The organism is Castellaniella sp. (assembly GCF_004321985.1).
In the GTDB taxonomy this organism is placed as follows: domain Bacteria; phylum Pseudomonadota; class Gammaproteobacteria; order Burkholderiales; family Burkholderiaceae_B; genus Castellaniella.
The window spans coordinates 112,923-170,593 of the sequence record NZ_SCQN01000044.1 but is presented as its reverse complement, the minus strand read 5'-3'; the positions used below and the strand labels follow the sequence as shown (position 1 = coordinate 170,593).

The window sequence follows — 57,671 nt, the reverse complement described above, 5'->3', positions numbered from 1 at the left end:
CGATGCAAGTGGCGGATCAGGCTGCCTGATACTGAAGGGCACGCTTGCGCACGAGTTCCAGGACCCCCTGGCAGGCGTCTTCGATGTAGTCCAGGACCTTGTTGAAACCTTCGGGGCCGCCATAGTAAGGGTCCGGCACCGTCGCTTCCTCGAATTCGTTGGAAAAACGCATCAGCAGCATGAGCTTGTGCTGGTAGATCTTGGGGCACTGCTGCTGCAGTGCCGACAGGTTCTCCCAATCCATGGCGAGGATCAGGTCCGCATCCCGAAAATCATCCATCCTGATTTGACGCGCCACATGGCTGGACAGGTCATAGCCGCGCTTTCGCGCAGCAGCCTGTGCCCGCGCGTCGGGGGCTTCACCCACATGAAAATGATGCGTGGCAACGGAATCGACGCAAACTGCGTCAGAAAGGCTGCCCTCGTCAACCAGATGCTGGAACACGCCCTGAGCGGTGGGGGAACGGCAGATATTGCCTGTACAGACGAAAAGGACCTTATGCATGATAGGTGAAAGTGTGCGGGAAAACCCGGAAATTGGCAAGTATTTTCGACTGAGAATCAGAGAAAAGCGTGTCCTGTCAGAAGTTTGCCGCCCATAGCGCCCGGTCCTTGAGCGCATGCAGGGCGTCTCGTGCGGCGGCGGCCTGCTCGAACTCCAGATTGCGGGCGTGTTCATTCATTTTCTGCTCCAGACGCCGGATTTCCCGAGCCAGCGACTTCTCGTCCCGGAGGGCGGCAGCATCGAAAGCCGGCTCGTCATCCGGCACCGCAGCGGGGGACATGCCTACCCCGTCGATCAGGTCGCGCACGGCCTTGCTGACGCCGCGTGCCGTGATCCCATGCGCTTCGTTGAAGGCTTGCTGCTTTTCCCGCCGGCGCCGAGTCTCACCCATCGCCCGCTGCATGGAATCGGTCACCCGGTCAGCGTACAAGATCGCCCGGCCATGCAGATTGCGGGCCGCCCGGCCCATGGTCTGGATCAGGCTGCGTTCGGACCGCAGAAAACCCTCCTTGTCGGCATCCAGGATTGCAACCAGGGACACCTCAGGAATATCCAGTCCCTCGCGCAGCAGGTTGATCCCCACCAGCACGTCGAAAGCACCCAGCCGGAGGTCCCGGATGATCTCGACCCGCTCGACAGTGTCGATGTCCGAATGCAGATAGCGCACCTTGAGCCCGCTTTCCTGCAGATACTCGGTCAGATCTTCAGCCATGCGCTTGGTGAGCGTGGTCACCAGCACCCGCTCGCGGCGCGCGATACATTTCTTGGCCTCACCGAGCAGGTCATCCACCTGAGTCGTGGCCGGCCGGACTTCGACTTCGGGATCCACCAGCCCCGTAGGACGCACCACCTGTTCCACCACCTGGTCGGAATGCTGGGACTCATAGAGACCAGGGGTGGCGGACACGAACACGCACTGCGGCATGCGGGCCTCGAATTCCTCGAGCCGCAGAGGCCGGTTGTCCAACGCGGAAGGAAGCCGGAACCCGAATTGCACCAGCGTCTCTTTGCGCGACCGGTCACCTCGATACATGCCCCCCAACTGCCCGATCGTAACGTGGCTCTCATCGATGAACATGAGTGCGCGCGCCGGCAGATAGTCGATGAGCGTGGGAGGCGGCTCACCGGGCGCGGCGCCGGACAAGTGCCGCGAGTAATTCTCGATGCCTTTGCAGAAGCCCAGCTCCTGCAGCATCTCCAGATCGAAACGGGTGCGCTGCTCCAGGCGCTGCGCCTCGACCAGCTTGCCGGCGGTGTTCAGCTCCTCCAGGCGGCTGCGCAGCTCTTCCTTGATAGTCCCGATCGCGCGCAGCACGGTTTCGCGCGGTGTGACGTAGTGAGAGCTCGGGAAAACGGTGAACCGCACCAGACTCTGAACCAGCTTGCCCGTGAGCGGATCGAACAGGTCCAGGGACTCGATCTCGTCGTCGAACATGGTGATGCGAAGCGCGTATTCGGCATGTTCGGCCGGGAATACGTCCACGATTTCGCCTCTCGCGCGGAATGTCCCACGCGCGAAATCCATGTCATTGCGTTCGTACTGCATGGACACCAGGCGGGCGAGAATCTCTTGCCGCGCGATGTGGTCACCGTTGCGCAGGGTCAGCACCATGGCGTGATAGTCGCCCGGATTGCCGATCCCATAGATGCAGGACACTGTCCCTACGATGACGGTATCCTGGCGCTCGAGCAGGCTCTTGGTCGCCGAAAGCCGCATCTGCTCGATGTGCTCGTTGATTGACGAGTCCTTCTCGATGAACAGGTCACGCGCCGGCACATAGGCCTCGGGTTGGTAATAGTCGTAATACGAAACGAAATACTCCACCGCGTTGCGTGGAAAGAACTCGCGCATCTCGGCATAAAGCTGCGCCGCCAGCGTCTTGTTGGGTGCCAGCACGATGGCCGGACGCCCCATTCGCGCGATGACGTTGGCCATGGTGTATGTTTTGCCGGACCCTGTAACACCCAGCAATGTCTGGCCCATGAGCCCGTCGCGCAAGCCCTCTTCGAGCGCAGCAATCGCAGCCGGCTGATCGCCGGCGGGCGAATAGGGTTCGTACAGCTGGAACGGGCTATCGGGGTACTGCACGAATCGCGCGCCGGAATCAGACATGAGGCTTGTGCTAGACACTCTACGGGTAAACCCCTTATTATCCCATCGTTGATCTTCAAGACCAAGCTTCAAGACCAAGGCCCCTTTTCTCCCTCCTTCACTGTCCAATGTCCTCCCTATTCGCTTCCGTCGAACTTGCCCCCCGCGACCCCATCCTGGGCCTGAACGAACAATTCAAGGCCGATACCCGCTCCACCAAGGTGAACCTGGGCGTAGGTGTCTACTACGACGACAAGGGCCACATCCCGCTGCTGAAGTCCGTCCGCCAGGCGGAAGCAAAGCTGTTCGAGCAGGCGGCACCACGCAGCTACCTGCCGATTGACGGCATTCCTGGCTACAACGCCGGCGCGCGCGCCCTGCTCCTGGGCGCCGATTCTCCCCTGATTTCCGAACACCGCTCGGTCACGGTACAGGCGCTGGGTGGCACCGGAGCCCTGAAGATCGGGGCCGATTTCCTCAAGCGCATCCTGCCCAATGCCCAGGTCGCCATCAGCAATCCGAGCTGGGCCAACCACCAGGCACTGTTTTCGGCCGCGGGCTTTCCCGTCGTGCAGTACGACTACTACGATGCGGCCACCCACGGTCTTGACTTCGATGCCATGATGGCGTCCCTGCGCGCGCTGCCGGCTGGCACCATCGTGGTGCTGCACGCCTGCTGCCACAATCCCACGGGCGTGGATCCCAGCACGGAACAGTGGCTCGAAATCGCAAAGACCTTGCAGTCGCGTCAGCTCGTGCCTTTCCTGGACATTGCCTACCAGGGATTCGGAGCAGGCCTGGAAGAGGATGCCTCTGTGGTCCGGTTGTTTGCCGGGATGAACATGACCATGTTCGTCAGTTCCTCGTTCTCCAAATCATTTTCGCTGTACGGTGAGCGAGTGGGCGCCCTGACGCTGATCACCAGCGGAGACGAGGAAAGCACCCGCGTCCTGAGCCAGCTCAAGCGCGTCATCCGCACCAACTACTCCAACCCCCCCACCCATGGCGGCGCCATCGTGGCGATGGTACTCAACACACCCGAACTGCGTGCGCTCTGGGCGACCGAGCTGGCCGAGATGCGGGACCGCATCCGCACCATGCGCCATCAACTGGTGGAGAAGCTTCACGCACAGGGCGTCACCCAGGACTTCCGCTTCGTGGAAGCCCAGCGCGGGATGTTCTCATACTCCGGCCTGACCAAGGCGCATGTCGACCGCCTCCGTGACGAGTTCGGCATCTATGCCATTGGCAGCGGCCGCATCTGCGTTGCCGCCCTGAACAGCGGCAACATCGACTATGTGGCACAGTCGATCGCCAAGGTCCTGAAGCACTAGAACCAGCCATATCGGCCCCGGCTCAGACCGGGGCCGGCGGGAACGCTTGCTTTCGGCTGCCACTTCAGACACAATACGGACTGGTTTTTCATCCAGTAGTGTGTCATGGCTCTGAAACTCACTGCGCGCCAATCCCAGATCCTGGACCTCATCCGCCAGGCCATCAGCCGAACCGGGCGGCCGCCGACCCGTGCAGAAATCGCCCACCAACTCGGGTTTCGCTCGGCCAACGCTGCTGAAGACCACCTGCGCGCTCTAGAACGCAAAGGCCACATTCGCCTGACGGCCAGCACATCCCGCGGGATCCAGTTGCTGGACGCCGCCGCGCCGGCCGCTGTTCCGGCACCCCCCCAACGCACCTCAGAAACACTTGGCTGGCTGGATGCGGCCGGCAGCCTGCTCCTACCGCTGGTGGGGCATGTGGCCGCCGGCCATCCCATCCTGGCGGCCGAGCATGTGGAGCGCGAAATCGCCGTCGCGCCTCAGCTCTTCTCCTCAGCCCCTGACTACCTGCTGCGCGTGCGAGGCAGCAGCATGCGGGATGCGGGCATCCTGGACGGCGACCTGCTGGCCGTGCACCGCACACCAGAGGCCCGACACGGCCAGATCGTCGTCGCCCGCCTGGGCGACGACGTCACCGTCAAGCGCCTGGAACACCTGGGCCGCGCCATCCGGCTCCTGCCCGAGAACCCCGACTTCAAGCCCATCCAGGTAGGACCGGGCGACAACTTCGCCATCGAAGGCATCGCTGTGGGGCTGATTCGGACCACGCCGCTGCACTAACCCAATCAGCCCCGACATCAAGCAGTCGTTGGGCCCCTTCCACCTTTCAACAGGACGAAGAAGCCCATCATCCGATGATTGGTGGTGCATTGCACCGCAACGAATGATGAGCTTCCACACCTATCTCAATGCTTGAGCAGGCCCTCCGGCGCTGGCGCGGCGACTTTAGCGGCTGCCGCCGCGGCTTCTGCCGCCAGCTTGGCCACTTCCTCGTCTGACAACGGCGTTGGCATGTGCTGCAAGGCGACCTCGAGCACCCGATCGATCCAGCGTACCGGGATGATCTCCAGGTAGTTTTTCACGTTGTCGGGGATTTCGGCCAGGTCCTTCACGTTATCCTCGGGAATCATCACGGTCTTGATCCCGCCCCGGTGGGCAGCCAAGAGTTTTTCCTTCAATCCGCCGATCTCGAGGACCTCGCCGCGTAGCGTGATCTCACCTGTCATGGCCACGTCGGCCCGCACCGGAATCCCGGTCAACGCAGAAACCAGCGCGGTGGTGATCGCAATGCCTGCGGATGGCCCGTCCTTGGGGACCGCCCCCTCGGGAAAGTGCACATGCAGATCGCGCTTCTCAAACACCTGGTCCGCAATGCCCCAGCGCCGAGCCCGCGCCCGCACGACCGTGCGTGCCGCCTCGACGGACTCCTTCATGACGTCACCCAGCGAGCCGGTGCGCAGCACCACACCCTTCCCAGGCATGTCGGCAACTTCGATGGTCAGCAAGTCGCCACCCACCTCGGTCCAGGCAAGCCCGGTGACCTGGCCTACTTTGTCTTCCTTTTCAGCCATGCCGAAGCTGAACCGCCGCACACCCAAGAAATCGCTCAGATTGTCAGCGTCGACCTTGACGGGGTCCTTCACAAAAGCCTTCGTGGACTTGCGGCCCTTCGCGGCGGCTCTGTCTGCCAGCATCTTCTTCACGACCTTGCGGCAGATCTTGGAAATTTCGCGTTCCAGCGCCCGCACGCCCGCCTCGCGGGTGTAATACCGCACGATGTCGCGCACGGCGGCTTCGGCGATGGAGAGCTCGCCGTCCTCGACGCCATTGTTCTTCATCTGCTTGGGCAACAGGTGATCGAAGGCAATGTGCACTTTCTCGTCCTCGGTATATCCGGACAAGCGGATGACCTCCATCCGGTCCAGCAGTGCCGGTGGAATGTTCAGCGTATTGCTCGTGGCCACGAACATCACATCGGACAGATCAAAATCGACCTCGATGTAATGGTCCTGGAAAGTGTGATTCTGCTCGGGATCCAGAACCTCCAGAAGCGCCGACGAAGGATCACCGCGAAAGTCCGCACCCATCTTGTCGATTTCGTCGAGCAGAAAGAGCGGATTACGAACGCCGACCTTGGCCATGTTCTGCAGAATCTTGCCCGGCATGGAGCCAATGTATGTGCGGCGGTGACCACGGATCTCGGCCTCATCGCGAACCCCGCCCAGCGCCATGCGAATGTACTTGCGGTTTGTCGCCCGCGCCACCGACTGGCCCAGCGATGTCTTGCCCACTCCCGGAGGGCCGACCAGACAGAGGATCGGCGCCTTGAGCTTGTCCACACGTTGCTGAACCGCCAGATACTCGATGATGCGCTCCTTGACCTTTTCCAGACCGTAATGGTCGGCATTCAGGATCTCTTCGGCGTTGTCCAGCGAATTATTGACGCGGCTCTTCTTGCGCCACGGCAACCCCACCAGCGTGTCGATGTAGTTGCGCACCACGGTGGCCTCGGCCGACATGGGCGACATGAGCTTGAGCTTCTTCAGCTCGCCGTCTGCCTTCTTACGGGCTTCCTTGGGCAGGTGCGCGTCAGCGACCTTGCGCTCCAGCTCTTCGATATCGGCGCCCTCTTCACCCTCGCCCAGCTCCTTCTGAATGGCCTTGACCTGCTCATTCAGGTAGTAGTCACGCTGGCTCTTCTCCATCTGCTTCTTCACGCGCCCACGAATGCGCTTCTCGACCTGAAGAATGTCGATCTCGGATTCGAGCTGTGACAACAGCGCCTCGAGCCGGCCCGTCGCACTGGGTGTATCCAGCAGGGACTGCTTTTGCTCGATCTTCAGCGGCAGATGAGCCGCAATCGTGTCCGCCAGCCGGCCGGCTTCCTCGATCCCGGAGAGCGTGGTCAGGATTTCCTGGGGGATTTTCTTGTTCAGCTTGACGTACTGGTCGAACTGGGCCACGACCGCACGGCGCAGTGCCTCGGCTTCAGCCTGCACGCCGGGTTCCTCGACAATGCCGGAGGCTCGGGCCATGAAGTGAGTCTCGGCTTCGACCACTGCATGGATACGGGCACGCTGCAGCCCTTCGACCAATACCTTGACGGTACCGTCGGGGAGCTTGAGCATCTGCAGGATGCTGGCGGCACAGCCCACATCGAACAGATCATCGGCTGAAGGTTCGTCCTTGCCGGCTGCTTTCTGGGCAACCAGCATGACGCTGCTGCCGGCCTCCATGGCCATTTCCAGCGCCTTGATGGAACGAGGACGCCCGACAAACAGGGGGATGACCATGTGGGGGAACACGACCACGTCGCGCAATGGCAACAGTGGCAGGTCCACGGGATCCGCAGTGAGAATCTGGCTAGCAGACATGGTTGCTTCCTTGAACTGAGTCTATGAAAAAAGGAAGCACAGGCTTCCTTTTTGTGATGCCTGACATCCATATGGTGTCGCTTGGGGGGGTTTCAAGCCCGCAAGCGCCAGGAAGCCGGGAGGCCTGAGTACAGTATATAGAATGTCCGAGGCTGATTCAGGCGGCCGCCGAATGCAACGGCTTCTGTTCCGGGCGGCGAGCGGCCCGGGGGCCCTTGATGAGCTGCGGCGTTGTCTTGCCGTTGACCGCATCCTGATCCAGCACCACCCGGTTGACTTCGGTGTGTGCGGGTAGCTCGTACATGGTTCCCAGCAGCGATTGCTCGAGGATGGAACGCAAGCCGCGAGCCCCGGTACGGCGCTTGATGGCACGCGCGGCGATCGCCTTGAGCGCCTCTGGGGTGACTTCCAGTCCCACGTCCTCCATCTCGAAGAGCTTCTGGAACTGCTTGACCACCGCATTACGCGGCTCGGTCAGGATCCGCACCAGCATGCTCTCGTCCAGTTCTTCGAGGGTGGCTACTACGGGGAGCCGCCCCACCAGCTCGGGAATCAAACCGAACTTGATGAGGTCTTCGGGCTCCACCTCGGAAAACAGCTCCCCCACACCGCGCTCAGAGCGGGTATGCACGGTGGCGGAAAAGCCGATACCGGAGCGCTCGCTGCGGTCACGAATGATCTTTTCCAGACCGTCGAACGCACCGCCGACGATAAACAGGATGTTGGTGGTGTCGACCTGAACGAAATCCTGGTTGGGATGCTTGCGACCACCCTGTGGTGGCACCGACGCGACCGTCCCCTCGATGAGCTTGAGCAGTGCCTGCTGAACGCCTTCTCCCGAAACATCGCGGGTGATCGACGGGTTGTCGGACTTGCGCGAGATCTTGTCTATTTCATCGATATAGACGATGGCGCGCTGAGCCTTCTCGACCTCGTAGTTGCAGTTCTGCAGCAGTTTCTGGATGATGTTTTCGACATCCTCGCCTACATAGCCGGCCTCAGTCAAGGTAGTCGCATCGGCCATCACGAACGGCACGTCCAGCATCCGCGCCAGCGTCTGCGCCAGCAGGGTCTTGCCTGAGCCCGTCGGGCCGATCAGAAGGATATTGCTCTTGGAGAGCTCGACGTCGCCGTCCTTGGCATCCGCATAGCGGATGCGCTTGTAGTGGTTGTAGACAGCCACCGCCAGATTGCGCTTGGGCGCTTCCTGTCCAATGACATAACCATCGAGGAACGATTTGATTTCCTGCGGTGTAGGCAACTCGGTCCGGACAGCCACACGCGTCGCATCCTGCGATTCTTCGCGGATGATGTCGTTGCACAGGCTGATGCACTCGTCGCAGATGAACACCGAAGGACCGGCGATCAGCTTGTGAACTTCGTGCTGGCTTTTGTTGCAGAAGGAGCAGTGCAGGGTCTTGTCTTCACTGGAACCTTTTTTTTCCGTCATGGCATCCCACTCATTCGGTCTCGTCGGTCCGCGAAACCAATACCTTGTCGATGAGCCCGTAGGCCTGAGCATCGGCGGCGGACATGAAGTTGTCGCGCTCGGTATCCAAACCGATGCGTTCGACGTCCTGGCCGGTTCTTTCGGCCAGAATGCCGTTCATGCGCTCCCGCAGGCTAAGGATTTCCTTCGCCTGGATCTGAATGTCGGACGCCTGCCCCTGGGCGCCGCCCGACGGCTGGTGAATCATGATGCGCGAATTCGGCAAGGCGTAGCGCTTGCCCTTTTCGCCAGCCGCCAGCAGGAATGCACCCATGCTGGCCGCAATGCCCGTGCACAGCGTCGAAACAGCAGGCTTCACGAACTGCATCGTGTCATAGATTGCCATGCCCGCGTACACGGACCCGCCCGGCGAGTTGATGTATAGCGATATGTCCTTGTCGGGGTTCTCTGATTCCAGGAACAGCAGCTGAGCCACAACCAGATTCGCCGACTGGTCGTTGACCTCTCCGACGAAGAAGATTACCCGCTCGCGCAGCAGGCGCGAGTAGATATCGTAGGAGCGCTCGCCGCGACCCGACTGCTCGACCACGATGGGCACATAGCCCAGACCAGTGGGGACGACCGAATTCCCACCGTACAGAGAGGCATAGAAATCGGTGAACCTGGGCATCAATGTGTTCCCATCAAGGTATCGAAATCGACGGACTCATCAGTCACCTGAGCTGCCGCCAGAATATGATCAACCACGTTGTCTTCCAGTACCAGCGATTCTATCTCAGCACGGCGTTGACGATCCGACAAGTAATAAGTAACGACCTGAGCCGGTTGCTCGTAGCTCTTGGCGAAGTCTTCGATGCGGGCCCGCACCTGTTCGGGCTTGGCCGTGAGGTCGGCAGACTTGATCAGTTCGCCCACCACCAGCCCGAGCCGCACACGGCGCTCGGATTCTGCCCGGAACGTGTCCTCGGGAATGGGCACGGTGTCGGCGTTGGGCAGGCCGCGCTGCTTGAGCTCCTCGCGGGCTGCTGCGGTACGGCTGGCGATCTCGCTGTCCACCAGCGCCTTGGGCAGATCGAACGTGCAGGCACCCGCCAGGGCGTCCATGACGCTGGCCTTGGTGCGGTTCTTGGCACGCGCCTGTGCTTCCCGCTCGACATTGGCGCGGATATCAGCCAGCAGCAATTCCACGTTGCCTTCGGCCTGACCCAGCGACTTCGCGAAATCGGCATCCATCTCGGGAAGCTCGGGCGCAGAGACTTCTTTCAGTGTGATCGCGAATTCAGCCTGCTTGCCGGCTACAGCCGCGCTGCCGTAATCATCGGGGAATTTCAGCGGAAAGGTTTTGGATTCGCCAGCCTTGAGTCCCGTCGCCGCAGTCTCGAATTCGGGCAGCATGCGTCCCTGGCCCAGCACGAAGTAAAAATCCTCGGCCGAGCCGCCCTCGAAGGCCACGCCGTCGATCGTGCCCTTGAAGTCCAGCTTCACGCGGTCCCCTGCTTGCGCCGAGCGGTCGGCAGCGGGCTTGAAAATAGTGCGCTGGTGGCGCAGCACGTCCACGGTCTTCTGGACTTCGGCGTCGCCCACGGACACCGTGCTGCGCGTGACCTTGAGGCCCGCCAGATCGGGGAGCGCAATTTCGGGATAGACCTCGAAAGTCGCCGAGAAGGCCAGAACGCCTTCGTCCGTGTCCTCGGTCTTGGGTTCCAGATTCGGGGTACCGGCCACCCGCAGATTGGCATCCGCGATGACCTTGTCCAGAGTCTTGCCGATCTGGCCGTTGATGACGTCATAACGCACCGAAGGCCCGTGGCTGCGCTCGATCACCGACAGCGGAGCCTTGCCGGGGCGAAAACCATGGATCTTCGCGGTCCTGGCGACGCGCTTGAGCTGCGTCTGAACTTCCTTTTCGATATCGGCGACCGAGACGGTCAGATCGACGCGGCGCTCCAGGCCGGACAACTTTTCAACCACGGGTTGCATGCGGAACCTATTGGATAAATGAGAGACGGTAAACGAGGCATTTTACCGGAATCTGGGTGAACCCGCCGATGCGGATGGTGCCCGGAGGGGGACTTGAACCCCCACGCTTGCGCACTGGCTTCTAAGACCAGCGTGTCTACCAATTCCACCATCCGGGCGTGATGCCAGAAAGACTCGCCGCCACCGGCCAGCGAACCAAGCCGGCACATGCGGCAGGCAATCGACCTTCGCGTCTGAAATCACGGGAACCCGCGATTTTACCATCAACATGCGTCCGACCACGGTGTTGCCACGACCGCAGCAACGCCCATGGTACTACTCGCCAGACTGCAAAAGATCTGCAGGGGTGTGCCAGAGAAGGTAAAATTCAGCCATCAACGGCAGGATCACGGGTGCGGGCCGCACCGGTCCTGCCTCTTTTATTGCGACTGCCATGGCCTCCCCATATAACGAACTTCTGACCCTGCGCGACCTGCTGCGCTGGGCGATCTCACGCTTTCAGGCGGCAGGCCTGGTGTTTGGACACGGCACCGACAACGCCTGGGACGAGGCAGCATACCTGCTGTTGCACAGCCTTCACCTGCCGCTGGATACGCTGGAACCTTTTCTGGACGCACGACTCCTGGAGCGCGAACGACAGCGTTGCGTGGACCTGATCCACGAACGTGTCAGCAGCCGCAAGCCTGCAGCCTACCTGACGGGCGAGGCCTGGCTCCAGGGCGAGCGGTTCCTGGTGGACGAGCGCGTCATCGTGCCGCGCTCACCCATTGCCGAGCTGTTGGCCGAAAACCTCGCCCCATGGATCGCCGATCCGCTGGCCGTCCACCAAGTGCTGGATCTGTGTACCGGATCAGGCTGCCTGGCCATTCTGGCGGCCAAGGCTTTTCCCCAGGCGACTGTGGATGCCACGGATGTCTCGGCCGATGCTCTAGCAGTTGCTCAGACCAATATCGAGCTGCACAGCCTGCAGGAACGCGTGACACCCCTGCGCAGCGACCTGACGACCCGTATCCCGAACGACCGCAGTTACGATCTGATCGTGTGCAATCCACCTTATGTCAACGCCCGCTCCATGGCCGAGCTGCCGGCCGAGTATCGGCACGAACCGGGCCTGGCGCTGGCGGGCGGATCGGACGGCATGGACCTGGTGCGCAAGATCCTTGCCCAGGTGCCAAAATTGATGGCCCCAAAGGGGCTGCTGATTCTGGAAGTCGGCAACGAACAGGAACACTTCGAGCAGGCATTCCCCGAACTCGAACCGACCTGGTTGAGCACGGATTCGGCCTCTGACCAGATCCTGCTGCTGCGCCGCGCGCAACTCACGGAATGATTCGCGCCTCTGGACTCACGCTCAGGCGCGGCATCAAGGTTCTGCTGGACGGTGCGGAATTCACTATCCACGCCGGCGAACGAGTCGGCATCGTCGGGCGCAACGGCGCTGGAAAGTCTTCCCTTTTCGCCCTGCTTCAACACCAGATCGACCAGGACGCAGGCACGCTGGACATGCCAGCCGCCTGGCGCATGGCAGCTGTCGAACAGATCGTGCACGATACAGACCGGCCGGCGCGGGAATTCGTCATCGACGGTGACCGCCACCTGCGTGCGCTGCAAGCGCACCGTGCCACACTGGGGCCCGACCAAGGCCAAGCCATCGCCGAGTCTGAGGCCGCGCTGGTCGAGGCCCAGGCCTGGAGCGCTCCATCGCGCGCCGATCAGCTTCTGGCAGGTCTGGGTTTCGCACCCGACGAATGGACCCGGCCAGTGGCGAGCTTTTCGGGCGGCTGGCAGATGCGTATTGCGCTGGCGCGCGCACTCATGGCCCCATCCGATCTGCTGCTGCTGGACGAACCGACCAACCACCTGGACCTGGACGCCATGCTCTGGCTGGAACGGTGGCTGGCGGGATACCCGGGCACGATTCTGCTGATCTCTCACGACACCGAATTTCTGGATGCGGTGGCACGCGCCATCCTGCATTTCGAGCAGGGCAAGCTGGTGCGCTACAAGGGCGACTATCAGGCCTTCCTGGAGCAGCGCGCGGAGCGCCTGCGCCAGAGCCGTCTGGCGCAGCAGCGCCAGACCCGCGAAGCCGCACATCTGCAGTCATTCATCGACCGCTTCAAGGCAAAGGCCACCAAGGCCAAGCAGGCTCAGAGCCGGGTCAAGGCGCTGGCCCGCATGCAGGTCCTCACGCCGTTGGCCGTGGAGTCTGGCATCGACATCCGCCTGCCCGATCCTGACCACACGCCGGACATCTTGTTGAGACTCGAAGAGGCCTCGATGGGGTACCCCGCCGGCAACGACACGCCGGCGCGTACCGTGCTGGAGGGAGTGACACTGACAGTACGCGGCGGCGGCCGCACCGGCATCCTCGGGGTGAATGGCGCTGGCAAAAGCACGCTGGTCAAGACGCTGGCACAGGAACTGCAGCCCCTGGCAGGCCACTACCACCCAGCGCGTGGGCTGGAGATCGGCTACTTTGCGCAGCAGCAGCTCGACCTGCTCGATGCTGAACTCAGCCCTCTGCAGCATTTCACGCGTATTGCACCCGATGCGCGCGAACAGGATCTGCGCGACATGCTGGGCGGATTCGGCTTCGGGGGCGACATGGTGAATCAGCCGGTGGCTCCCTTTTCCGGCGGCGAGAAGGCACGCCTGGCACTGGCCCTCATCGTCTGGCGCAAGCCCAATCTGCTGCTGCTGGACGAACCCAGCAACCACCTGGACGTGGACACCCGAGAGGCACTAGCCCGCGCACTGGCGGAGTTCCCTGGGAGCGTCCTGCTGGTTTCTCACGACCGACACCTGCTGCGCACAACGGTGGACGATTTCTGGATCGTGGCAGATGGCCGTGTGCAGCCCTTCGAAGGAGATCTGGAAGATTACCGGGAATGGCTGCAGCAGCACGCTGCGGCCCGGTCCCAGACCAACCGCTTGGCCGCACCTGCCGAAAAGGACCGCAAGACCGAACGGCGGGAGCAGGCGCAGGCGCGCCAGCGTCTGGCGGCACAGCGTAAGCCGCTGGAAGCCCGCCTGAAGAAGACTGAAGATGCCATGGCGCGCGCGCAGAGCCGCCTGGCAGAACTGAACGCACTGATGACACAACCGGATTTCTACACCGACGCATGGCGCGATCAGCGCCCCAGACTGCTCGCCGAGCACGGCGAACTCACCAAGGCGCTAGAGGCCAGCGAAGACGACTGGCTGCGGACCCAGGCTGAAATCGAAGCTCTGGAGATCTGACCGGACGGGCCGCACGGGCCGCGCACCGTCGCCCACCATCAGGACCGCATTGGAGCCGGTTCGGAGCATCGACGGAATATGTTCATACGCAGCGGTCATTAAGAGAATCCGGCATGGACTGATGAACGCGAGTCATTAGGACTGCTCCGAATAATTTAATGAGCTTATATTCGTTTGGGTCACATGAATGGCTCCTTAGAATGATCAGGTCTTAGCTATTTCACAGAAGATCTGAACACCATGAGCCGCCTTCCCATCCAAACGATTGATTCCGCCCCCGCCGCCGCCCAGGACCGCCTGCGTACTGCCGCCCAGGCCAATGGCTTTCTGCCCAACCTGCTGGGTGTCCTGGCCAACGCGCCGACTGCCCTGGAAACCTACCAGACTGTCAGCGCGATCAACGCCCGCAACAGCCTGACGGCGACCGAGCGCGAGGTGATCCAGATCACGGCGGCAACCTACAACGGCTGCGGCTTCTGCGTCGCCGGCCACACCAAGCTCGCTACCAAGAAGCTTCAGCTTCCCCAGGAGCTGGTGGATGCGCTGCGCGGCACACACGCCCTGTCTGACCCCAAGCTCAATGCATTGGCCCAGTTCACCTTGCAAGTTCTTGAGCACAAGGGCCAAGTTTCCGACTTGGCACTCCAGGCCTTCCGGGCTGCTGGCTATACCGACGGGCAAGTACTGGAAGTCGTGCTGGGCGTGAGCCTGGCATCCCTGTGCAACTACTCCAACAATCTGGCGCACACCCCGATCAACGCAGAACTGCAGCCTTACGCCAACCAGCAATTGGCCGCCTACGCGGCCTGACAGGACGCATGATCATGACGCGCTCTGCGTTGCCCCATGGCCTGCTGCAAACGGTGGACGAGCTGATCCAGACACGCCTCGCTCCCCAGACGCAGGCCATCGACCACGGCCTCTATCCCGCAGATTTCCTGCGTACCCTAGGCCAACTGGGCGGGTTTGCCGCTGCACTGCCATCGGCTGAAGGCGGACTGAACCTGAACCTGGCTGCCCAGGTCGATCTCGTGGCGCAGGTGGCCCGTACCTGCGGATCCACAGCCTTTCTGGTCTGGTGCCAGGCCATCTGCACCTGGTATCTGCACCAGACGCACAACCCTGCAGCTCGCGAACGCTACTTGAAACCACTCGCGGCAGGCACCCTGCTTGCCGGCACAGGCATGTCGAATGCGGTGAAGCATCTGGCGGGAATCGAGCGCATCAATTTGCGCGGGCACCGCGATGGCACCGACTTCGTGGTCAACGGGGCCCTGCCCTGGGTTTCCAATCTGGGCGAAGATCATCTGCTCATCGCGGCTGCCGAACTGGACGAAGGCGGCTACGTCATGTTCGTCGTACCGCCACACGCGCCCGCACTGACGCTGCGCGCCTGCCCCGCCTTCTCGGGGATGGAAGGCACGGGCACGCTGAATGTCCGCCTGAAGAACGCTCGCATCCCTGCCGATGACGTCCTGGCCGACGCAGACGAATTCGATGCCTACATGAAGCGGATCAAGAGCGGTTTCCTGCTGACCCAGGCCGGCATGGGCCTGGGCCTGATTCAGGCCAGCGTGGACGCCATCACGGCCAGCAATGTACGCCTCGCGCACGTCAACTGCTATCTGGACGATCAGTCCGACACCCTGGCACGGGACCTGGATGCCCTGCATGCAGAGACCACCCGTCTGGCGAACCAGGGGCAGTCCGCCCTACCGCTGGATGTGCTGCGCGTTCGTGCCCGTTCGTCGGAACTCGCCTTGCGCGCCACTCAATCAGCAGCGCTGCACACGGGCGCAGCTGGCTACCTGCTGAGCAATCCGTCGCAGCGCCGCCTGCGCGAGGCCCTGTTCGTCGCCATTGTGACGCCAGCTCTGAAGCACCTGCGCAAAGAAATCGACGGGCTGGAACACGCCCGAGAGGCAGCTTGAGCCATGGCGGCGCTCCCTTCGACGCTCGCCCACACGGACAGTAGCCCCACACCCGGCGTCCTCAGTGCGCAGGGCCTGGCACTGGGCTATGCGCGGGCCGGGCAATCTCAGGCCACCTGCGTCCTGCGGGACTTCTCATTCGAACTGCAAGCGGGAGAGATCGTGGCGGTCCTGGGGCCCAGCGGGGCCGGCAAATCATCGCTGCTGCGCACTCTTGCAGGACTGCAGCCCGTGCAAGCCGGCGAAGTCCGCATCCGGGGAGAGCGGCTGACCGGGCCTGACCCCAAGCTGGGATTCGTGTTCCAGGACCCCTGCCTGCTTCCATGGCTCACACTCGAGGAAAACGTGGGTTTCGGGCTGGACTTTCGCCATCAGCCACACTTGGACCAGACGCAGCGGGGCGAGAGAATCCAGCGCGCCATCGCCGAGGTCGGGCTGCTCGCGGCACGCACCCGCTACCCCGATGAACTGTCGGGCGGAATGGCACAACGCACGTCACTGGCCCGCAGCTTGGCCCGCGCGCCCGAAATCCTGCTGTTGGACGAGCCGTTCAGCGCTCTGGATGAAATCACACGCGGGGAAATGCAGACGCTGCTCCTGCAGATCACCATGCGCCACCATACGTCGGCCATCCTGGTGACCCACGACATCGACGAGGCACTCATTCTCGCCGATCGCATTCTGTTGATCGGCGGCCAGCCAGGACACCTGATTGGCCAATGGCGGCCGGACTGCCCCCACCCTCGCGACGAAACCGATCCTCACCTGACCACGCTGCGCGTCGACATTCTCCAGGCCCTCCGGGCCGCACGCACTCCCAGACTCGTATCATGACACTCAAACTTCTGGATTCCTGCTGCTCCACCGACGACAGCACGCTCGCCCGTCGCCGTGAATTCCTCAAACTGTCCGCACTGTTCACGGCAACCGGCGCACTGCCGTTCCTGCAAATGGGGCGGGTGGCGCGGGCGGCGGAGCCCGACGCACCCGTGCGGATCGGCTACCTGCCCATCACGGACGCAACGCCTCTGCTCGTCGCCCACCACAACGGCTTGTTCACGCAACAAGGGCTGCAGGTCGAGAAACCGCGCCGGTTCCGTAGCTGGTCGCAGATCGTGGAAGCCTTCCTGGCCGGACAGGTGAACGTGGTGCACCTGCTTATGCCCATGACGATCTGGTCGCGATTCGGCAGTCATTCGCCCGCGAAAGTCGTGGCCTGGAATCATACGGAAGGATCCTGCCTGACCGTTCTCCCGGATCTGAAGAATGTCGCGGATCTGGGTGGGACCACGGTCGCCATTCCGTTCTGGTATTCAGTCCACAACATCGTCTTGCAAGCGCTGCTGCGGGAATCTGGCCTGGAGTTCATCAGCGAGGGTGTACCGACCAAGAAGCAGGTGAGACTGGTCGTGATGTCCCCGGGCGACATGCTCCCCGCACTCGGCACCAAACAGATTTCGGGCTATATCGTTGCTGAGCCCTTCAACGCCAAGGCCGAAGAACTGGGCGTCGGCAAGGTCTGGCGTTTCACGGGAGACGTCTGGCGCAACCATGCCTGCTGCGTGGTCACCATGCACGAAAGCGATTTGCAGAAGCGCCCCGAATGGACACAGAAGGTCGTCAACGCCATCGTCCAGGCCCAGTCCTGGGTGCGTGGTCACCGCGAGGAAACGGTCAACATCCTGGCCCGCGACAATCCTGCAGCCTATACGCCGCACAACCGTTCCACCCTGGCGCGCGTGCTCGTCCCATCACCTGAACGCGATGCGGAATACGCACGGACGGGCGCCATTCGCCACCCGGCATGGCACGAGAAACGCATCGACTTCCAGCCCTACCCCTATCCGAGCTACACGGAGAAGCTGGTGGATCTCCTCAAGACAACCTATGTGCTGGGTCAGAACGACTTCCTGAAAACCTTGGACCCAGCAAGGGCCGCACGCGAACTGGTGGACGAACGCTATGTGCGCAAGGCCATCGAGGCTCAGGGCGGCATGAAAGCGTTTGGTGCACCCGACGGCTATGCCCGCACCGAGACCTTTGAGGTGACCTGATGGACGCCCCTTTATCCACGTTGACCGTCGGAGATGCACGATCCGAGTCCACTCGGCACTCACGGTCAGCGTCCGGGCACACGAAACTCAGCGGCTTCACGCTGCGGCTCGCAACAGGACGCTTGGCATTGAGCCTGAGCGGCCTGCTGGTATTGCTGGTGCTCTGGGGGGCCGGCATTGCATTGCTGGGCGACAACGTTCCCATGGCCCGCATGTTTTCGCCGTTCCAGGCGCTACCCTCGCTGATCCACTTGTTGGCAGAGAACCAGTTGACGCTGCACACCCTGGTCAGCCTGCGCCGGGTGGCTGTCGGCCTGTTCTGGGCGTTGATCTTCGGCGTTCCGATCGGCCTGGCAGTAGGCGCATCCAGACGGCTGGAATCCGCCACCAGCGGCGCCTTCCAGTTCCTGAGGATGATCTCGCCGCTTTCGTGGATGCCGATCGCCGTCATGCTGTTCGGCATCGGAGACGCACCCATTTACTTCCTGCTCAGCTTCGCAGCCGTGTGGCCCATCATCCTGAACACCAGCGCAGGCGTTCGCACGCTAGACCCACGCTGGCTCATGCTGGCACGCAGCCTGAGCGCCACGCGCCGCGAAATCCTCTGGAGGATCGTCATCCCCGGGTCGCTGGGCCATATCCTGACGGGGCTGAGGCTGGCCATCGGAATCGTCTGGATCATCCTGGTACCCTGTGAAATGCTGGGGGTCAGTTCCGGCCTCGGCTATTTCATCCTGGACACGCGAGACCGGCTGGCCTACTCCGAACTCATGGCTGTCATCGTTCTGATCGGCGTGCTGGGTTTTCTGCTGGACGCCACCGCACAACGGCTGCACCGGCGCTGGGCACGCGGGCGGGCCTGACGGTCCACGGACGATCGGTCAGTCCAGAACTTCCAGTTTTGCCACCCCCAGGGCCAGCGTCTTGACGCCCGTCTCGCGAAACTCGATGCGTGCCTGGGCCTCGGCCCCGCTACCACTCAACGCCACCACGGTTCCCTCGCCAAAACGGCCGTGGCGCACGCTGCCGCCAATGCGGAAACACTGTCCATCCACTGTGATCCCGGCAGTCTGGGTGTGCGCAACCCGCGGCGCAAAAGTACTCGTGCGCTCACCCTGCCAACCACCCCCTCCGCGCCGGAAGGCCCCTGCCCAGGCAGACTGCTCACGATCGGCGCGCTGGCGCGGCGTCACCCATTTCAGATGCTCATCGGGAATCTCGTCCAGAAAGCGCGAGCGCATCGGATACCGCGTCTGACCATGAAGCAACCGGCTTTGCGCCAGCGTGAGCGTCAACCGCTCCCGCGCCCGTGTCATGGCCACGTACATGAGGCGGCGCTCTTCCTCGAGCCCCCCCGGATCCAGCAGGCTGTTCTCGTGCGGAAAGAGACCTTCTTCCAGACCTGTGATAAAGACCGCATCGAACTCGAGGCCCTTCGCGGCATGCACAGTCATGAGCTGCACGGCGTCTTCGCCCGCCTGTGCTTGATTGTCGCCTGCTTCAAAGGAGGCATGACTCAGGAAAGCACCCAGTGGCGACATGACCTGAAGCGGCTCCGATTCCGGGTCGTCCGCCGCAGCCTGGGTGGCTGCCGCCGCCAGACCCTCGGGAATGCGCCCAGCCACCAGCCCGGCATAGCCTTCCTCGGCCACGAACGCAGCGGCCGCGTTGACCAGTTCCTGGAGATTTTCCAGCCGCTCCTGGCCCTCGCGATCCGCACGGTAGTGAGCCTCCAGCCCGCTGACGTGCGCGACCTGACCGATGAGTTCCGGCAGGTCCAGGCTCTGTGCATCGTGGGCCAGTCCCTGAATCAGCTGAGCGAAACGGACCAGGCTGCTGCCACCCTTGCCCGCCACATAAGGGACCGCCTGCACCAGGCTCACGCCATACTGGGCAGCTGCGTCTGCCTGCTGCTCCAGCGTGCGCGCGCCGATGCCGCGCGTGGGGAAATTCACCACCCGCATCCATGAGGTGTCATCGTGCGGATTGTCGATCAACCGCAGGTATGCCAATACATGCTTGATTTCCTGGCGCTCGAAGAAGCGCTGGCCACCATAAACTCGATACGGTACCCCGGCGGTGAACAGCGCATGCTCGATGGGCCTGGACTGCGCGTTGCTGCGATAAAGGATGGCCACCTGGTGCGCCGCCCGGCCCTCACGCAACAGTGCGCGGACCTCATCCACCAGCCACTGCGCCTCGAGCGCATCGGAGGGCTGTTCCACCACTCGTAGAAGCTCACCTTCTCCAGCCTGGGTCCAGAGATTCTTGCCCAGGCGATGCTCGTTGTGCGCAATCAGCGCGTTCGCCGCATCCAGAATGTGGCCGAAAGACCGGTAGTTCTGCTCCAGACGGATGACGTTACCATGGGCGTACTGCCGCTCGAAGTCGGCCATGTTACCCACGTTGGCGCCTCGAAACGCATAGATGGACTGATCGTCATCACCGACCGCGAAGACTGGCGTATCGGTCCCTGCGAGCAACATCAGCCACCGGTACTGCAGCACGTTGGTATCCTGAAACTCATCGACCAGGATGTGACGGAACCGCCGCTGGTAATGCTCGCGGATGGACGACTCGCGGGTAAGCAACTCGTAGGCCCGCAGCAGCAGCTCGCCAAAGTCCACCACCCCTTCGCGCTCGCATTGGTCCTGGTAAAGCTGATACAGGTCCGCCAACCGCCGTGTGTACGCGTCGCGCGCATCCATGTCTTTGGGGCGCAGGCCATCTTCCTTGGCCCCGTTGATCATTCGCTGTACATCACGCGGCGCGAAACGCTCGTCGTCCACACCAGCCGCCTTCAGCATCCGTTTGATGGCGGAAAGCTGATCGGCGCCGTCGAGAATCTGGAAGGTCTGTGGCAGCCCAGCCTCGCGGAAGTGAGCTCGCAGCAACCGGTTGCAAAGGCCGTGGAAAGTTCCCACCCACATGCCGCGCGTCTGGATCGGCAGCAGCGCCGACAGGCGCGTGAGCATCTCGCGAGCAGCCTTGTTGGTGAATGTCACCGCCAGCAGCCCGAATGGACTCACCTGGCCGGTCTGGATCAGCCAAGCCATGCGGGTCGTCAGCACCCGGGTCTTGCCGCTACCTGCGCCTGCCAGCACGAGCGCATGCGCGGCCGGCAGCGTGACAGCGGCTTTCTGTTGCTCGTTCAGGCCTTCGATCATAGGGCGTAGCGGCGTAGCCGATACGCGAATTGCTCCAGCCCGTCGATTCCGCTGGCCTGCGCCCTCTGGCACCAGGCACGTAGATCAACGAGCAACTGCTCGCTACTGGCGCTGGAAGATTCCCACAGAGCCATCAGATCATGGCGCATCTGAATCAGGGTGGACAGTGCAGGCGCCAGCGTCAAGGCACGAGCCATCTGGTCACGCTCGACTGGCGCCAGCAAGGCGTCGTCGCGCATGAGCCACTTGCGGCAACGGCGCAATAGCGCACGATCGCCCTGACCGCCGGGAAGCTTGAGGGATTGGAGTTCGTGTGTCACGGTCACCCGCACCATGCGCGAATACCGTGCCAGAACCTCGTAGCGATGCGCAATGATGCCCTGAAGCTGATCCAGACCCAACGATTCAATGGGTGAGCCATTGCTCTGCAGGCGTAGGCGGGGTGCGACCTTGCGCACGCTGACCAGCCCCAGGAACTGGAGTATCCGGATGTATGCCCACCCCAGGTCGATCTCGTACCACTTGGAAGAGAACTTGGCGGAGCTGCCGTAGGCGTGATGGTTGTTGTGCAGCTCTTCGCCACCGATCACCAGCCCCCAGGGGACTACGTTGGTACTGTTATCGGGGCAGGCGAAATTGCGATAGCCCCAGGCATGCCCCAGACCATTGACCACGCCAGCCGCCCAGAACGGTATCCAGGCCATCTGGATGGCCCAGATGGTGAGCCCCACCACTCCGAAAAGCACCAGATCGATCACCAGCATGATGACGATGCCCAGCAGATTATGCCGGGAGTAAAGCCGCCGTTCGATCCAGTCGTCAGGCGTGCCATGGCCGTAGCGCTTCAGCGTCTCCAGGTTCTTTGCCTCGTCACGATAAAGCTCGGCACCGCGAAAGAATACCTGCGACAGGCCGAAAACTGCCGGCGAATGAGGGTCGCCTTCGCGCTCGCATTTGGCATGGTGCTTGCGATGAATCGCTACCCATTCCTTGGTCACCATCCCGGTGGTGAACCAGAGCCAGAAGCGCAGAAAATGCGACAGCGCCGGATGCAGATCCAGCCCGCGGTGCGCTTGGCACCGGTGGAGGTACAGCGTGACGGCGATGATCGTGATGTGCGTAAGCACCAACGTCACCGCCACCAGCGCCCAGGGGCCCAGTTGCAGCACCCCGCCCTGAAGAAACGAAAGCCAGGTATTCATTGCCATCCGGTCAGTGCCCAGAAAGTTCGAAGAAGCACCTTTCAGTTTAACGTAGCTGACAGCCACGCGTCAGGAATTGCCGCAACGGCGCGGGTTAATCCTGAGGCTCCGGATCATCGGATCCGGCGGGTTCGTCACCAGAGGTTTCGCTATCAGCCACCGGGCCTGGTTCGGCCGGCCGGACCAGCGCACGCTGCATTACCGCCCCGAAAAAACCATCGGTGCCGTGCACGTCCGGGCGCAAGCGCAGATAAGGCCCATCCAGCGATAGCGGGATGCCACGCTCGGCCAACACCGGGCCGGCTTCCAGCAGGGCGAATTCCGTGTGCTCGCTCAGGAAGGCCTCGACCTGCCGCTCATTTTCCTCCGCCAGGATGCTGCAGCTTCCATAGACCAGACGCCCTCCCGGACGCACGCAGGCAGCAGCGTCGCGCAAAATGGCGGCCTGCGCGGCACACAACTGCGTCAGGGCGTCGGGGTGCTGGCGCCACTTCAGATCCGGGTTGCGGCGCAGCGTTCCCAGGCCGCTGCAGGGCGCATCGACCAGCACACGGTGCGCCTTGCCGCGCAGCCGGTGCACCCGCTGGTCGTGATGCTCGGAAATCACGACCGGCACGACATTGGAGAGACCGCTGCGCGCAAAGCGCGGCTTGGCGCGCGCCAAGCGGGCCGCCGACACGTCAAAGGCATAGAGCCTGCCGGTGGAATGCATGAGCGCCCCCAGCAGCAGGGTCTTGCCACCCGCGCCGGCACAAAAATCAATCACCATTTCACCACGCCGCGGCGACACCAGGGCTGCCAGCAACTGGCTGCCTTCGTCCTGGACCTCAATCTCCCCGCGCTCGAAGGCGCCCCAGCGGTTGATCGGCGGCCGCCCCTCGATGCGTAACCCCCAAGGGGAATAGCGGGTAGGCTGGGCGTGCCACCGCGCCTCCGGGCCCTGTTCCCAGGCCTGAAGCAAAGACGCCCGATCAGTCTTCAGTGGATTCACCCGCAAATCCAACGGCGCCGGCTGATTCAGCGCCTGCAGCAGCGATTCCACATTTTCAACGCTGGCCAGACGCGCCTCCAGCCAATCCGGAATGCTGTAGCGCACCGACCGGGGCAATCCCGCTGGCGAAAACGCCTCGATGTGATCCAGCCAGCGGCGCTCTTGATCGTCGAGCCCGGTGTCTAGCGTCTCGCGTGGCCAGACCGACGCCAGTCCGAGAATGGCCAGACGGCGGGCAGCGGCCCCCGCCCCGCTTTCGGCAAACTGGCGGTAACGCCGCAAGTGTCGCAGGACGTCGAACACTGCTTCAGCAATTTCTCCACGATCCCGCAGGCCGGCATTGCTGTGACCACGAAACCAGTGCGACAGCACCGCATCGGCCGGATACTGCCACTGCAGGATCTCACCCAGCACCTGACGCACCTGTTCGATGCGAGCAGCAGCCACCACATACTGGCGAGCAGGCGCCTGTGGCCGAGCCCCGGACGGACGCCGCCCGCCTCCCCGCTTTTCATCCATCGTCATGACAATCCTATTCGTGAAACTGTGTGGCGCCCAGCCAGGCACGGTGCGATTCGCCCTGGACCTGCACCCGGCCATCCGGCATCAGGCGCACCCGCCGCCAGGCGAGCCAGCGCAGTACTTGCGCATAGACCCGATGCTCGACTGTGAGCAGCCGATCGGCCAGCCGCTCTGGGGTGTCGTCCGCACGGACGGGAATCACACCCTGTGCGATGATGGGCCCATGGTCCAGTTCAGGCGTTACGAAATGCACAGTGCACCCGTGCCACTGGACGCCCTGAGCAAGCGCCTGCTGGTGGGTATGCAACCCTGGAAAGGCCGGCAACAGCGAGGGGTGGATATTGATGATGCGTCCCTGAAACCGATGCACCAGATCCGCACCCAGAACCCGCATGAACCCGGCGAGCAGAATATAGTCGGGTGCAAGCTGCTCCAGACGCGCCTGCAGGGCGGCGTCGAACGCTTGGCGACTGCCAAAGTCCGCATGCGGCAGCAGGTCGGTCGGCAAGCCGCGCTCACGCGCCCAGGCAAGCCCAGCCGCGTCGGCCCGGTTCGAGAGCACGGTGCAAATCTCGACTGGCAGGTCCTCGGCGGCAACCGCCTGGACCAGCGACTGCATGTTCGAACCCCGCCCTGAAATCAGAATGGCCACCCGCACCCGCGACCCGTTCTGGTCGGACGGCTCGCCAGCCAGCTGATTTGCGTTGGGGTGCGCCATGCGCAGGCTCTCCGGCATAAAATCCACACGAAAGCTGAAATTGTAAACTGTTGCGCGTGAAACCTACCGTTCCCAGCCTGTATCACAGCCTGCCCCGTCACGACTCAACGGCGCCCAGCGCGGTCACCATCGGCAACTTCGACGGCGTGCACCTGGGGCACCAGGCCATCCTCTCTGACGTCCTGCGTGCAGCGTCGCAGCACGGCCTGCTGCCCACCGTCATGACGTTCGCCCCTCATCCCAGGGCTTATTTCGCTCGTAAAGGCCAGCGGCCCGAACTGATTCCGACCCAGATCTGCAGCCTGCGAGACAAGGTCCAGCTCCTTTCAAACCAGGGCATGCGCCAGATCGTCGTCCAGCGGTTCAACCAGCACCTGGCCGACATGAGTGCCGAAGACTTCATCAGCAATCTGCTGGTTCGGGGCCTGAACACCCGCTGGCTGCTGGTCGGAGAGGATTTCCGCTACGGACACAGGCGCGCCGGTGACATCAACCTGCTGCACCGGATGGGCGCAGTCCATGGATTCACCGTCCAGACGCTGGCAGACGTAGCTGACGCCCACGGCCAGCGGATTTCGAGCTCCGCACTCAGAACCGCATTGGCGGTGGGCGACCTGGCCCGCAGTCAGGAGTTGCTGGGACGTAGCTACCGCATCGGCGGCCATGTGATCCACGGCCAGAAACTGGGGCGCAACCTGGGATTTCCGACTCTGAACATGCGGGTTCCAGCCCCCTGCGCGGCGCGCTCCGGCATCTATGTGGTCCGTGTGCACGGCCTGGGCGGCGTGGCGCTGCCAGGCGTGGCCAGCCTGGGGGTTCGCCCCACGGTGACCAACAGCGGCGCGCTGTTGCTGGAGACGCACATCCTGGATCGTACGGTAGATGCCTACGGTAAACTGGTGTGCGTCGAGTTCCTCGAGTTTCTGCGCGACGAGGAATCTTTCCCCGATTTGATGACCCTGACCGCCGCGATCCGCCAGGATGCGCAAGGCGCTCGTGACTATTTTGCCTCCCATGGACTATAGAGACACACTGAATCTGCCGGATACCCCCTTCCCAATGCGGGGCAATCTCGCCAAGCGCGAACCCGGCTGGATCGAGACCTGGGAAGAAAAGAAAATTTATGCGGCGATCCGGACAGCGGCCCAGGGCAGGCCCAAGTTCATCCTTCACGATGGTCCTCCCTATGCCAACGGCGACATCCACATCGGCCATGCCGTCAACAAGATTCTGAAGGACATCATCGTCAAGAGCCACGACATGGCCGGGTTCGATGCGCAATATGTGCCAGGCTGGGACTGCCACGGCATGCCGATCGAGATCCAGATCGAAAAGAAGTTCGGCAAGCATCTGCCGGTTGCCGAGGTCCAGGCAAAGGCCCGGGCCTACGCCACGGAACAGATCGAACGCCAGCGCAAGGACTTCAAGCGGCTAGGTGTGCTGGCCGAATGGGACAACCCCTACCTGACCATGAACCACAGCAACGAAGCCGATGAGCTGCGGGCGCTGGCGCGCATCATGGAAAAGGGCTTTGTCTTTCGCGGCCTGAAGCCGGTGAACTGGTGCTTCGACTGCGGGTCGGCGCTGGCCGAAGCGGAAGTCGAATACGCGGATCGCAAGGACACCTCGGTGGATGTGGCCTTCGCCTTCGACGACCGGACGGCGATCGCGCGGGCCTTCGGACTGCCCGGTGAGGTCGACCCCGGCGCCATTGTGATCTGGACGACCACGCCCTGGACACTACCCGCCAATCAGGCCCTGAACCTGCATCCCGAACACGAGTACGCGCTAGTGCGTCTGGATCGGCCTCGTGAGACCGGGCCGTTGCTGCTGCTGGCTACGGAACTCGTGGAATCCTGCCTGACGCGCTGGAATCTGACGGGCAGGATCATTGCCCGTGCGCCCGGCCAGGCGCTCGCGGGACTGGCCTTCCGACACCCCCTCTACGAAACAGACCCGGGATACCGGCGCCTCTCGCCCGTCTACCCAGGGGATTACGTCACCCTGGACTCGGGTACTGGCGTGGTGCACTCCGCCCCTGCCTATGGGGTGGAAGACTTCCAGTCGTGCAAGGCACACGGCATGGCGGACGCCGACATCCTGAACCCAGTGATGGGCAATGGCCACTATGCCGAATCTCTGCCGCTCTTTGGCGGCGAGATGATCTGGAAGGCGAACCCGCACATCGTGGATACGCTGCGCGCGGCCGGCGCTCTGGTGCAGACCCAATCCCACACACATAGCTACATGCACTGCTGGCGCCACAAGACACCCATCATCTACCGCGCCACCAGCCAATGGTTCGCCGGCATGGACATCCAACCCACCTCCGGGCCGACCCTGCGCGAAATGGCACTCAAGGGCGTGGACGACACGGCGTTCTACCCTGCCTGGGGGCGCGCCCGACTACACGCCATGATCGCGAACCGTCCCGACTGGACGCTGTCACGCCAACGGCAATGGGGTGTCCCCATGGCCTTCTTCGTACACAAGGAAACCGGCGCGCTGCACCCACGTACGTCAGAATTGCTGGATAAGGTCGCGGACCGAGTCGAGCGCGAGGGCATCGAGGCCTGGCAAACCCTGGACCCCCGCGAATTGCTGGGCGATGAAGCGGATCAGTACGAAAAGAACCGCGACACGCTGGACGTATGGTTCGATTCCGGGACCACGCACGCCACCGTGCTCGGGGGCCAGAATCACCAGATGAAGGGGTCGCATGCCCGCCAGCTGGCCTGGCCGGCCGACCTTTACCTGGAAGGTTCCGACCAGCACCGAGGCTGGTTTCACTCGTCGCTGCTCACCGGCTGCATGCTGTATGGGCGCGCTCCCTACAAGGCCTTGCTCACCCATGGCTTCGTCGTGGACGGCGAAGGCAAGAAGATGAGCAAGTCCGTGGGCAACGTGGTCTACCCGCAGGAAATCGCCAACTCCCTGGGCGCGGAAATTCTGCGCCTGTGGACGGCATCCACCGATTATTCGGGTGAATTGTCAATTTCCAAGCAGATCCTGGACCGCGTGGTCGAATCCTATCGGCGCATCCGGAATACGCTGAAATTCCTGCTGGGGAACCTCGCCGATTTCGACTTTTCGACCCAGGCCGTCGCTCCGGAATCACTGCTCGAAATCGACCGATACGCCCTGCAGATGACGGCATCCATGCAGGCCGAAGTCCTGACGGCCTACGAACGCTACGAATTCCACACTGCCGTCAACCGCCTGCAGATCTTCTGCTCAGAAGACCTGGGCGCCTTCTACCTGGACATCCTGAAGGACCGGCTCTACACGACAGCCCAGAACAGTCCCGCGCGTCGGGCAGCGCAAACGGCCCTGCACCATATCACCCACGCTCTGCTCAAACTGTTGGCACCCATCCTGTCCTTCACGGTCGAGGAGGCCTGGACGGACCTGAAAGGCAACCCGGCGTCCGAGACGATCTTCACCGAACTGTTTCACGTCATTCCCCCGATGCCGGACGGCGAGACACTGACCCGACGCTGGAGTCGCCTGCGAGAGATCCGCGCTGAAACCACGCGCGAGATCGAAGCCGTGCGCGGTCGTGGTGAAATCGGCTCATCCCTGGCCGCCGAGATCGACTACGAAGCTTCAGGCGACGACCTCGCTCTGCTGCAAAGCCTGGGTGACGACCTGCGCTTCGTCATGCTGGTATCGCGCGCCGACGTACACGCGGGTGACGGCGCCTTGCGCACTGCGGTTCACGCCACCACACACTCGAAGTGCGCGCGCTGCTGGCACCACCGCGCAGACGTCGGCCACGATGCCGGGCACCCGGAACTCTGCGGACGATGCGTGAGCAACCTGTTCGGTCCGGGTGAAGCGCGTGAGCACGCCTGACGCAGGTACGCCCGGGCGCGACGGGCGCCTGCGCAGCCTGGCAGTCTGGCTGTGCGCAGCGCTGGTGATCATTCTGCTGGATCAGATCGTCAAGCTCTGGATCGTGCAGTCGCTGAGCTATGGCCAGCGCATTCGGGTATTGCCGTTTTTCGACATCACGCTGCTCTTCAACACCGGGGCCGCCTTCAGCTTCCTCGCCAACGGCGGCGGCGCACAGCGCTGGCTCTTCACAGGCCTGGCCCTCGTTGCGGCCGTCTTCATCGCGGGCTGGCTCTACCGAAACCCGCGCCAGCCAGTGCTGTGCGCAGCGCTGGCGAGCATCATGGGGGGAGCGCTGGGCAATGCCGCCGATCGTCTGCTGCACGGACACGTCGTCGACTTTCTGTTGTTCTACTGGCACGATTGGTATTTCCCGGCGTTCAACGTTGCCGACATCGCCATCACCTGCGGGGCCGGGCTGCTGATACTGGACGAAATCCGGCGCGCACGGCACAAACCTGATTCCTGAGGAGAGATCCATGGCAGACCTGGCCGGCAAACGCATCATCCTGGGACTGACAGGCGGGGTTGCCTGCTACAAATCGGCGGAACTTCTGCGCCGAATGCAGGATGAAGGCGCGACCGTGGACGTGGTCATGACCCACGCCGCCACACGCTTCATTACGCCGGTCACGCTGCAGGCCCTCTCCGGCCGCCCGGTCTGGCAGGATGCCTTCGATGCGCGCGTGAGCAACTCTATGGCACACATATCCCTGAGCCGAGGCGCGGACGCCATCCTGATCGTGCCCGCCAGCACCGATTTCCTGGCCAAGCTCGCTCACGGTCTGGCCGACGACCTGCTCTCCACCCTGTGCGTGGCGCGCGGCGCGATACCCCTGCTGGCGGCCCCCGCCATGAACCACGAAATGTGGACTCACCCGGCCACACAGCGCAACGCGGCGCAACTGCGGGCCGACGGAGTGACGCTCATCGGACCGGCTGAAGGATTCCAGGCATGTGGTGAAACAGGTTCGGGGCGCATGATGGAACCGGACCAGATCCTGCGAGCGCTCACCGCCTCCTTTCAGCCAAAACTCCTGGCTGGAAAGCGGGTACTGATCACGGCGGGTCCCACCAGCGAGACCATCGATCCGGTGCGTGTGATCACCAACCGCTCATCCGGCCGCATGGGCTACGCGATCGCGCGGGCGGCCACCGAAGCGGGCGCCGAAGTCACACTGGTCTCAGGGCCGACGGCGCTGCCCTGCCCCGATCGGGTGCGGCGAATCGACGTGATCAGCGCCGCCGAGATGCATGCCGCCGTGATGACCCACGTGACGGGTCAGGACCTGTTCATCGCCGTTGCTGCCGTGGCTGACTGGGGCATCGCCAACCCTTCACCCATCAAGCTGAAAAAATCGGACGACGCCCAGCCCCCACACCTGGATTTCGTGCAGAATCCCGACATCCTGGCTGAAGTCGCGGCGCTTTCCGGCGCCCCCTGGTGCGTGGGCTTCGCCGCCGAGACGGACCATCTGCACGAACATGCTCAGGCCAAGCGGCACCACAAGCATATCCCGGTGATCGTGGGCAACCTGGCGCAACACGTCATGGATGCCGAAGACACCGAACTCGTCATCTTCGACGACGCGGGTGCTCACCCGCTTCCGTTGCAGCCCAAGACTCAGGCTGCGCGTGACTTGATCGCCTGGATCGCTGCCCATCTGCCAGGCTGACGCACCGAACCGCCATCCCTCATTTCCTTTCCGAACCCTCGACGCCGCCATGCAACGACGACTCATTCACGCCCGCATCGTCAACCCGCTGCTGGGTTCCAGCGACATTCCATTGCCGAACTATGCGACCGACGGATCCGCCGCCATGGATCTGCGCGCCTGCCTGGAGCAGCCGCAAACGCTACAACCGGGGGAACGATTCCCAGTACCGACGGGTCTCGCCCTCGATATGCGCGATCCTGGCCTGGTTGCCATCGTCGCCTCCCGATCCGGCCTGTCGCTGAAGCACGGCATCCGTGTTGCGCAGGGCATTGGCGTCATCGATGCTGACTACCACGGCGAGATCCGCGTCCTGCTCACCAACGACGGCAACGTGCCGTATGATATTCAGCCGGGTGAGCGCATCGCGCAGCTGCTCTTCCAGCCCGTGATTCAGGTCGACTTGCACCTCGTCCAGCAGTTCGACACGCCGACGCAACGCGGTGAAGGCGGCTTCGGCAGTACCGGACGCCTCTGAGATCCTCCCTGCCACCGGCGCCGCGATGGCGCACGGTCACGACACCAGCTAGCCTTGGATTACCGATTCCACACAGGGTGGTTTTGCTCGAAACAAGCGACTAGGTATTTTCACGGGTTGTACTCATTTTTGACTGATGGTTATACTTCGCAAATTCTCCGGGTTGCTCTTTTGGTTTCACTTCATTGACCTGACCTGTTGCCGCCCCGGTTGAACTGGTTAACCCGAGCGATCGACTTCGGGAAGACCCCCATGGCAGGTGCACCAACGTACCGATATATTAGCTGTATATCTGTTGTTCCTGGATCCGTTCAAAGGAGAATCCAAATATGAGCAGGCTGACACAACTTACGACCCTGACGGCAGCGATCCTGCTGGCCACGGGGGCCGGCACGGCATCCGCCGCAAGCGGTCCGATCAAGATCGGCGTTCAGGCACCCATCACGGGTGAATACGCAGCCGAAGGCCAAGGCATCCAGAACGGCGTGAAGCTGCTGGTCGACGAGCAGAACAAGGCGGGTGGTCTGCTGGGTCGCAAGATCCAGGTCACCGTTTGCGACGACGAGGGCAAGGCCGCACAAGCCGCCATCTGCGCACGCAAACTGGTCAATGACGGCGTCATCGCCGTAATCGGCACCTACACCAGCGGCGCAGCCCTGGCCGCCGCTCCGATCTACTCCGCCGCGAACGTCATCCAGACCTCCGACGGCACCAGCGACGAACTCACCCAGAAGGGCTGGAAGACGTTCTTCCGCAATGCTCCGCCCAATAGCGACGAAGCGGAATTCACGGCCAAATACCTGGTCAACGTCAAGCAGTACAAGCGCATCGCCATCCTGAGCGATCACTCCAGCTACGCCACGGGCCTGGCAAAAGCCACGACCAAGTCCATCGAGGCGCTGCATGGCAACATTGTGGCCAACGACTTCATCAACGCCGGCACACAGGACTACAGCGCGGTGCTGACCAAGGTCAAGTCCAAGAATCCGGACATCCTGTACTTTTCCGGCTACTACACGGACGGCGGCCTGATCCGGGCGCAAATGAAGCAACTGAGCATGAACGCTGTGTTCGTGGGTGGTGATGCCAACCAGAACGCCGCTTTCGCCAAGATCGCCGGCAACGCTGCCCAGGGCGCGGTGATCATCAACGTGCCGGCCCCGGAAAACCTGCCCTACCCGGAAGCCAAGAAGTTCCTGGCTGACTACACCAAGACCTTCGGTTCGGCGCCCCCCAGCATCTATACCTTCACCAATGCGGACGGGCTGCGTGCCGTCTTTGCCGCCATCGAAGCCACCAAGAGCGCCGAGACATCCAAGCTGATCCCGTGGCTGCACGACATGAAGCAACCATTCGCGGGCGTCACTGGCCCGTTCAAGTGGGATGCGAAGGGCGAGCGGATCGGCAGCCCGATGTCCGCCTTCGAAGTCGAAGCCAACGGCACCTACAAGACCATCTACCCGACGAACTGATTTCGTCTCCAACCCGACGCCCGCATCCGCTCAGGACTGCGGGCGCCGTCTTCTACAGCTCTGACCGGGCGCCTGCCGCCCGCAGGCGCCCGATGGGAACCCATCCATGGACTTTGTTCTCCAGCAATTCATCAACGGAGTAACGGTCGGCGGCATCTATGCGCTGATTGCCCTCGGCTACACGATGGTCTATGGGGTGCTGAAGATGATCAACTTCGCCCACGGTGACCTGTGCATCATGGGCGCTTTCATTGGCCTGACGACGCTGACGTCCGGTGTCTTTGGCGGGTTGCCCACGCCGGTCCTGCTGGCTCTGGCGTTCCTGATCGCCATGATCGTGGTGGGCGTAGCCGGCACGCTGCTCGACCAGCTTGCCTACAAACCCCTGCGCAAGGCGCATCGCCTCTCGGCGGTGGTGTCCGCCCTGGGTGCATCGATGCTGATAGAAAATGGCCTGATGCTCATCTGGGGCCCTAATGTCCGGGTGTTCCCAAGCAACATCCTGCCCACGACCACATGGCAGATCGGCGGCGCCTACCTGAGCTTCGTGCAGCTCGTGATCATCGCCGGCGCCTTCATCCTGATGACTGCCCTGTACTATTTCGTCCACCATACGCGGCTGGGAACGGCCATTCGGGCCACGGCCATTGACCAGGACGCGGCACGACTCATGGGGATCAACGTCAACCGCGTGATCGCCCTGGTCTTCATCATCGGTCCGGTGCTGGGCGCCATCGGTGGACTGTTCATCGGCCTCTACTACCGCCAGACCTACTTCACCATGGGCTGGTCCTACGGCTTGAGCGCCTTCATCGCGGCCATCATCGGCGGCATCGGCAACATCCCGGGCGCCATGTTGGGCGGCCTGCTCCTGGGGCTGTTCAATGCCTTCGGTGCAGGCTACATCTCCAGCTCCTGGCAGGACGCAATCACGTTCCTGCTGCTGATCGCCATCCTGTTAGTGCGGCCCTCGGGGCTGCTGGGCGAACGTGTGGCAGAAAAGGTGTAAGTCATGGAAACTTCAGTGAATCCCAAGGCCCCGATGCCTGCCACCATTGCGGCAACTACCCCCAGGACTTCGACCGTGACACGGACACTTCGCATCCTGGGCCTCGTGCTCTGGCTGTTAGGCCTGGCTATCCCGTCACTCTTTCCGCCAGCCTGGATCACGATCGGCGGCATCTTCGCCATCTACTCCATCGTCGCCCTGTCCCAGGATATCGTCCTGGGCCGGGCGGGGATGTACGACATGGGCCACGCGGTGTTCTTCGGCGTTGGCGCCTACACCAGCGCCATCCTGTCGTTGTCCTTCAACTGGCCCATCCTGTGGACAGTGCCCGTGGCTGTCGTTCTGTCGGCTGCGTTGGGCGCGATCCTGTCGGCACCCATCGTCAAGCTGCGCGGCGACTACCTTCTGGTGGTGACCATAGGATTCAACGCGATCTTCGTCCTGGCCATGCAGAACAACGTGTTCGGGATCACGGGTGGCGCTGACGGTCTCTTCGGCGTCAGCGGTCCCACGCTGTTTGGCCAGACCTTCGGTTCCCAAAGCGACCTGTTCTATCTGAACTGGGTGGTTCTGGCGATCGTGCTGTGGCTGATGCGCAACCTGGATCGCTCGGCACTGGGCCGGACATTCCGGTACATCAAGTACGACGAACTGGCGGCAACGACGCTGGGAGTCAACGCCCGCAACTACAAGGTCGCAGCCTTCGCGCTGGCAGCCGGCATTGCCGGGCTGGCCGGCACCCTCTTTGCCATGCAGCTCTCGGCGGTCAGCCCGGGCTCGTTCCAGTTTACGGATTCGGTGGTGCTGTTCGCCATCGTCTTGGTCGGTGGGCAGGCCTCGGTGCCAGGGGTGCTGCTGGGTACCGCCATGATGTTCGTCGTTCCACAGATCTTCACCGACCTGGCCCAATACCGCTATCTGGCCTTCGGGATCGCCATGATTCTCGTGATGATACTAAGACCTCAGGGCATCTGGCCCGCTCGCAAGGGGGCCCTATGAACACCCGAACCACCCCTCAGAACCCGGCCGCATCGGAGCAGGAGACACTGCTCGAACTGGACGGCATTGGCATCAGCTTCGGCGGGCTGCGCGCGGTCGACAACCTCAGCTTCGCTGTACGGCGAGGCGAGATCGTGGGGCTCATCGGCCCCAACGGTGCCGGCAAGACCACCGTCTTCAACATGATCACGGGTGTCTACAAGCCCACCGACGGCCGCATCCGCTGGCACGGGCAGGACATCACCGGACTGGCGCCCCACCGGGTCGCCGCAGCGGGTGTCCGCCGTACCTTCCAGACCATTCGGCTGTTTTCGGACATGACGGTGCTGGAAAATGTGGTGGCGGGCGAGCACCTGCAGATTCGCCAGAAATGGTGGCAGGGGCTGCTCAATACGCCAGCCCAGCGACGTGAGGAGCAGGCCCTGATCGAGCGCGCCACCGAGGTGCTCCAGCAGCTCGACCTCCTGGACGTCGCCCATGAAATGGCGACCTCGCTGCCGTACGGCGCCCAGCGCCGCGTCGAGATGGCCCGCACCCTGGTGGCCAAGCCCGAACTCATCATCCTGGACGAACCCGCCGCAGGCTTGAACGAACTGGAATCGTCCGCCCTGAACGACACCATCCGCGCCATCCGCGATGCCGGCATCACCGTCATCCTGGTGGAACATGACATGAGCGTGGTGATGAACGTCACGGACAACATCGTGGTCATCAACTTCGGCAAAAAAATTGCCGAAGGCAAGCCCGAGGACATCCGCACCAACCCTCTGGTCATCGAAGCCTACCTGGGCCAGGACGACGAAGAGGATGATCCACTGATGACCGCCATACAGGAAGGCCGGGTGACACCATCATGACCCATTTGCTTGAAGTCGAAGACCTGCAGGTCAACTATGGCCATATCCAGGCACTGAAGGGTATCTCGCTGCATGTGGACGATCGCGAGGTAGTGGCCATCCTGGGTGCGAATGGGGCTGGCAAGACGACGCTGATGCGTACGCTCAGCGGGCTGATTGCGCCAAAGTCGGGCAAAGTCACCTTCGCCGGACACGAAACCACGCATCTGGGCGCGGACCGCATCGTGCGCCTGGGGATCGGCCAGTCCCCCGAAGGACGGCGGGTATTTGGTACGCTGTCGGTCGAGGAAAACCTCCGCATGGGCGGATTCACCCGCCCACCGGCCGAGATCGACGAAAGCTGCAAACACGTCTACAAGATCTTTCCGCGCCTGCACGAGCGCCGGGCGCAACTGGCCGGTACGCTGTCAGGCGGCGAGCAACAGATGCTGGCCATCGGCCGCGCACTGGTCACCAAGCCGCGCCTGCTTTTGCTGGACGAACCAAGCCTGGGGCTGGCGCCCATCATCGTGCGCAACATCTTCCAGGTACTGCGCGACGTCCGCGATACTGGGGTCACGATCCTGGTCGTGGAGCAAAACGCCCGAATGGCGCTGAAGCTCGCCGACCGCGGCTATGTGCTGGAAGTCGGAAAGCTGTCACACGAGGGTCCCGCGCGCGAACTGCTGGCTTCGCCAGAGATTCAGGCGGCTTACCTGGGGCATTGAAGAGCGACCTTATTGCTGGGGCCTGTGGGCTCCGCCGGCTGGCTGAGACCGTAAAGGCACCCGGGGTTAGGCCTGCAGGCCTAACCCGTTCGCCAGGCTGGTAAAGGTCCACTTGGACCTTTACCAGTCCAGGCTCACCCCACCATCATTAGGGTGGCGTTGCCGCCGGCGGCGGCGGTGTTGATGCAGACGGAAACTTCGCGAACCAGCATTTCCAGCGGATAGGCTATGCCGTTTGCCAACTCGTCGGAGCGGCGGGCAATCACGGGGATGATGGGACCTTCGCGACCAGCCACCAACTGCGTCAAATGCAGCAGGTCGTCGCCGTCGCCTTCGAACAACACGGCCTGATAATCTGCTGTGACGACATCTTCGGACGCTACCCAATCAAGCGCCGGGCCGTCACCGGTGAATTGATACAGCGCACGCGCCGACGCCGAATCCACACAAAGCATGGCGTTGCCCGTCCGACGGCAGGCCTCTCGCTGCGCGTGCGCGCCAGTCGGGGTAGTAGCCTGGCAGAGCACGACGCCGCGCGGCTTGAGACGATAGGTATTGCTCTCGCCCGTGGGGCCCGGCAGTTCGAGTTCGGCCCTGGATGCGCCTACGATTCCCTCCACCGGCAGATCTGTGGATCCCGAAGCCACCAGCCGGTGCAGATAAAGGGGGCCGCCGGCCTTCGGGCCGGTGCCGGACAGGCCTTCACCGCCGAAGGGCTGCACACCCACGGTTGCGCCCACGATGTTGCGGTTGACATAAATGTTGCCGGCATGGATGCGGTCCGTGACGTGATGTACGGTTTCATCCAGACGCGTGTGCACGCCAAAGGTCAGCCCGTAGCCGCGTCCGTTGATTTCATCGATCACATGATCCAGGTCCTTGCGCGGGTAGCGCAGGACGTGCAGCACCGGCCCGAAGACTTCGCGCTCGAGTTCACCCACGTCGGAGATCTCGATCAGCGTGGGCGCGACGAACGTGCCGTGGCGCGTCTGCTCGGCGTCCAGGTCCTTGCGCGCGACCCGATGGCCGGAGGCCTGCATGGCGGCCACGTGCTTTTCGATCACAGCCTGCGCCTGGGCGTCGATGACCGGACCTATGTCGGTGGACAGCAGTTCCGGCCGGCCCACGCGAAGTTCCTGCAGCGCCCCACGCAACATGGTGATCGTACGGTCGGCACAGTCCTCCTGGACGCACAGGACACGCAGTGCGGAACAGCGTTGCCCGGCCGAATCGAATGCAGAACTGAGCACGTCGTAGACCACCTGCTCCGTGAGCGCCGAAGAATCGACGATCAGGGCATTCTGGCCGCCGGTTTCGGCGATCAGCGGGACCGGGCGGGCGGTTGCGTCCAGACGCTGAGCCAGCGTAGTCGCAATCAGCTTGGCAACCTCGGTGGAACCCGTGAACATCACGCCCCGGATCACGGGGCTGGCCACCAGCGCAGCGCCCACGGTTTCGCCCTGCCCCGGCAACAACTGGACGGCAGCGGCCGGTACGCCCGCGCGATGCAAGACAGAGACCCCATAGGCCGCAATCAGATTGGTCTGTTCCGCCGGTTTGGCCAGAACGACGTTGCCCGCCGCAAGGGCTGCGCTGATCTGACCAGTGAAAATCGCCAGCGGGAAATTCCACGGACTGATGCACAGCACGGGCCCCAGCGGCCGATGCGTATCGTTGGAGAACTCGGCCTCGATGCGGGCAGCGTAGTAGCGCAGGAAATCGACGGCCTCCCGGACCTCCGAGACCGCATTGGGGAAGGACTTGCCCGCCTCACGCACGATCAGGCCTATCGTGGTCTGCATCTCGGCTTCCATGATCTGGGCCGCGTGCCGCAGGCACTGGGCGCGATCCGTCACCGGGGTCGACGCCCAGATCGGCGCCGCGTAATCGGCCCGCCGCAGCGCGGCCTGGACGTCACCGTCCTCAGCTTCGATCAGCATCCCGACCTGGTCGCGATGATCGGCAGGATTCAGGATGGATCGGGCACGGGCCGGATCCCAATCTCCCGGAGGAGCGGCCTGCCACTGCTGACCGCTGCTGGCCAGCAGCGCGGCCGCCAGGGATCCCAGGCGATGCTCGTTGCTCAGATCCATGCCTGCAGAATTCAGCCGACCGTCGCGCGCCTGGTACAGGTCGCGCGGCAGCGGGATGCGGTCATGCGGCGCTCCCAGCGGCTGGGAGGCGCGGACCTTACTGACAGGATCGGCAATCAGCGCGTCGATGGGCACATTCTTGTCGCCAATCTGATTGACGAACGAGGTATTGGCGCCGTTTTCGAGCAGTCGCCGCACCAGATAGGCAAGCAGCGTCTCGTGCGTGCCAACGGGGGCGTAGATCCGGCAAGGCCGGTTCAGACGGCCCTTCGAGACAGGTCCGACCACCTCTTCGTACAGCGCCTCACCCATGCCGTGCAGACACTGGAACTCGTATTGCCCCGGGTAGTAATTTTCGCCGGCCAGGTAATAGATTGACGCCATGGTCTGCGCGTTATGCGTCGCGAACTGTGGGAACACCGCCTCTGGCGCAGACAACAGCTTGCGGGCGCAGGCCAGATAGGACACGTCAGTATGGACTTTGCGGGTATAGACGGGATAGCCCTCCAGGCCATCGACCTGTGCGCGCTTGATCTCCGAATCCCAGTAGGCGCCTTTCACCAGCCGCACCATCAGCCGGTGCTTGCTGCGGCGCGCCAGGTCGATCAGAAAGTCGATCACGAACGGACAGCGCTTCTGATAGGCCTGGACCACGAAGCCAATGCCGTTCCATCCGCGCAGGCGCTCATCGAAGCACATGGCCTCCAGCAAATCCAGCGACAGCTCCAGGCGATCCGCTTCCTCGGCATCGATGTTCAGGCCGATGTCGTAATGACGTGCCAGGACGGCTAGGTCCAGCATGCGCGGCAATAGCTCCGACATGGCACGATCCCGCTGAGCACGGGCGTAGCGCGGATGTAGCGCCGAGAGTTTGATCGAAATGCCTGGACCCTCGTAGATGCCACGGCCCTGGGCCGACTTACCGATCGCATGGATGGCTTGCTGGTAGGACTTGTAGTAGTACGCAGCGTCTTCGGCAGTGGTCGCCGCCTCGCCCAGCATGTCGTACGAATAGCGAAAACCAACATCCTCGAGCTTGCGGCCATTGGCCAGTGCCGAGGCAATCGTCTGTCCCGCCACGAACTGCTCGCCCATGAGCCGCATGGCCATGTTGACCCCGCGGCGAATCAGCGGCTCGCCGCCCTTTGCGATCAACCGCGTCAGCGCGCGAGACAGGTTTTGCTCGCTGTGCACCCCTACCAGCTTGCCGGTCACCAACAGTCCCCAGGTTGCCGCATTCACGAACAGCGACTGCGACTCACCGACGTGCGCCTTCCAGTCTCCCCGGCTGATCTTGTCGCGGATCAGCGCATCGCGCGTGGCCCGGTCTGGAATGCGCAGCAGGGCCTCTGCCAGGCACATCAGCGCCACTCCTTCCTGGCTGGAGAGGGAGAACTCTTGAATGACACCTTCGACCCCACCGCCCGTACGTTTGTCGCGCAGCGCCTGTACCAGGCGCGTGGCCAGCGTGCGGACCGGCTCGGCCGAGCCGACCTCGGCCTGGTCCAGCAGCATGGCTACACATTCGGGCTCAGGCCGGCGATAGGCAGCGGTGATGGCCGAACGCAGGACCGACTGTGGCTGGATCTCCTGGGCAAACGCATAGAAGGGGCTCTGCGGATCCAACTCACCCGAAACCTCGGATGTATCGGGATCGAGGCGATGGTCAATATCGGCTGGCAACTGCCCGCGCTCGATAGCCTCGATATAGGTGATCAGCGCCTGCTTGTGAAGCCAGTGGGGCGTGCACCCCAGCGACTCCGCCAATTGCTTCAGACGCTCGCGCAGCGCCTCATCGACCTTCACACCCAGGGTAACCGTACTCATGTCAGGATCCACACCAGAAGACCATGGCCGAGAGACGCCTCGGCCCGAATGGCATACTACCGGGTTGTACCTTATGATGCCATTATGGTTAACCCCTGATCTTACCAGGTACAACCCGAATAAAGAATCCCTTGATCTGCAGGTGAACCAGATACGGAGCTTTGATCTGCAATCATGCGTGCAAGCACCCCTAACGCCCGTCGCTGCCCGTCCACCAGCGCTGCCACCCCAGCACCGGCCGGCACGGACACGCCGGCCCGGCACAGCCGGGCTGCGCGGGCGCCGGGGCCATGGTCGGTCCAGTCAGCCTCCAGCACCACACGCTTACCCCAGAGCAGGTCGAACCGTGTCACGCGCACCGTCACTGCGCGAACCGGCACCGATGCCAGGCCTTGCACGCGGTCCAGATCCGGTACCCCGAGCACCTCGGCGACGCGTGCCGACAGGCCTCTCTGGATCTGGTCACGCAGGGGCGCGGCCCACAGGGACTGGTTGAGCATCTGCACGGATGGCGCCGAAGGGGAGTCACGAACCACCAATTGCAGCCGATCAACCTCGGCCGGAACCTCGGAAACCTGCAACCGCAGCCCGTAGGTTGCCTGGCGAGCAGCCACCTCCGGCGCGGGTCGATACGCCGGTGGAGCCAAACTGTAATAGTGCACGGACGGCCCCGCGCATCCGGCCATCATCACCACGGCACTCAATGCCACCCAGGCTTTGCGGATCATGAAACTCTCCTAGTGCAAGCGGTCCGGCGCCTGGCCTCGCAGTACGGTCCCAGGGTTGGCCTGGAGCGTGTCCGCAAGCTGGCGCAGCGCCCGTGCGGCCCGATCAAGTTCCTGCAAGGTGCCCTGCAGGCCGCCCAGCAAGGGCGCGTCCGGATTCAGGGTCTGGCTTACTCGATCCAGGGATTTCTGGGCCGACTGCAGGGTCCGGGTAGCCTGCGGCGCCACTTGGCCGTTCAGGCGCTGCAACAGCAACCGCAACGTCTTCAGGTTGGCCTGCAGCTCCTGCCCGATGCCATCGAGCGGCACGGCGTCGAGCTTGGCCACAATGTTCGCGAGTTGGCCTTGCAACCGGTCAAAGCTTCCAGCTACCGTGGGAACCAGGTAGCTCCCCGCAGCTGGCGGCGTGTCGACGGGTGGCACCACCTTCTCGTTGGGGAAAAAGTCCAGCGCGATGTACTGCTGCCCGGTCAACAGGCTGGCAGAGCGCAACTGAGCACGCAACCCCCGCTGGATCAAGGGGTCGAGCAGCGCCTGCCCCTGCTTGCCCGGTTCCGCCCTGCGCCACGCCTGGTAGGCATCGCCAAAGCGCGACGGATAGACCAACGAACGCACTCTCACATAAAAGCGTCGGCGCTTGTTGTTGTATTCGACGTCGATATCCACGACCTTGCCGATCGTGATCCCGCGGAAATCCACGATGGCGCCCACCTTCAGGCCGCGCACCGATTGATCGAAATGGAATTCAATGGGAGTAGGCACCCCGTCCGGGTCCGCCAGCGCCTCGTCGCGCGTCGCAAACAGCGTATAGACGGTATCCGGCTTGGCCGGCCGGGTGTCCGGGATACCGTCATAGGACGCCGACTCGTCAGCCTGCGCAAAAGCCACGCCGCCATTCAGAACGGCGGCCAAGCCTCCAGTACGGACCTGAACACCCTCGGTCGAGACGGATAGGTCCACCCCGCTGCTGTTCCAGAAGCGCGTGTCGGACGTGACGTAGTGGTCATAGGGCTTGCGCACAAAAATCTGCACTCGGACCGAGCGCCCGTCCGGTGCCATGCCATCGCTCACGACGCGCCCCACCTCGACGCGCCGGTAATAGACGCTCGAGCCCACGGTGAGCGACCCCAAGTCATCGGCCTGCAGCACGAAGCGCGTGCCTTCCTGCCCATAGAGGATCTCCGGGGGGTTCTCCAGCCCGCGAAACTCGTAGACAGGATCTCCTGCCAGGCGAGTGGGCGCATCCACGCTCAGGTATTCGCCCGAAATCAGCGTGTTCAGGCCCGACACACCGGCCAGGCTGACCTGTGGGCGCACGACCCAGAACTTCGAGTCCTTCTGGGTGATGTACTTGGCACCATCGCGCCTGAGCTGCACGTCCACCAGCACCTGCTGGCGATCCGGCGCCACCCGGATGTCCTTGACCTCGCCGACCTCGACATCACGGTAGCGCAGCTTGGTCTGGCCGACGGCCAGACCAGCCGCCGTCGGGAAGCTGACCGTGATCACCGGCCCGGTCCGCACCCAGACCGACGCCACCAGCGACACGCCAACCGCCAGCGCCAGCAACGGCACCAGCCAGACCCACGACCAGTGCAGCCCGCGCCCAGGAACCAGGATAGGCACCGGCGGCGGAGCCGATTCGGCAGATGGCTCCGGAAGCTGTTCTTCAGTCATGCATCGGTTCCCGTAATGAATCCCACCCGCAGCGCGGATCATAGCGCAGCGTGGCTGCGACCGTGAGCACTACCACCATACCGAAATTCAGCGCCGCAGGCCCGATGAAGATTTGTGAAACGCCCTGAAAGTTCGCCATGGCAGCCAGCAACACCACCACGAAAACGTCCAGCATGGACCACTGCCCCACCCGCTCGATCGCATCATAGAGGCGCGTATGCCGGCGCTGCTCGCCAACCCCGACCGGATGTTCGTGAAGCAGCAGAAAAGTCAGTGCGACCAGCTTGGTCACCGGCACCATCACACTGGCCACAAACACGATCAGGGACAGATCCCAGGAGCCCATGCGCCAGAGCTCGACCACCCCGCCGAGGATCGTATGCTCGGTACTCCCCAGCAAAGTCTGCACACGCATCACCGGCAGCAGATTGGCCGGAACGTAGAAGATCACGGCCGCCACCATCAACGCCCAGACCTCGCCCCGGTGCTGGATGACACGGTGCGGGAGATGCCCGTGGCAGCGCCGGCAGCGTTCTGAGCCCCGCGGTGGCTGGACCATTCCGCAGCGATCACAGACCGCACCCACGCCCAACGCACCGGACACAAGCACCCGGCTGCGGTCCTCGGCCAAGCGCCAGAGTGCAGCCGCATCCCATCGGCTCAGCCCGGCCAGCAGGAAGATCAGAACGAAAAACCCGAGCAGGCCCGGACCCACCTGGACATGGGCCAACCCCGCGAGCTTGACGAACGCCACCAGAATTGCCAGCACCAGCACAGACGCCATGGCCCACGGCGTGAGCCGCTCCAGCCAGCGCAATGGCCGCACCAGCCTCTCGGGGTCCGAGCGCGAAAAGATGATCTGCAGGCTGCGCAGGGTCAGCACGATACGGATCAGCGGCAGCCAGAACCCCACCAATCCCGTCAGGACCGATACGCCGTAATAGCCACGGTCCCAGGCCTCGCGCAGCGCCCCCCAGAAGGTCACCTGCAGATCCAGACCCTGTACCGAAATAGCCGCAATTGGAAAGACCTGCGCCCACGCGAAGACGATGAGGCTCGCCCAGGCAAGCGCATACCACTGTTCAGCGGACAGCCGGCCCTGGCGATAGAGCTCAGCGTGACAGCAGGTGCACAGCGCCCGACCGCCGCGCGCGAGCGGCGCCCGCTGATGCAGGGCGCCGCAATGCGGGCAGGCGATCAGGGGCCCCCCGCCGTGCATCAATCCACGAGCTCAGGCTCGGGGCGCGACGGTGCAGGTACAGCCCCACGGTCGGAGGGGCCGTCGGGGAAGTTCAGGACCACGTGGCCCTGCGCATCCAGATCGACCTCGACCGGTCCTCCATGGATCAGCCGGCCAAACAGCAGTTCGTCAGCCAGCGCTCGGCGAACGGTGTCCTGGATCAACCGCTGCATGGGGCGGGCTCCCATCGATGGATCGAAACCCTCGTGCGCCAGATAGTCACGCAGCGCAGGTGTAAAGATCGCCTCGACACGCTTTTCGTGAAGCTGGTCTTCGAGCTGCATCAGGAACTTGTCCACCACCTGCATGATGACTTCACGCGGCAAAGGCGCAAAACCGATGATGGCATCCAGTCGGTTGCGGAATTCCGGGGTGAAGAGGCGCTTGATTTCAGCCATCTCGTCGCCGGTGCGCTCAAGCGACGCAAAACCGATGGTATTGCGGTTGAGCGTATCGGCCCCGGCGTTCGTGGTCATGACCAGAATCACGTTGCGGAAATCTGTCTTGCGGCCATTGTTGTCGGTGAGCGTCCCGTGATCCATGACCTGCAGCAGGATGTTGTAGACGTCGGGATGAGCCTTTTCGATTTCGTCGAGCAGCAGCACGCAATGCGGCTGCTTGGCCACGGCCTCCGTCAGCAGCCCGCCTTGGTCGAACCCCACATACCCCGGAGGCGCACCGATCAGACGAGAAACGGTGTGTCGCTCCATGTATTCGGACATGTCGAAGCGCAGCAGTTCGATCCCGAGCACAAAGGCGAGCTGGCGCGCGACCTCGGTCTTGCCCACGCCGGTCGGCCCGGAGAACAGGAAGCAGCCGATGGGCTTGTCGGGTCGCCCCAGGCCAGAGCGCGCCATCTTGATCGAAGCCGCTAGCGCCGCGATGGCCTTGTCCTGGCCAAAAACCACCGCCTTCAAGTCACGCTCCAGCGTCGCCAGCCGATGACGATCGTCAGTGGAAACGTTCTGCGGCGGAATCCGTGCAATGCGCGCGACGGTGGCCTGGATCTCGGCGCGACCGATGAGTTTTTTCTGCCGCGACTTGGGCAGCAGGCGCTGCGCTGCGCCAGCCTCGTCAATGACGTCGATGGCCTTGTCCGGCAGGAAGCGATCGCTGATGTGGCGCGCCGCCAGCTCGGCTGCGGCCGTGATCGCTGCCCCGGAAAAGCGCACCTGATGGTGAGCCTCGAAGCGCGCCTTCAAGCCACGCAAGATCTGGATGGTCTGCTCCACCGACGGTTCGGGCACGTCGATCTTCTGGAAACGCCGCGCCAGCGCATGATCCTTCTCGAAAATGCCCCGGTACTCGGTGTAGGTAGTGGCGCCAATGCACTTCAACTGTCCGGAGGAGAGCGCGGGCTTGAGCAGGTTGGAGGCATCGAGCGTCCCGCCCGAGGCGGATCCCGCACCGATCAGCGTGTGGATCTCATCGATGAAGAGTACCGCCTGGCGATTGTCCCTCAGGGACTTCAAGACCAGCTTGAGGCGCTGCTCAAAATCGCCTCGGTATTTGGTGCCGGCCAGCAGCGCCCCCATGTCCAGCGCGTAAACCTGGGTGCCGTGCAGCACCTCGGGTACATCGCCCTGAGTGATGCGCCATGCGAGGCCCTCGGCAATGGCCGTCTTACCCACTCCGGCCTCGCCGACCAGCAGAGGATTGTTCTTGCGCCGGCGGCACAGAACCTGGATGACGCGCTCGACCTCGTCCTCGCGACCGATGAGCGGATCGATGTTGCCCTTCAGGGCTTCCGCGTTCAGATCGGTGGCGTACGTCTCCAGCGCCGACTTCTGTTGATCAGCCTTGGGGTCGGCCGCCGGCGGTTCCTGGCGCGCGTTTTCAGGCGCTGCCGACTCCTCGGGCATCTTGGTGATGCCGTGGGACAGATAGTTCACCACGTCCAGCCGCGACACCCCCTGCTGGACCAGAAAATACACGGCATGGGAGTCCTTCTCGCCATACATGGCCACCAGCACGTTGGCACCGGTGACTGCGGCCTTGCTGGAACCATTGGAGGAGACATGCATGATGGCGCGCTGAATGACGCGCTGAAAGCCCAGTGTGGGCTGTGTGTCGACCTCGCCATCGCCCGGGAAAACCGGAGTGTTCTCGGCGATGAACTTGCGTAGATCCTGGCGCAGCAGTTCGACATCCGCTGCGCACGCGCGCAGGACTTCCACCGCCGAAGCGTTATCCAGCAGGGACAGGAGCAGGTGCTCGACGGTGATGAATTCGTGCCGCGCAGCGCGGGCTTCAACGAACGCCATATGCAGGCTGACTTCAAGCTCTTCGGAAATCACGCTTCCTCCATCGCATATCGGAGCGGGTGAACCAATCCGTTGCTTCTATTCTATGACTAAATGGCCACCGGGTTCCCCACAGGGATTACCCGCCGGGTGAGACTCACGGAACCGGCACAGGTTCCATCAAGCACTGAAGTGGATGCTGGTCGGCGTGCGCCATGCGCAACACCCTGTCCACCCGCGTGGCCGCCACGTCACGGGTATAGATCCCGCAGACACCGCGCCCCTGGTGGTGGACCTGGAGCATGATGCGCTCGGCCTCCGCGCCGTTCTTGTGAAAGACGACCTCCAGCACGCGCACCACGAAATCCATGGGCGTGTAGTCGTCGTTGAGCAGCACGACTTGATACATCGGCGGTGGCGCCAAACGAACCGGCAGCGCCTCGCTGCTCAGTTCACGTTGGGTCTGAATGACGGTCGGCATGCATCAAAATCAGGGAAGTGAGCCCTATCGGCTGCGACTTCCCTAGTAGTTTCCATAGTTGACTGAATGACATCGAATTCAGCATGATCATCGTGTCCCTACGATTATCCGCTCGGATGACCGGGGCCGTATGAACCTTACACTATAGTCGAGAGGCAGTTTGCATGTCGGAATCCATCGAAAGTACCGAAGCGTCACAGAAATTGACCGGGACGGTTAAATGGTTCAATGATGCCAAAGGCTTTGGCTTTATTACTCCCGACAATGGGGGCGAAGACCTTTTCGCACATTTTTCATCGATTCAGATGAACGGCTTCAAGACTCTGAAAGAGGGTCAAAAGGTCTTGTTCGAAATCGCGCAAGGTCCAAAAGGCAAACAGGCCCTGAACATCACAGCTGCCTGAGCAGGACACCATTGCGATTTTACTGCGGCGCAGGGCCCGATCGGCGCCCTGCTTTTTGTCGTTGGCTGCGACCCATCCTGCTGACGACATTCATGCTTCTGCCGGGCTTGCCGGCTGCGGCGCAGCCTCCTCTGGCCATGGTTTCGCTGGAAGTTGGCGAACACACGGTCCATGCGGAGCTAGCCGATACGCCGGACCGCATGCGCGAGGGCCTCATGGGCCGGACCCATCTGGCAGCGGATAGCGGCATGCTGTTCATGCTCGGACCGCCGGACGATCTGTATTGCTTCTGGATGAAGAACACGCTGCTACCACTGTCGATCGCCTTCATCGACGAGCACGGCCGCATCGTTTCGATCCAGGACATGCAGCCTCTGAGCCTTGCACCACACTGCCCACCCAGCGCGATCACCACGGCGCTGGAAATGGACCAGGGCTGGTTCGCACGGTCCGGAATCGGGGTGGGCGCTGCCGTCCGGGGAATTCCGCCCCTTCCAGCCGCCAGACGGCCCAATTGAAAAGGCCCGCCACAAAGGCGGGCCCTGGCGGACACGAGGTCAATCAGCCCAGGTTAGCGGCCGCAAAGTTCCAGTTCACCAGTTTCCAGAAGTGCTCCAGATAGGTGGGACGGGCATTGCGGTAATCGATGTAGTACGCGTGTTCCCACACGTCACAGGTCAGCAGCGCCTTGTCATTGGTATTCACGGTGGTGCCGGCGTTGCTCGTGTTGACGATGTCGAGCGAACCGTCGGGCTTCTTCACCAGCCAGGTCCAGCCGGAACCGAAATTGCCGCCTGCGGCAGCCGAAAACGCCTTCTTGAAGGCATCCACGCTGCCCCATTTGGCTTCCAGTGCCTTACGCAGGGCACCGCTGGGTTCACCGCCGCCCTTGGGTGACAGGCTGTTCCAGTAGAACGTGTGGTTCCAGACTTGGGCGGCATTGTTGAACACGCCGCCGGTGGCCTTGCGGATGATGTCTTCAAGGCTGAGCGACGCCAGATCCGTGCCCTCGATGGCCTGGTTCAACTTCGTGACATAGCCGGCGTGGTGCTTGCCATAGTGAAATTCCAGCGTTTCCTTGGAGATATGTGGCGCAAGCGCATCCAGCGCGTAGGGAAGCGGCGGCAGAGTAAAAGCCATAACATTTCCTTCAAAAGCATTGAATGAACCGAAAGGCGACGGACCCGAAGGGCCTGCGCCTGGAGCACGCCTTACGATCGGACGACCCGTGCCGGAACCCGGCCCTGTGCCAGTTCGATATCAAGCAGCTCCTCCGTTTTCAAGTCTAACGCATTTTTGGCAATGGACCCGTCGGCCCGATGAACGATGGCGTACCCTCGCTGCAGCACGCCCCGGGGGTCGAGGGCCCGCAGGGTTCCAAGTGCTGCGCGCAGATGCTGGGACTGTGTCTGCAGCCGGCCCCGGAAGCCGGATTGCAATTGCTGCATGGCCCATTGCAGACGCTGCCGGCGAAGACGGACCTGCTGCGCGGGGGAGACGAGTTGGGCGGCCGCCCGATCAAGACGGAGCGCAGCCTGTTCCAGACGGCGCTGCTGCGCGCGATCGAGCCGCTCAGCAAGCGCCATGACCTGGCCCAGCGCCTGATCACGCGGCACGCAGCACAGTTCGGCTGCAGCCGTCGGCGTCGGAGCCCGCAGGTCGGCGACGAAATCCGCAATCGTGAAATCCGTCTCATGCCCCACCCCGCTGATGATGGGGATAGCGCTGGCCGCGATGCGCCGCGCCAGGGCCTCATCGTTGAAGCACCACAGGTCCTCGAGACTGCCACCGCCGCGCACCAGCAGCAGGGTATCGACCTCGGCACGCGCCAGCGCGGCATCCAATGCCGCGCACAACTGGGCGGCGGCCTCGCGGCCCTGCACCTGTGCTGGATAGACGATGACCCGCACATGCGGGGCTCGCCGCGCCATGACCGACAACACGTCCTGGAGCGCTGCGGCCGCCAGCGACGTGATGACCCCCACGGTGCGCGGCATGACTGGTACTGAGCGGCGCCGGGCGGCATCGATGAGCCCCTCGCGCACCAGACGGTCACGCAGCCTCAGGAAGGCCTCGTGCAGGTCGCCCCGCCCCGCCCGCCGCAATGCTTCGACCTGGACCTGGTAATCGCCCCTGGGCTCGTAGAGCGACACCTGGACCCGGAATTCGAAGCGGTCGCCCGCCTGCGGCACGAAGCCGACGGTCTGCGCGCGGCCGCGGAACATGACGGCACGCACAGCAGCAGATTCATCCTTGATGGAGAAGTACCAGTGGCCCGACGCTGCGCGTGTGAAATTGGAGATCTCTCCAGCCACCCAAAGGCGCGGAATCGAAGAGGCCAGCACATCCGCCACTCGGCGATTGAGCGCAGACACGCTCAGGACTTCGTCCTGGGGCGATTCACCGCGCCCCAAAGGGCTTTGCAAGGCAAGATTCATCGAAACCTATCCACAGAAAGCCTCGCACTGTCAAACAGGCCTATTTTCGAGCCTGTCAGCGGAACTCATCCAAAGCGACATGAAGAAAAGCTCACAAGGTACTGATTTATATGACTGAACAAAAAAGTGCAAGAGTGTGCAAAAAGTAGCCAATCGACTGCTGAAAGGCATGAAACGTGCGCCTTGACACTCTTGTGCACAGAATTATCCACAGAAACTGTGGATACCGCCCAAAAAGCCAATACCAGCATGGACTTCCACAATATGGGCGTCCGCACAGCCCCAGAGAAACCAACATTCAGGGCACTGGATGACGCTGCACTCGCTTTAGAATAGGAGTCCGCAACATCGCGGCGCATCGCTCACAAAGGAAATGGATCGTGCTGGACATCATCCAAGCGGCCGGCTGGCCCATCTGGCTGCTCGTGGCCACCTCGGTCATCACACTGGCCATCATCATAGAACGTTTCCTGGCGCTGCGAACCAGCCAGATCATGCCGCCAGGGCTGCCCGAACAGGTGCTTGAACTCATGCGCCGGCAACAGGACGAACCCGACGCCATCCTGCGGCTCGCCCGGCGTAGCCCCATGGGCCGCATCCTGGCGGAGGTCGCCGCCCAGCGTCACCAGGAAGACGCCTGGCGGCTGTCGGCGATCGAGGAAACCGGGCGCGACATCTCCTGGAGGCTGAACCGCTACCTGCCGGCACTGGCAACGATCTCCGTCATCGCACCACTACTGGGGCTGTTCGGCACCGTCGTGGGCATGATCGAGATCTTCGGCGCCTATACCCCAAACAGCGGAGACCCCAGCCTGCTGGCGCACGGGATCTCGATTGCGCTCTACAACACCGGGTTCGGCATTCTGATCGCCGTGCCGGCACTAGCATTTCACCGGTACTTTCGCTCGCGCGTGGATTATTTCCTGCACACCATGGAACGCGAGGCCGGAACCCTGAACCGACTCATCAGCCGGCGCAACCCGTCATGAACTTCCGCCACGACACCGGGCACGAGGAACCCGAGATCAACCTGATCCCGCTCATCGACGTGCTGATGGTGATCCTGATCTTCCTGGCCGCCTCGACCTCGTTCACCCAGCAGCGGCAACTCGATATCGCGCTGCCGCAAGCCGCAGCCGCGACACCCGACCAGACCCCGGTGCTGACACTGGCGATCAGCCGCGATGGCCTTTACGCGCTGGATGGCGATTACGTGAACGCTGACACGGACCAAAGCCTCGCGGACGCCCTGCAGCAAGCGGCCCAGGCCAGGCCCGACGCCGCGCTGCGGATCGACGCCGACGCGCTCGCGACCCATGCGTCGGTCGTACGCGCGCTGGAGGCCGCTCGCCTGGCTCACATCACCCGCGTGCACTTCCTCACGCAAACCAGGCCGTGAATCGCACCGCAGAGGACTTCCTGCTGAGCATCTGGAGTCGCTGCGGTGCACTCAGCACTGCGCTGCTGCCACTCTCCTGGCTCTACGGCATGATCGCGGAACGGCGCATGCGGGCCCAGGCACGCACCGCCTGGAGGGCACCAGTACCCGTCATCGTGATCGGCAACATTCTCGTCGGCGGCACCGGCAAGACCCCCGTAGCGGCAGCAATATGCAAGACTCTGCAGGACGGCGGCTGGCACCCTGGATTGGTCAGCCGAGGCTACGGAATCCACATCGGTGCAACACCGCACCTGAGCGACGAGGATCCCTCGGCGCGGTATCTGGGGGATGAACCTGCCCTGCTGCACCAGGCTACCCATGCACCGGTGGCCGTACATCCCAAACGCACCCTGGCGGCCCAGGCCCTGCTGGCGGCCCACCCGGAAACCGACGTGCTGATTGCCGATGACGGGCTCCAGCACCGGGCACTGGCACGCGACGTGGAAGTCATCGTGCAGGACGCCCGCGGCACCGGCAACGGCCGGCTGCTGCCAGCCGGACCCCTGAGGGAGCCACCCGAACGGCTAGACCAAGCCGACTGGCTGATCACCAACCTCAGCGCCGACGCCACCTCCAGCGAACGCGCGGGTTGCACAAGGAACACGATCACCATGAGACTCCAGCCGCACAGCCTGACCCAGCTGTCGACCGGAATCTGCACGAGCTGGAGTGCGTGGCTTGCACAACCGGTCAATCGAGTTTGCGGCGCGGCTGCGGGCATCGGCCAGCCCGAGCGGTTCTTCACCATGCTGAGGGCGGCCGGGCTGGAGCTCTCCCGCACGCTGCGCCTGCCCGATCACGGGCATCTGACATCCGGACAGATCCTGGGGTGGCCTGACACGCCCATCCTCATCACCCCCAAGGACGCCGTCAAATGCAGCCCACCGCACGATCCAAGGCTGTGGGTGGTGCAGGCCGAGCCAGTGTTCGACGACCCGTCATGGCTGGACGCCCTCCAGGCATCGCTGCGCGGCGGGGGCAGACGCGCCACGCACAAGCCAGGCAACAGGCATTAAACTCTAAGCTTTGCCACTGACTGCAACGCCACGCCCATGGAAAACCGCCTGCTGCAGATCCTCGTGTGCCCCGTGTGCAAGGGGCCTCTGCGTTTCGACCGCGAACTCCAGGAACTCATCTGTTCAGCGGACAGGCTGGCCTACCCGATTCGCGACGGCGTCCCGGTCATGCTGCCCGACGAGGCCCGATCACTGGATCCCGCGCCTGCGCACGGAGTATGAGCTTCCTCGTCGTCATCCCCGCGCGAGCCGGCTCAACTCGGCTGCCGGGCAAGCCGCTGCTGAACATCGGCGGTCTGCCCATGGTGGTGCGCACTGCCCGCCAGGCGGCCCGCTCGGCTGCAACCCGGGTACTGATCGCCACCGACCACGAATCCATTGCGCAAGCCGCGCGCCAACACGGGGTCGAGGCATTGTTGACGCGCACTGACCACCCGACCGGCACAGACCGGCTGGCCGAGGTCGCCACCGCGCTGGGCCTGGACGACGAGGCAATCGTCGTCAACGTCCAGGGTGATGAGCCGCTCATAGAACCGTCCCTCATCGACGCCGTGGCGCTGTTGCTGGCGCAACACCCCGATGCAGCAATCGCGACCTGTGCGAGCCCCATCCACGACCCTCGCACGCTCTTCGATCCGAATGCCGTCAAGGTCGTCTGCGACGCGAGCGGCCAGGCTCTGTATTTTTCGCGCGCCCCCATCCCCTGGCACCGCGACGCGCTGGCAGACGGCGAACAACGTCTGGCTCCCGGGCTGCCCGCCTGGCACCACATCGGACTTTATGCCTATCGCGCCGGCTTCCTGCGGCGATTCCCCACCCTGCCCTCTGGCGTGCTCGAGAAGGTGGAATCCCTGGAGCAACTACGCGCGCTGGAACAAGGCTTTCGGATCGTGGTGCACCAGGCGGCATCGGCACCGGCACGCGGCGTCGACACGGCCGATGACCTGGCGCGCGTGCAGGCCCTGTTCCAGTCAGAGAAACACCGACCGCCGACCTGACGCCATGCGCGGGCAGCGGCCTTGCGGCATAATCGGGAAAATTCAAGAATGAGCAACTTTGGGAGGAAATCATGCGTTTGATACTGCTGGGGCCCCCAGGCGCAGGCAAAGGCACACAAGCTGCATTCATCACCGAGGCCTTCGGGATCCCTCAGATCTCGACTGGCGACATGCTGCGTGCGGCGGTCAAGGCGCAGACTCCGTTGGGGCTCGAAGCCAAGAAGGTCATGGACAGCGGCGGACTGGTTTCCGACGACATCATCATCGGACTGGTGCGCGACCGGCTGCAGCAGCCGGATTGCAAGCGTGGCTACCTGTTCGACGGTTTTCCGCGCACCATCCCGCAAGCCGATGCCCTGAAGTCGGCCCACGTGGTTCTGGATTATGTGATCGAGATCACAGTCCCGGAAGAACAGATCATCGAACGCATGAGCGGACGGCGGATCCACGTCGCCAGCGGCCGGACCTACCACATCCGTTTCAATCCGCCCAAGCACGAAGGGCTGGACGACGAGACAGGGGAAGCGCTGATCCAGCGCGCGGACGATCACGAAGACACCGTGCGCCACCGCCTTGCGGTCTACCGCGAGCAAACACGCCCGCTCGTGGACTATTACGCAAGCTGGGCCGCCACCGGCGACCAGGCTGCACCACACTATGCCCAGATCTCCGGCGTGGGCACCGTGGACGAAATTCGCACGCGCATTCTCGACATCCTGCGCTCCTATCACACCGCCTGACCGAAGCTCACGACACCATGGACATCCAGGACAAACAGTTCATCATCACGGGCGGCGCCTCGGGCTTGGGGGCCGGAACGGCGCGTGCGCTCGTCGCGCAGGGCGCGCAGGTCGTCCTGGCCGACATTCAGGATGAAGCCGGCCAGGCACTGGCCCATGAACTCGGCAGCACCTACGTGCATTGCAACGTGACGGCGGAAGCCGATGCGCAGACTGCCGTGGACACGGCGCTCGCCCAAGGCCCGCTGTGGGGGCTGGTGAATTGCGCAGGCATCGCACCAGCCGCTCGCATCGTCGGCAAACAGGGGCCACACGACCTGGCGCTTTTCAAGCGCGTGATCGACATCAATCTGGTGGGCAGCTTCAACATGGCACGCCTCGCCGCCCAGGCCATGGCTGGCAACACGCCGCAGGCTTCGGGTGAACGTGGAGTGCTGATCAATACGGCATCCGTGGCCGCCTACGACGGACAGATCGGACAGGCCGCGTACGCCGCGTCCAAGGCCGGCATCGTAGGCATGACGCTGGCTATCGCACGCGACTTGTCGAAGCTGGGTATCCGCTGCATGACCATTGCCCCGGGCATCTTTGGCACTCCCATGCTTTTTGGCATGCCCCAGGACGTCCAGGACTCGCTCGCGGCCAGCGTCCCCTTCCCGTCGCGCCTGGGGCGCCCGGAAGACTACGCCAAGCTGGTGCTCAGCATCCTGGACAACGAGATGCTCAACGGTGAAACGATCCGGCTGGATGGTGCCATCCGGATGGCACCTCGTTAGGGTCGCATGAGCCTGCTGCGATCGGCGGCCACGATCAGCGGCCTGACTCTGTTTTCCCGCGTGACCGGCATGGTGCGCGATGTGCTCATCGCCAGCGTGTTCGGGGCGGGGCCGCTCACCGATGCCTTCTGGGTGGCCTTCCGTATCCCCAACCTGCTGCGCCGCCTGTTCGCCGAAGGCGCCTTCTCCCAGGCCTTCGTCCCCATCCTGGGTGAAGTCCGCCAGCGCGGCGATCATGCCGCACTCAGGCATCTGCTGGACCGGGTGGCACTCATGCTGTTCGCAGCGCTCTGCGGGGTAACCCTGCTGGGTATCCTGGGCGCCTCCTGGGTCGTGACCGCCATGGCCACGGGCATGCGCGAAGCCTCACGCAGCCACGAATTCCAGGAAGCCGTCTGGATGACGCGGCTGATGTTCCCCTACATCATCTGCATGTCCATGGTGGCGTTCGCCTCGGGCGTGCTGAATACCTTCAGCCGCTTTGCGATACCGGCCATCACCCCGGTGCTGCTGAACCTGTCCATGATAGGCGCCAGCCTGTGGCTCGCGCCCCATCTGTCGCAACCCATCCACGCCCTGGCGGCCGGCGTCATGATTGGCGGGGTACTGCAATTGGCCATGCAATGGGCAGCACTGGCCAGGCTGGGATTGCTGCCGCGCTGGAACGACGGCCTGCGCGCCGCCTGGCGAGACCCCACCGTTCACCGCATTCTGCGCCAGATGCTGCCGGCCACCCTGGGGGTTTCGGTTGCCCAGCTTTCACTGCTGATCAACACGAACATCGCTACCTGGCTCACTCCGGGCAGCGTCACCTGGCTGTCGTTCGCCGACCGGCTCATGGAATTTCCCACCGCATTACTGGGTGTGGCGCTCGGCACAGTCCTGCTTCCCAGTCTGTCGGCCGCTCACGCGCGCCAGGACCAGGCCCGCTACAACGCCCTGCTTGACTGGGGACTGCGCCTGGTCCTGCTGCTGGGACTGCCAGCAGCCCTGGGCATGGCCATGCTGTCCGACGGACTGGTGGCCACTCTGTTCAACTATGGCGCCTTCGCCGCACACGACGTGGCCCAGACGCGCCTGGCCGTCATGGCCTACGCGGTGGGCCTGCTGGGTCTGCTGGCCATCAAGATCCTGGCTCCCGGCTTTTATGCCAAACAGGACATCCGCACTCCGGTGAAGATTGCCATCGCCGTCCTGGCCTTCACCCAACTCATGAACGTGGTGCTGGTGCCCTGGCTAGCCCACGCGGGGCTGGCGCTGTCGATCGGGCTGGGGGCCAGCGCCAACGCCCTCAGTCTGGTGATCCTGCTGCGCCGGCGCGGTCTGTATGTCCCGCTGCCTGGGTGGTCACGCTTCATGTTGCGCATCGTGCCGTCCCTGGTCACGCTGGGACTGGTACTGATGTGGGCGCAGCGCCATCTGGACTGGATCGCGCTGGGGCACCATCCCGCGCAGCGAGTGGGCTGGCTGATGGTGGTACTGCTGGCGTCGGGGTTGGCGTACTTCAGCACCTTGTTTTTATTCGGTTTTCGCCCGAGAGACTTTACACGGCGGCAGTCCTAAGATAGAATCTTCTGTCTTTGCATTACAGTTCAAGCAGCCGTTTCCAACCCAAGGTTAACGAATCACCCTATGGCCAATTCTGCACAAGCCCGTAAACGCGCCCGCCAGGCCGTTGCCCACAACAAACATAACGCCAGCATGCGCTCGATGTTGCGCACCGCGATCAAGCGCGTGCGCCAGGCCATCGAAGCCGGTGACAAGGCAACTGCCAACGACGTCTTCAAGCAAGCCACCAGCGTCATCGACCGCGTGGCAGACAAGCAGATCATCCACAAGAACAAGGCCGCGCGCCACAAGAGCCGCCTGTCGGCCGCGATCAAGGCGATTGCCTGATCACCGGAACCGGCTTGAACTGAAAAAGGACGCCTTGCGCGTCCTTTTCGTTTCCGGCCACCCAGACCGGCCACCACATCGCCACCCGGCCGATTGGCGCCAGGCAGCATGTGGATCATCAGGCCGCCAGCCGCCCCAGCAGCAGAAACTCCATCAGCGCTTTTTGCACATGCAGGCGATTTTCAGCCTCGTCCCAGACCACGCTCTGTGGCCCGTCGATGACGTCACCGGCGACCTCTTCACCACGGTGCGCCGGCAGACAATGCATGAAGACCGCATCCGCGTTGGCAGCCGCCATGAGACGCGCATCTACCGACCAATCGGAAAAGGCCAAACGTCGTGCCTCGTTCTCGGCCTCGTAGCCCATGCTGGTCCAGACATCCGTCGTGACCAGATCCGCTCCCCGACACGCATCCACTGGGTCGTCGAATTCGCGCACAACGGACGCTGGCAGTGCCCCCACCCGCAAGGGATCCAGCTTGTAGCCGACCGGCCCCGACACATGCAGCGTGAACCCAAGCAGCTCGGCAGCCTGCAGCCAGGTATACGCCATGTTGTTCGCGTCACCGATCCAGGCCACGGTCTTGCCACGGATGGAACCACGATGCTCGACGAAGGTGAGGATATCGGCCAGGATCTGGCACGGATGAAATTCGTTCGTCAGGCCGTTGATGACGGGCACCCGGGAGTGGGCGGCAAACCGTTCGATCCTGGTCTGCTCGAAAGTCCGGATCATCACCAGGTCGACCATGCGCGAAATCACCCGGGCAGTGTCCTCTATCGGCTCCGAGCGTCCCAACTGCGAACCCTGGGTCGTCAGATAGATGACCGAGCCGCCGAGCTGGTACATGCCCGCCTCGAACGACACCCGCGTCCGTGTGCTGGCCTTTTCGAACACCATAGCCAGATTGCGATCGTGCAGCGTGTGGTGGGGCAAATAGCGCTTGAATTTATCCTTGATGAGCCGTGCGCGGTCGATGACATAGTGGATCTCGTCTTCGGAAAAATCACGCAACTGCAAAAAATGACGCAAGGGCCCGGTGGGGTTGGCGCTGGACATGAGAAACCCTGTGTAAAACGTCCATCTTACCGTGCGCCCCTGACACGCGCAAAACTTCGATCGGATACAATGCGCGGCGAAGGGGAAGTCGTGCACCAGCATCGGGAAAGCTCACCCGGCGATTCCGGGTGCATCCCGCCTTTGGAAACAACATGAACCACCCTGTCCGGCATTTGATCATCCACGGTAGAACCCTGGAGGGCCAGCGGTTCCGGCCCAGCGACTGGGCAGAACGACTGGCAGGCGTGTTGTCCTCCTTCAAACCGGCGGGTTTGCCGCGGAATCCGCTGGCTTACTCGCCGTATGCCACGCCCCGTGTCGTGGATGGCGTGCCCTGCGTCCTGATCGACCATCGCCTGCGCCAGCTTGAGCCGCTGGCCTGGAAATTCGCCTGTGATTTTGCTGAAAGCAACCATCTGAAAACCACTGATGTGGGCGACGACGGTCCGCCGCAGGAAGCGGCGGGTGGCGAACAAGCACCTCTATCTTCGGCCGCCTGATTCCCCCCGCGAAAAACGGGCTGCCCGAAGGCAGCCCGCTGATCATGCGCCCAATTGAAACCGGGGCTCAATCGTCCTTGATGTCCTGCTTGATCTGCGGGATATCCGACTCGCCCGTCTTGGACAGCAGCCCCACCTGGGTATAGGTGAAAAGCTTCTCGCGCGTGTCCACGATGTCGAGATTGCGCATGGTCAACTGCCCGATGCGGTCCAGCGGCGAGAACATGGATTCGCCCTTTTCCATGGTCAGGCGGTCGGGGTGATAGGTCAGATTCGGCGAACGCGTATCCAGAATGGAGTAGTCGTTGCCTCTGCGCAGTTCCAGCGTGACTTCGCCCGTGATGACGCGTGCGACCCAGCGCTGAGCCGTCTCCCGCAGCATGATGGACTGTGGATCGAACCAGCGACCTTGATAGAGC

At 63.0% G+C, this 57,671-nt stretch carries 51 protein-coding genes and 1 tRNA gene (1 of these 52 only partly in view); 31 read left to right on the top strand and 21 right to left on the bottom strand.

What is annotated here, in order from left to right; translation table 11 throughout:
- Nucleotides 1-16: 16 nt before the first annotated feature.
- Nucleotides 17-508, bottom strand: a complete 492-nt coding sequence (locus EPN31_RS10610) for a low molecular weight protein-tyrosine-phosphatase (protein WP_291773019.1) — start codon at nucleotides 506-508, stop codon at nucleotides 17-19.
- A gap of 73 nt (nucleotides 509-581) precedes the next feature.
- Nucleotides 582-2,618, bottom strand: a complete 2,037-nt coding sequence (gene uvrB, locus EPN31_RS10605) for an excinuclease ABC subunit UvrB (RefSeq protein WP_291772941.1) — start codon at nucleotides 2,616-2,618, stop codon at nucleotides 582-584.
- A 107-nt stretch (nucleotides 2,619-2,725) separates the two neighbouring features.
- Here uvrB and EPN31_RS10600 point away from each other — a divergent pair, with 107 nt between their 5' ends.
- Together EPN31_RS10600 and lexA are read left to right on the top strand one after the other, a co-directional pair.
- Complete coding sequence (locus tag EPN31_RS10600; protein ID WP_291772939.1) at nucleotides 2,726-3,931, top strand: amino acid aminotransferase; 1,206 nt, start codon at nucleotides 2,726-2,728, stop codon at nucleotides 3,929-3,931.
- 105 nt (nucleotides 3,932-4,036) lie between these two features.
- The gene (gene lexA / locus EPN31_RS10595) at nucleotides 4,037-4,714 is read left to right on the top strand and encodes a transcriptional repressor LexA (RefSeq protein WP_291772937.1); all 678 of its coding nucleotides are present in this window, start codon (nucleotides 4,037-4,039) and stop codon (nucleotides 4,712-4,714) included.
- A 125-nt stretch (nucleotides 4,715-4,839) separates the two neighbouring features.
- Here the strand turns inward: lexA and lon are convergent, their stop codons facing one another.
- The 5 genes from lon to EPN31_RS10570 all read right to left on the bottom strand — a co-directional run bounded on the left by lon (nucleotide 4,840) and on the right by EPN31_RS10570 (nucleotide 10,896).
- Nucleotides 4,840-7,308 carry an endopeptidase La gene (gene lon / locus EPN31_RS10590; protein ID WP_291772935.1) on the bottom strand — a complete coding sequence of 823 codons (2,469 nt, stop codon included), beginning with the start codon at nucleotides 7,306-7,308 and terminating at the stop codon, nucleotides 4,840-4,842.
- Between the two features lie 157 nt (nucleotides 7,309-7,465).
- Nucleotides 7,466-8,758, bottom strand: a complete 1,293-nt coding sequence (gene clpX, locus EPN31_RS10585; RefSeq protein ID WP_291772933.1) for an ATP-dependent Clp protease ATP-binding subunit ClpX — start codon at nucleotides 8,756-8,758, stop codon at nucleotides 7,466-7,468.
- Nucleotides 8,759-8,768: 10 nt separating this feature from the next.
- Nucleotides 8,769-9,428, bottom strand: coding sequence for an ATP-dependent Clp endopeptidase proteolytic subunit ClpP (gene clpP, locus EPN31_RS10580; protein ID WP_291772931.1), 660 nt, complete (start codon nucleotides 9,426-9,428; stop codon nucleotides 8,769-8,771).
- Nucleotides 9,428-10,738: a trigger factor gene (gene tig / locus EPN31_RS10575; protein ID WP_291772929.1), complete on the bottom strand. Its 1,311-nt coding sequence runs from the start codon at nucleotides 10,736-10,738 to the stop codon at nucleotides 9,428-9,430. The genes clpP and tig overlap by 1 nt, the downstream gene beginning before the upstream one ends.
- Nucleotides 10,739-10,813: 75 nt before the next feature.
- Nucleotides 10,814-10,896: transfer RNA gene (locus EPN31_RS10570), tRNA-Leu, on the bottom strand.
- 275 nt (nucleotides 10,897-11,171) lie between these two features.
- On the opposite strand from EPN31_RS10570, the gene prmB reads away from it, so the two are divergent.
- The 7 genes from prmB to EPN31_RS10535 all read left to right on the top strand — a co-directional run bounded on the left by prmB (nucleotide 11,172) and on the right by EPN31_RS10535 (nucleotide 18,829).
- Nucleotides 11,172-12,068: a 50S ribosomal protein L3 N(5)-glutamine methyltransferase gene (prmB, locus tag EPN31_RS10565; RefSeq protein WP_291772927.1), complete on the top strand. Its 897-nt coding sequence runs from the start codon at nucleotides 11,172-11,174 to the stop codon at nucleotides 12,066-12,068.
- Nucleotides 12,065-13,981 (top strand): ABC-F family ATP-binding cassette domain-containing protein, encoded by a 1,917-nt coding sequence (locus EPN31_RS10560; RefSeq protein WP_291772925.1) that lies wholly within the window; start codon nucleotides 12,065-12,067, stop codon nucleotides 13,979-13,981. The genes prmB and EPN31_RS10560 overlap by 4 nt, the downstream gene beginning before the upstream one ends.
- A 240-nt stretch (nucleotides 13,982-14,221) precedes the next feature.
- Nucleotides 14,222-14,791 carry a carboxymuconolactone decarboxylase family protein gene (locus EPN31_RS10555; RefSeq protein ID WP_291772923.1) on the top strand — a complete coding sequence of 190 codons (570 nt, stop codon included), beginning with the start codon at nucleotides 14,222-14,224 and terminating at the stop codon, nucleotides 14,789-14,791.
- A gap of 14 nt (nucleotides 14,792-14,805) precedes the next feature.
- The gene (locus tag EPN31_RS10550; protein ID WP_291772921.1) at nucleotides 14,806-15,912 is read left to right on the top strand and encodes an acyl-CoA dehydrogenase family protein; all 1,107 of its coding nucleotides are present in this window, start codon (nucleotides 14,806-14,808) and stop codon (nucleotides 15,910-15,912) included.
- Nucleotides 15,913-15,915: 3 nt separating this feature from the next.
- The gene (locus EPN31_RS10545; RefSeq protein WP_291772919.1) at nucleotides 15,916-16,746 is read left to right on the top strand and encodes an ABC transporter ATP-binding protein; all 831 of its coding nucleotides are present in this window, start codon (nucleotides 15,916-15,918) and stop codon (nucleotides 16,744-16,746) included.
- Nucleotides 16,743-17,966: an ABC transporter substrate-binding protein gene (locus tag EPN31_RS10540; protein ID WP_291772917.1), complete on the top strand. Its 1,224-nt coding sequence runs from the start codon at nucleotides 16,743-16,745 to the stop codon at nucleotides 17,964-17,966. Before EPN31_RS10545 ends, EPN31_RS10540 begins: the two co-directional genes overlap by 4 nt.
- The gene (locus tag EPN31_RS10535) at nucleotides 17,966-18,829 is read left to right on the top strand and encodes an ABC transporter permease (RefSeq protein WP_291772915.1); all 864 of its coding nucleotides are present in this window, start codon (nucleotides 17,966-17,968) and stop codon (nucleotides 18,827-18,829) included. Before EPN31_RS10540 ends, EPN31_RS10535 begins: the two co-directional genes overlap by 1 nt.
- Before the next feature lie 18 nt (nucleotides 18,830-18,847).
- Here the strand turns inward: EPN31_RS10535 and EPN31_RS10530 are convergent, their stop codons facing one another.
- From EPN31_RS10530 to purN, 4 genes are all read right to left on the bottom strand, one after another.
- Nucleotides 18,848-21,133 carry a UvrD-helicase domain-containing protein gene (locus EPN31_RS10530; protein WP_291772913.1) on the bottom strand — a complete coding sequence of 762 codons (2,286 nt, stop codon included), beginning with the start codon at nucleotides 21,131-21,133 and terminating at the stop codon, nucleotides 18,848-18,850.
- On the bottom strand, nucleotides 21,130-22,335 hold the full coding sequence (locus EPN31_RS10525) for a fatty acid desaturase (protein ID WP_291772912.1): 1,206 nt from the start codon (nucleotides 22,333-22,335) through the stop codon (nucleotides 21,130-21,132). Before EPN31_RS10525 ends, EPN31_RS10530 begins: the two co-directional genes overlap by 4 nt.
- 94 nt (nucleotides 22,336-22,429) lie before the next feature.
- On the bottom strand, nucleotides 22,430-23,740 hold the full coding sequence (locus EPN31_RS10520) for an RsmB/NOP family class I SAM-dependent RNA methyltransferase (protein WP_367188313.1): 1,311 nt from the start codon (nucleotides 23,738-23,740) through the stop codon (nucleotides 22,430-22,432).
- A gap of 118 nt (nucleotides 23,741-23,858) precedes the next feature.
- Nucleotides 23,859-24,566, bottom strand: coding sequence for a phosphoribosylglycinamide formyltransferase (purN, locus tag EPN31_RS10515; protein WP_291772910.1), 708 nt, complete (start codon nucleotides 24,564-24,566; stop codon nucleotides 23,859-23,861).
- A gap of 56 nt (nucleotides 24,567-24,622) precedes the next feature.
- Between purN and EPN31_RS10510 the strand changes: the two genes are divergently transcribed.
- From EPN31_RS10510 to EPN31_RS10465, 10 genes are all read left to right on the top strand, one after another.
- Nucleotides 24,623-25,591, top strand: coding sequence for a bifunctional riboflavin kinase/FAD synthetase (locus tag EPN31_RS10510; protein WP_291772908.1), 969 nt, complete (start codon nucleotides 24,623-24,625; stop codon nucleotides 25,589-25,591).
- Complete coding sequence (gene ileS / locus EPN31_RS10505) at nucleotides 25,581-28,421, top strand: isoleucine--tRNA ligase (RefSeq protein WP_291773015.1); 2,841 nt, start codon at nucleotides 25,581-25,583, stop codon at nucleotides 28,419-28,421. The genes EPN31_RS10510 and ileS overlap by 11 nt, the downstream gene beginning before the upstream one ends.
- Nucleotides 28,408-28,929: a signal peptidase II gene (lspA, locus tag EPN31_RS10500; RefSeq protein ID WP_291772906.1), complete on the top strand. Its 522-nt coding sequence runs from the start codon at nucleotides 28,408-28,410 to the stop codon at nucleotides 28,927-28,929. The genes ileS and lspA overlap by 14 nt, the downstream gene beginning before the upstream one ends.
- A 10-nt stretch (nucleotides 28,930-28,939) precedes the next feature.
- Complete coding sequence (coaBC, locus tag EPN31_RS10495; RefSeq protein WP_291772904.1) at nucleotides 28,940-30,136, top strand: bifunctional phosphopantothenoylcysteine decarboxylase/phosphopantothenate--cysteine ligase CoaBC; 1,197 nt, start codon at nucleotides 28,940-28,942, stop codon at nucleotides 30,134-30,136.
- A gap of 49 nt (nucleotides 30,137-30,185) precedes the next feature.
- Nucleotides 30,186-30,653, top strand: coding sequence for a dUTP diphosphatase (gene dut / locus EPN31_RS10490; protein WP_291772902.1), 468 nt, complete (start codon nucleotides 30,186-30,188; stop codon nucleotides 30,651-30,653).
- A 329-nt stretch (nucleotides 30,654-30,982) separates the two neighbouring features.
- Nucleotides 30,983-32,125: a branched-chain amino acid ABC transporter substrate-binding protein gene (locus EPN31_RS10485; protein ID WP_291772901.1), complete on the top strand. Its 1,143-nt coding sequence runs from the start codon at nucleotides 30,983-30,985 to the stop codon at nucleotides 32,123-32,125.
- A gap of 106 nt (nucleotides 32,126-32,231) precedes the next feature.
- Complete coding sequence (locus tag EPN31_RS10480; protein WP_291772899.1) at nucleotides 32,232-33,134, top strand: branched-chain amino acid ABC transporter permease; 903 nt, start codon at nucleotides 32,232-32,234, stop codon at nucleotides 33,132-33,134.
- Nucleotides 33,135-33,137: 3 nt separating this feature from the next.
- A complete protein-coding gene (locus EPN31_RS10475; protein ID WP_291772897.1) occupies nucleotides 33,138-34,133 on the top strand; it encodes a branched-chain amino acid ABC transporter permease in 996 nt (331 codons plus the stop codon).
- Nucleotides 34,130-34,990 (top strand): ABC transporter ATP-binding protein, encoded by an 861-nt coding sequence (locus tag EPN31_RS10470; RefSeq protein WP_291772895.1) that lies wholly within the window; start codon nucleotides 34,130-34,132, stop codon nucleotides 34,988-34,990. Before EPN31_RS10475 ends, EPN31_RS10470 begins: the two co-directional genes overlap by 4 nt.
- A complete protein-coding gene (locus EPN31_RS10465) occupies nucleotides 34,987-35,697 on the top strand; it encodes an ABC transporter ATP-binding protein (protein WP_291772893.1) in 711 nt (236 codons plus the stop codon). The genes EPN31_RS10470 and EPN31_RS10465 overlap by 4 nt, the downstream gene beginning before the upstream one ends.
- 134 nt (nucleotides 35,698-35,831) lie before the next feature.
- On the opposite strand, the gene putA is transcribed toward EPN31_RS10465, so the two are convergent.
- The 6 genes from putA to clpS form a co-directional block, all read right to left on the bottom strand.
- Complete coding sequence (putA, locus tag EPN31_RS10460; RefSeq protein ID WP_291772891.1) at nucleotides 35,832-39,617, bottom strand: trifunctional transcriptional regulator/proline dehydrogenase/L-glutamate gamma-semialdehyde dehydrogenase; 3,786 nt, start codon at nucleotides 39,615-39,617, stop codon at nucleotides 35,832-35,834.
- Between the two features lie 101 nt (nucleotides 39,618-39,718).
- Complete coding sequence (locus tag EPN31_RS10455; RefSeq protein ID WP_291772889.1) at nucleotides 39,719-40,345, bottom strand: membrane integrity-associated transporter subunit PqiC; 627 nt, start codon at nucleotides 40,343-40,345, stop codon at nucleotides 39,719-39,721.
- 9 nt (nucleotides 40,346-40,354) lie between these two features.
- Entirely contained in the window at nucleotides 40,355-42,019 is a 1,665-nt protein-coding gene (locus EPN31_RS10450) for an MlaD family protein (protein WP_291772887.1), read from the bottom strand.
- Complete coding sequence (locus EPN31_RS10445; protein ID WP_291773013.1) at nucleotides 42,012-43,238, bottom strand: paraquat-inducible protein A; 1,227 nt, start codon at nucleotides 43,236-43,238, stop codon at nucleotides 42,012-42,014. Before EPN31_RS10445 ends, EPN31_RS10450 begins: the two co-directional genes overlap by 8 nt.
- Complete coding sequence (clpA, locus tag EPN31_RS10440) at nucleotides 43,238-45,556, bottom strand: ATP-dependent Clp protease ATP-binding subunit ClpA (RefSeq protein ID WP_291772885.1); 2,319 nt, start codon at nucleotides 45,554-45,556, stop codon at nucleotides 43,238-43,240. The genes EPN31_RS10445 and clpA overlap by 1 nt, the downstream gene beginning before the upstream one ends.
- A 103-nt stretch (nucleotides 45,557-45,659) precedes the next feature.
- Nucleotides 45,660-45,983 carry an ATP-dependent Clp protease adapter ClpS gene (gene clpS / locus EPN31_RS10435; RefSeq protein WP_291772883.1) on the bottom strand — a complete coding sequence of 108 codons (324 nt, stop codon included), beginning with the start codon at nucleotides 45,981-45,983 and terminating at the stop codon, nucleotides 45,660-45,662.
- A 164-nt stretch (nucleotides 45,984-46,147) separates the two neighbouring features.
- Here clpS and EPN31_RS10430 point away from each other — a divergent pair, with 164 nt between their 5' ends.
- Entirely contained in the window at nucleotides 46,148-46,387 is a 240-nt protein-coding gene (locus tag EPN31_RS10430; RefSeq protein ID WP_291772881.1) for a cold-shock protein, read from the top strand.
- 92 nt (nucleotides 46,388-46,479) lie between these two features.
- A complete protein-coding gene (locus EPN31_RS10425; protein WP_291772879.1) occupies nucleotides 46,480-46,905 on the top strand; it encodes a DUF192 domain-containing protein in 426 nt (141 codons plus the stop codon).
- A gap of 43 nt (nucleotides 46,906-46,948) precedes the next feature.
- Here EPN31_RS10425 and EPN31_RS10420 read toward each other — a convergent pair whose 3' ends face one another.
- Nucleotides 46,949-47,527, bottom strand: a complete 579-nt coding sequence (locus EPN31_RS10420; protein WP_291772878.1) for a Fe-Mn family superoxide dismutase — start codon at nucleotides 47,525-47,527, stop codon at nucleotides 46,949-46,951.
- Nucleotides 47,528-47,598: 71 nt separating this feature from the next.
- The gene (xseA, locus tag EPN31_RS10415; RefSeq protein ID WP_291772876.1) at nucleotides 47,599-48,825 is read right to left on the bottom strand and encodes an exodeoxyribonuclease VII large subunit; all 1,227 of its coding nucleotides are present in this window, start codon (nucleotides 48,823-48,825) and stop codon (nucleotides 47,599-47,601) included.
- 380 nt (nucleotides 48,826-49,205) lie between these two features.
- Here xseA and EPN31_RS10410 point away from each other — a divergent pair, with 380 nt between their 5' ends.
- The 9 genes from EPN31_RS10410 (at nucleotide 49,206) to rpsT (ending at nucleotide 55,692) form a co-directional block, all read left to right on the top strand.
- Entirely contained in the window at nucleotides 49,206-49,814 is a 609-nt protein-coding gene (locus EPN31_RS10410; protein ID WP_291772874.1) for a MotA/TolQ/ExbB proton channel family protein, read from the top strand.
- Nucleotides 49,811-50,224: a biopolymer transporter ExbD gene (locus EPN31_RS10405; protein WP_291772872.1), complete on the top strand. Its 414-nt coding sequence runs from the start codon at nucleotides 49,811-49,813 to the stop codon at nucleotides 50,222-50,224. Before EPN31_RS10410 ends, EPN31_RS10405 begins: the two co-directional genes overlap by 4 nt.
- Nucleotides 50,221-51,282 (top strand): tetraacyldisaccharide 4'-kinase, encoded by a 1,062-nt coding sequence (lpxK, locus tag EPN31_RS10400; protein ID WP_291772870.1) that lies wholly within the window; start codon nucleotides 50,221-50,223, stop codon nucleotides 51,280-51,282. The genes EPN31_RS10405 and lpxK overlap by 4 nt, the downstream gene beginning before the upstream one ends.
- Before the next feature lie 36 nt (nucleotides 51,283-51,318).
- Nucleotides 51,319-51,504: a Trm112 family protein gene (locus EPN31_RS10395; RefSeq protein WP_291772869.1), complete on the top strand. Its 186-nt coding sequence runs from the start codon at nucleotides 51,319-51,321 to the stop codon at nucleotides 51,502-51,504.
- The gene (gene kdsB / locus EPN31_RS10390) at nucleotides 51,501-52,280 is read left to right on the top strand and encodes a 3-deoxy-manno-octulosonate cytidylyltransferase (protein ID WP_291772867.1); all 780 of its coding nucleotides are present in this window, start codon (nucleotides 51,501-51,503) and stop codon (nucleotides 52,278-52,280) included. The genes EPN31_RS10395 and kdsB overlap by 4 nt, the downstream gene beginning before the upstream one ends.
- Before the next feature lie 71 nt (nucleotides 52,281-52,351).
- Nucleotides 52,352-53,020 (top strand): adenylate kinase, encoded by a 669-nt coding sequence (adk, locus tag EPN31_RS10385; protein WP_291772865.1) that lies wholly within the window; start codon nucleotides 52,352-52,354, stop codon nucleotides 53,018-53,020.
- Nucleotides 53,021-53,037: 17 nt separating this feature from the next.
- Nucleotides 53,038-53,796, top strand: coding sequence for a 3-hydroxyacyl-CoA dehydrogenase (locus EPN31_RS10380; RefSeq protein ID WP_291772862.1), 759 nt, complete (start codon nucleotides 53,038-53,040; stop codon nucleotides 53,794-53,796).
- A 6-nt stretch (nucleotides 53,797-53,802) separates the two neighbouring features.
- Nucleotides 53,803-55,359, top strand: a complete 1,557-nt coding sequence (gene murJ, locus EPN31_RS10375) for a murein biosynthesis integral membrane protein MurJ (RefSeq protein ID WP_291772861.1) — start codon at nucleotides 53,803-53,805, stop codon at nucleotides 55,357-55,359.
- Nucleotides 55,360-55,428: 69 nt separating this feature from the next.
- On the top strand, nucleotides 55,429-55,692 hold the full coding sequence (rpsT, locus tag EPN31_RS10370; RefSeq protein ID WP_291772859.1) for a 30S ribosomal protein S20: 264 nt from the start codon (nucleotides 55,429-55,431) through the stop codon (nucleotides 55,690-55,692).
- Nucleotides 55,693-55,810: 118 nt separating this feature from the next.
- On the opposite strand, the gene argF is transcribed toward rpsT, so the two are convergent.
- Nucleotides 55,811-56,752, bottom strand: coding sequence for an ornithine carbamoyltransferase (gene argF, locus EPN31_RS10365; protein WP_291772857.1), 942 nt, complete (start codon nucleotides 56,750-56,752; stop codon nucleotides 55,811-55,813).
- 152 nt (nucleotides 56,753-56,904) lie between these two features.
- Between argF and EPN31_RS10360 the strand changes: the two genes are divergently transcribed.
- On the top strand, nucleotides 56,905-57,252 hold the full coding sequence (locus EPN31_RS10360; protein WP_291772855.1) for a DUF3579 domain-containing protein: 348 nt from the start codon (nucleotides 56,905-56,907) through the stop codon (nucleotides 57,250-57,252).
- 67 nt (nucleotides 57,253-57,319) lie between these two features.
- On the opposite strand, the gene argG is transcribed toward EPN31_RS10360, so the two are convergent.
- Nucleotides 57,320-57,671 carry the 3' portion of an argininosuccinate synthase gene (gene argG / locus EPN31_RS10355; protein ID WP_291772852.1) on the bottom strand. Its footprint extends 992 nt past the window's final position, so 352 of the gene's 1,344 nt are visible here — the last part of the coding sequence; its start codon lies off the right edge, out of view; the stop codon is at nucleotides 57,320-57,322.

Bases quoted from the DNA above. Each gene is read 5' to 3' on its own strand.
- tig (WP_291772929.1), bottom strand. From the start codon at position 10,738: ATGCAACCCGTGGTTGAAAAGTTGTCCGGCCTGGAGCGCCGCGTCGAT.
- EPN31_RS10360 (WP_291772855.1), top strand. From the start codon at position 56,905: ATGAACCACCCTGTCCGGCATTTGATCATCCACGGTAGAACCCTGGAG.
- EPN31_RS10485 (WP_291772901.1), top strand. From the start codon at position 30,983: ATGAGCAGGCTGACACAACTTACGACCCTGACGGCAGCGATCCTGCTG.
- EPN31_RS10475 (WP_291772897.1), top strand. From the start codon at position 33,138: ATGGAAACTTCAGTGAATCCCAAGGCCCCGATGCCTGCCACCATTGCG.
- EPN31_RS10530 (WP_291772913.1), bottom strand. From the start codon at position 21,133: ATGATCGAAGGCCTGAACGAGCAACAGAAAGCCGCTGTCACGCTGCCG.
- lexA (WP_291772937.1), top strand. From the start codon at position 4,037: ATGGCTCTGAAACTCACTGCGCGCCAATCCCAGATCCTGGACCTCATC.
- EPN31_RS10405 (WP_291772872.1), top strand. From the start codon at position 49,811: ATGAACTTCCGCCACGACACCGGGCACGAGGAACCCGAGATCAACCTG.
- kdsB (WP_291772867.1), top strand. From the start codon at position 51,501: ATGAGCTTCCTCGTCGTCATCCCCGCGCGAGCCGGCTCAACTCGGCTG.
- EPN31_RS10470 (WP_291772895.1), top strand. From the start codon at position 34,130: ATGAACACCCGAACCACCCCTCAGAACCCGGCCGCATCGGAGCAGGAG.
- EPN31_RS10450 (WP_291772887.1), bottom strand. From the start codon at position 42,019: ATGACTGAAGAACAGCTTCCGGAGCCATCTGCCGAATCGGCTCCGCCG.
- xseA (WP_291772876.1), bottom strand. From the start codon at position 48,825: ATGAATCTTGCCTTGCAAAGCCCTTTGGGGCGCGGTGAATCGCCCCAG.
- lon (WP_291772935.1), bottom strand. From the start codon at position 7,308: ATGTCTGCTAGCCAGATTCTCACTGCGGATCCCGTGGACCTGCCACTG.
- clpS (WP_291772883.1), bottom strand. From the start codon at position 45,983: ATGCCGACCGTCATTCAGACCCAACGTGAACTGAGCAGCGAGGCGCTG.
- EPN31_RS10445 (WP_291773013.1), bottom strand. From the start codon at position 43,238: ATGCACGGCGGGGGGCCCCTGATCGCCTGCCCGCATTGCGGCGCCCTG.
- adk (WP_291772865.1), top strand. From the start codon at position 52,352: ATGCGTTTGATACTGCTGGGGCCCCCAGGCGCAGGCAAAGGCACACAA.
- ileS (WP_291773015.1), top strand. From the start codon at position 25,581: ATGGACTATAGAGACACACTGAATCTGCCGGATACCCCCTTCCCAATG.
- uvrB (WP_291772941.1), bottom strand. From the start codon at position 2,618: ATGTCTGATTCCGGCGCGCGATTCGTGCAGTACCCCGATAGCCCGTTC.
- rpsT (WP_291772859.1), top strand. From the start codon at position 55,429: ATGGCCAATTCTGCACAAGCCCGTAAACGCGCCCGCCAGGCCGTTGCC.
- EPN31_RS10455 (WP_291772889.1), bottom strand. From the start codon at position 40,345: ATGATCCGCAAAGCCTGGGTGGCATTGAGTGCCGTGGTGATGATGGCC.
- putA (WP_291772891.1), bottom strand. From the start codon at position 39,617: ATGAGTACGGTTACCCTGGGTGTGAAGGTCGATGAGGCGCTGCGCGAG.
- murJ (WP_291772861.1), top strand. From the start codon at position 53,803: ATGAGCCTGCTGCGATCGGCGGCCACGATCAGCGGCCTGACTCTGTTT.
- coaBC (WP_291772904.1), top strand. From the start codon at position 28,940: ATGGCAGACCTGGCCGGCAAACGCATCATCCTGGGACTGACAGGCGGG.
- clpP (WP_291772931.1), bottom strand. From the start codon at position 9,428: ATGCCCAGGTTCACCGATTTCTATGCCTCTCTGTACGGTGGGAATTCG.
- EPN31_RS10425 (WP_291772879.1), top strand. From the start codon at position 46,480: ATGCTTCTGCCGGGCTTGCCGGCTGCGGCGCAGCCTCCTCTGGCCATG.
- EPN31_RS10465 (WP_291772893.1), top strand. From the start codon at position 34,987: ATGACCCATTTGCTTGAAGTCGAAGACCTGCAGGTCAACTATGGCCAT.
- EPN31_RS10430 (WP_291772881.1), top strand. From the start codon at position 46,148: ATGTCGGAATCCATCGAAAGTACCGAAGCGTCACAGAAATTGACCGGG.
- clpX (WP_291772933.1), bottom strand. From the start codon at position 8,758: ATGACGGAAAAAAAAGGTTCCAGTGAAGACAAGACCCTGCACTGCTCC.
- EPN31_RS10550 (WP_291772921.1), top strand. From the start codon at position 14,806: ATGACGCGCTCTGCGTTGCCCCATGGCCTGCTGCAAACGGTGGACGAG.
- EPN31_RS10420 (WP_291772878.1), bottom strand. From the start codon at position 47,527: ATGGCTTTTACTCTGCCGCCGCTTCCCTACGCGCTGGATGCGCTTGCG.
- EPN31_RS10600 (WP_291772939.1), top strand. From the start codon at position 2,726: ATGTCCTCCCTATTCGCTTCCGTCGAACTTGCCCCCCGCGACCCCATC.
- purN (WP_291772910.1), bottom strand. From the start codon at position 24,566: ATGGCGCACCCCAACGCAAATCAGCTGGCTGGCGAGCCGTCCGACCAG.
- EPN31_RS10480 (WP_291772899.1), top strand. From the start codon at position 32,232: ATGGACTTTGTTCTCCAGCAATTCATCAACGGAGTAACGGTCGGCGGC.
- argF (WP_291772857.1), bottom strand. From the start codon at position 56,752: ATGTCCAGCGCCAACCCCACCGGGCCCTTGCGTCATTTTTTGCAGTTG.
- EPN31_RS10525 (WP_291772912.1), bottom strand. From the start codon at position 22,335: ATGAATACCTGGCTTTCGTTTCTTCAGGGCGGGGTGCTGCAACTGGGC.
- EPN31_RS10555 (WP_291772923.1), top strand. From the start codon at position 14,222: ATGAGCCGCCTTCCCATCCAAACGATTGATTCCGCCCCCGCCGCCGCC.
- EPN31_RS10540 (WP_291772917.1), top strand. From the start codon at position 16,743: ATGACACTCAAACTTCTGGATTCCTGCTGCTCCACCGACGACAGCACG.
- dut (WP_291772902.1), top strand. From the start codon at position 30,186: ATGCAACGACGACTCATTCACGCCCGCATCGTCAACCCGCTGCTGGGT.
- EPN31_RS10395 (WP_291772869.1), top strand. From the start codon at position 51,319: ATGGAAAACCGCCTGCTGCAGATCCTCGTGTGCCCCGTGTGCAAGGGG.
- EPN31_RS10535 (WP_291772915.1), top strand. From the start codon at position 17,966: ATGGACGCCCCTTTATCCACGTTGACCGTCGGAGATGCACGATCCGAG.
- EPN31_RS10560 (WP_291772925.1), top strand. From the start codon at position 12,065: ATGATTCGCGCCTCTGGACTCACGCTCAGGCGCGGCATCAAGGTTCTG.
- EPN31_RS10380 (WP_291772862.1), top strand. From the start codon at position 53,038: ATGGACATCCAGGACAAACAGTTCATCATCACGGGCGGCGCCTCGGGC.
- prmB (WP_291772927.1), top strand. From the start codon at position 11,172: ATGGCCTCCCCATATAACGAACTTCTGACCCTGCGCGACCTGCTGCGC.
- EPN31_RS10545 (WP_291772919.1), top strand. From the start codon at position 15,916: ATGGCGGCGCTCCCTTCGACGCTCGCCCACACGGACAGTAGCCCCACA.